We start from the raw sequence: 57,211 nt of genomic DNA on the forward strand, positions 1-57,211 counted from the left end.
CCATGCGGCGTTTGCCACCCAGGATCAGAAGGAAGGCATGGCGGCGTTTGTGGCCAAGCGTGCGCCGGAGTTTCAGGGTAAATAATGCGCTGACCTGACTGACGCCTTCGCGAGCAAGCCCGCTCCCACACTGGATCTGCGTCGTACACAAATCCAGTGTGGGAGCGAGCTTGCTCGCGAAGCTTTTGAGGCAACATCAATAGATCGCAGCCTTCGGCAGCTCCTACACAGTTTTCCTGTAGGAGCTGCCGAAGGCTGCGATCTTTTGCTTTTACAGTTGGTAGTTCTTCAGCTCCCGCGCAATCACCATCCGCTGAATCTCGCTCGACCCCTCGTAGATCTGGGTAATCCGCGCATCGCGGTAGTACTTCTCGACCGGATAGTCCTCCAGATACCCATACCCGCCATGAATCTGAATCGCCGAGGAGCAGACCTTTTCGGCCATTTCCGAGGCGAACAGTTTGGCCTGTGAGGCCTCCGACAGGCACGGTTTGCCCGCCGTGCGCAGGCGCGCCGCGTGCAGGATCATCAAGCGCGCCGCGTTGATTTGCATGTGCATGTCGGCCAGCAGGTTGGCGATGCTCTGGTGTTCGTTGATCGGCTTGCCGAACTGGATGCGATCGCGGGAATACACCAGCGCCGCCTCAAACGCCGCCCGAGCGATGCCCAAGGCTTGCGCAGCAATGCCGATGCGGCCGCCTTCGAGGTTGGACAGGGCAATCGCCAGACCCTTGCCGCGCTCGCCGAGCAGATTGGCCTCGGGAATGCTGCAGTTGTTCAGGGTCACCGCGCAGGTGTCGGAGGCGCGAATCCCCATTTTGTGTTCGGTGCGATCGACGATGAAACCCGGGGTATCGGTCGGTACGAGGAACGCGGAAATGCCTTTCTTGCCCAGATCCGGATCGGTCACCGCAAACACGATTGCCAGTTTCGCCCGTTTGCCATTGCTGACGAATTGCTTGGCGCCGTTGATCACCCACTGGCCGTCCCGCAGTTCGGCGCGGGTGCGAAGGTTGTGCGCTTCGGAGCCGGCCTGCGGTTCGGTGAGGCAGAAGCAGCCAATCGTCTGGCCACTGGCGAGATCCGCCAGCCAGGTCTTTTTCTGTTCTTCGCTGCCGTAATTCATCACCGGCCCGCAGCCCACCGAGTTGTGGATGCTCATGAACGCGCCGGTCGCGCCATCGCCGGCAGAGATTTCTTCCACCGCCAAGGCGTAGGCCACGTAATCGACGTAAGTGCCGCCCCATTCCTCGGGCACCACCATGCCGAGCAAACCGAGTTCGCCCATCTTCGCCACCAGAGCGTCGTCGATCCAGCCGGCCTTTTCCCAGGCTTGCGCATGGGGCGCGATTTCACCACGGGCGAAGTCCCGGGCCATGTCGCGGATCATCACTTGTTCTTCAGTCAGTTCGAGATCGTGCATGGCTCAGCTCCCGCTCTCAGTAAAACCGTGGAAGAAACTCGCGACATGCCCGGCGTCCAGCGCAACGAGGGTCGGCGGGTTCCAGCGTGGGGTCTTGTCTTTGTCGATCAGCAGGGCGCGTACGCCCTCGATCAGGTCGCCGCGTTCGAACCACTGACGATCCAGATGCAGTTCGAGGGCGAAACAGTGTTCCAGGCTCAAGTGCCGACCGCGCCGGAGCATCTCCAGGGTCACGGCCATCGCCAGTGGCGAGCGGGTCTGCAGCAGGTCAGCGGTGCTCGTCGCCCAATCGTGGCTGTCGGCGACGGTGACTGCGCGCAGTTGCTCGACAATGCTCGGCACGTCCGGCAGGGCGAAGAAGTGGTCGATGGCCGGGCGCAGTTTCTCCAGCGGCGCATCGGCCAGGGTTTGCACGCCGTTTTTCGCCAGCAGGCCCTGCAGATCCTTGAGCGGCGTGTCGCGCCATTCCAGAAGATCGAGTTGTTCGTCGAGGCTCGGCAATTTGCTGCTGTCGACAAACCAGTCGGACAGCCCGCAGTACAACGCATCGGCCGCGCGAATCTGCACGCCGCTGACGCCCAGATAGATCCCCAGTTCACCGGGAATCCGCGAGAGGAAATAGCTGCCGCCGACATCGGGGAAATAACCGATCGCCACTTCCGGCATCGCCAGCCGGCTCTTTTCGGTGACCACCCGCAGATCGGCACCTTGGACCAGGCCCATGCCGCCGCCGAGGACGAAACCGTCCATCAAGGCCAGCACCGGTTTGCGGTAGTGATGTAGCGTCAGGTCGAGGGCGTATTCCTCGACAAAGAAATCTTCGTGCAGCGTGTCGCCGCTTTTGAAACTGTCGTACAGCGAACGGATATCGCCACCGGCGCAGAACGCCTTCTCACCGGCACCGCGCAGCACCACGGCGTGCACGCTGGCGTCAGTTGCCCAGGCATCGAGTTGCTGCTGCAACTGACGAACCATGTCGAGGGTGATGGCGTTGAGACCGGCGGGGCGGTTGAGGGTCAGGTGACCGATGTGATTGCGAACCTCGGCCAGCACTTCGTCTGGCGTGGCATCCATGGACGGCGTCCGCGGGGATGAAGCCTGAGCAGTCATCACTAACTCCCTGCTTTTATTGTCTTTATTCGAGAAGCTCGCGCGCGAGCGTTGACGGATCGTAACAGTGCAAATTTGCCGTGTACAACCGGGATATGTGCAGGGGGAGTTTGCGTTTTTGCAGCAGGTTGAGGATTGCCTTTGTGGCGAGGGAGCTTGCTCCCGCCGGGTTGCGAAGCGGCCCGACACCACGGGTTTACGACTGCTGCGCAGCCGAGCGGGAGCAAGCTCCCTCGCCACAATGATGCGGTGGTTATCGGGTGAAGACTTCGCCGATGCTGCGGCGTTTGGCGTGCAGCTCGCTGGCATGAATCAATTGTTCGAGGTCTTCAGGGGTGACGTCGATAAACGCTTCCATGTCGGCCAGTGCCAGTTTCAAATCCTCAGCGGTAATGGCCTGGCTATCCACCGGCACCAGTGCCGGCGCTGGCTCGGCCGGGCGTTTCGGATAGCGGATGCGCGTCAGGTTGTTGTAGGCCAGCGCGCTGAGCAGCATGCACGCGGCGGCGAGCATCACCGGTTCCATGGCTTTCCAGTCCATGGCGATGGTGGCCGGATCGGCCAGTACCAGCGTCAGCGCCAGTGCGCCGGCCGGCGGATGCAGGCAACGCAGCCAGCACATCAGGATCAGCGCCATGCCCGCCGCCAGGCAGGCGCTCCCCAAGGTGCGACCGAGGACGTGGGCCACCAGCAGCGCGACCACGCTGGCGCACAGGTAGCCGCCGATGATCGACCAGGGTTGCGCGAGTGCGCCGGAAGACACGGCAAACAGCAACACGGCCGAGGCGCCCAACGGCCCGATCAGGTGGTACGCGACCTCGATGCCGAACACCTGACTGCACGCCCAGACGCTGAACAAGGTGCCCAGCGCCATGCCGATTGCGGCGCGGCTCCATTCGGTGGGGCGGGTGTTGATGGCGGCGGGCAACCAGCGAACGAGCATGTGAATCGGGTCCTTGCAGTAAATTCGGGGCAAAAAAAAGGACTTGTCCGTTTCGGAAAGTCCTCGAAGCGTTCCAACTATTGGGGGAGGAACGCGCACAGTGTGCCGTGCAAAGTCGATGCTGACAAATTCATATAAATGCTGCTTCAGTGCATTATTTTTGAATTATCGCCACGCGGCGTCCGCTGACAAAACACAAATACCCACCCAGCCCCGCCAGAGCGCTCAGGGCGTAGAACATGCTCGGCGCCGGCGTGTGCATCAGCAGAAACCCGCACATCAGCGGACTCAGCGCACCGCCCAGTGCCGCGAGATTCTGTGCGCCGTAGTAACTGCCGCGCAGCTCTTCGGGAGCGAGGGTGTCGACGAAGAGGAAATCCGCCGGATAGATGATCATCTCGCCGAGGGTGAAGATGAACATCGCCACGCACCAGCCGACCAGACTGTTGGCCATGCTGAAACCGATCAGGCCGACGATGAACAACGCGGTGCCGCCGGCAATCCAGAACCGCAGGTGCTCACGCTTGAGGAAGCGGCCGATCTGGTATTGCAGCAGAATCACCGTGATCGCGTTGCAGGCGAGCAAGGCAGCCATGGTATCGAGGGTCTGCTGCTGCGTGTGGGTCACCAGCAGATACTGCGACAGGTACAGGGTGAAGCGCCCGTGAACCAGGGTGCTGAGCAAGCAACCGAGGGTAAACAGGATCATCGTGCGATCGTTTTTCAGGATGATCAGGGTGTTCAGGAAACTCTGTGGTGGGCTGGCCTGCGACAGCGGACTGGCCTCGCGGGACACGCCCAGCAGCAGAAAAACGCTGCCAGCGGCAATCAGCCCCGCGACGATAAACGGCGCTGAAGGCTGAACCCCAGCAATTACCACGCCGATCATCGGGCCGACGGCGTAGCCAATGTTGGTCAGCGTGTAGTTCAGCGAAAACGCCTTGACCCGCTGGCCGACCGGCAGGTTTTCACTGAGCATCGCTTTGGAACAGATCAGGAACAGCGCCGACGCCGTTTCACTGATGATCAGCACCAGCGTGACCAGGTACAGATTCTGCGCGAAGGTCAGCAGCATCAGGCCGACACCGCTGGAAAGCATGGTCAGGATCAACAGCTGACGCTTGTCGAGGCGATCAATGATGTAGCCGCCGTACAGCGACAACAGCGTGGCACTGAACACGGCGATGCCCAACAGCAGACCGACGTCCTGCGGGTTGAGGCCCAGTTTGTTGCTGAGGAACAGGGTCAGCAGCGGGCTGATCAGGGCACGGCTGATGACGATGCTCAGCGAGGTGATCATCAGTCGGCGGATCAGGCGGGAGTAGGTGGCCACGAGGAGATCAATGTCCTTATTTCAGAATGCGCGGGTGAGCCTTGCCATCCTCACCGGGTCCCGCTCAGCGGTCAACCTGACACACCGCAAATCCCCTTGTGGGAGCGGGCTTGCTCGCGAAGGGGCCGGCACATTCAGCATATTTATTAGCAGACATACTGCCTTCGCGAGCAAGCCCGCTCCCACAGAGGGGATTTGCAGTGTTATCAATAGAGGGGCAGGTGCATGGCGCAGCGTCGCTCGGCGGCAAAGCCATGCTCGATTTCTTTCTGCAGAGCATCGAGCAAATGCGCTTCGTGCTCACCGGGTTCGACTTCCACAAACCCCATCCGCTGATAAAACGGCGCATTCCACGGCACGTCGCGAAACGTGGTCAGGGTCACGGCGCGCATTTGCTCATGGCGGGCATGTTCGATCGCAGTCAACACCAGTTGACGGCCCACGCCTTGTCCCTGAAACGCGAGGCTGACCGACAGTTCTTCAATGTGCAGCAAGTTGTCGAAATCCAGCGCGCGGATAAACCCTGCGAGTTGCGCCGAGGTGGTTTCGGCGACCCAGACGTGGGCATTGTCGATGGCTTGACGATGTTGCGCGGCGCTGGCCACGTCGGTGTCGGCAAGCCAGGTGAGGGTTGGATCTGTGCGAAACAGCTCGGCTGCCGAGCGTTCGATGGCGGGGAGGGCGGCGGCATCATTCTGCCGCGCCCGGCGTACAACAAAACTCATGGTCAAGAAATCCCTGTAGGCGCTGTCGCTGGCTGCGATCCAAAATCAGAAGATCGCAGCCTTCGACAAGGTCTACAAGGGCTTCAGGTACAGCAGCACGTAATCGTTCTTGTCGAAACTGCCCGTGACCACCGGTTGCAAGCCGGCCAGCGGGGTGCCCTGTAGCGATTGCAGGTCCTTGCTGTCCATCATCAGCCAGGCCGGGGCTTTGAGGGCTTCGAGTTGCTGCACCGTTTCGGTGAACTGCGGTTGCAAATCATGCTCGACGTTGACCATGAACTTGATCGCCTTGGCGTCTTTGCCCATGCCGTGCAGCACCAGCGGGGCCGGGTTCTGCTGCACCTGCGCGAAGGCAGCACGACTGAAGGCCTGCGTGTCGTACAGACGTCGCTCCACCGGTTCGAACACCGCGGCATATACGGTCCACAAGGCCAATACCGAGCACAGCGCCAACACTTCGGCCCGCCGGCGCGGCATCAACAGGCGCGACAGTGCGAGCAATTGCAGAACGCCGAGTACGATCAGCACCAGAGTGATGCCGTCGAGCTGCTCGGGAAAGCGACGCCTGGCGACCAGCAGGGCCACCATCAACAGTCCCGGCGTCACCAGCCAGATACCTTGAATCACCCCGCGCAATACGCGGAACACTCGCCCGTGCAGCACCTGAAACGGGTACGCCGCGATGATCGCCGCCATCGGCAACATCGGCAGCAGGTAACGCGCCTTCTTCGCCTGTGGAATCGACAGACCGACCATGACGATCAGCCCGGCGGCCGCACAGTATTGCACCAGACGCAAGGCCGGCCCGCGCTGATGCGGTTTGCTCAGCCAGGTCGCGGCCAACGCCAGGATCGCCAGCGGATACGCCAGTGCGTAGTTGCCCATGGAGCTGGTGAAGTAATACAGCGAACCGCTGACGCCTTCACTGCCGTCCATGCGCCCCATGAACTGCATGCGGATCACGTCCTGCAGGAACGCTTCGCCACCACTGAGTCGGGCCAGCCACAGCAGCAGGCCGACGCACGCTGCGAGCAACACAGAAGCGATCACGCCGAACACGAAGAGGCTTTTCCACTCACGGTCGAGCAGGTAGTAACTGCAAAGCATGCCGGTCGGCACCACCAGGCCGATTGGCCCGCGAATCCCGAAGCCCAGCAACAACAGGACAAAGATCAGCGGCCAGCGCCGGCGCGAGCCGAAGTGGTCGTGCGCGTAGCCCAGGTAAAACACCGACAGCGCCACGGCGGCGAGCATCAGGTCTTGCGACACCGCGCGCACTTCGGTGACAAAGGTGCTGGTGAGCATCAGCAGCGCAATACTGATCAGCGCCCAGCGCTGCGAATGCACCGCCAGCAAGCGATACATCAACGTCACGATCACGCCGCCGGCAATCGCGCTCGGCAGCCATGCTGTTAGGGTGTTGACCGCGCCAAAGGGCAACGACAACAACCAGATGAACAGCGTCGAGAGCGCCGAATAGTCCGCGTAAGGTTGACCGTAAGTGGTCGGGAATACCGTTGGCCCGTGTCGCAACATTTCCTGGGCAAACAGTACGAACCGTGAATCGAAGCCAATGGGAGCCTGTCCGTAAACCCCGGCGATAAACAACAGCAGTGCCAGCAGCCCTGCGATCAGGGACTGCCGGCGGATGACAGGCGACAACGTGATCAAGCGACGTCCGCAGTGTTAGGCCACTGCTGCAGCGGCATCGGCAGTTTGCGCGAGTCACCACGGCCGATCGGGAAGTACTTGAAGCCGTTGCGCGCCAGACGCTCGGCGTCGTACAGGTTGCGGCCGTCGAAGATCACCGGGGCTTTCAGGCGTTGCTCGATCAGGTCGAAGTCCGGCGCCTTGAACTGCTGCCATTCGGTGCAGATGATCAACGCATCGGAACCCGCCAGCACCGATTCCGGAGTGCCCATCAGCATCAGTTTTTCTTCGTTCGGATACAGATGCTGGGTTTCCTGCATCGCTTCCGGGTCGAACGCGCGAACGCTGGCGCCAGCGGCGAACAACGAATCGAGCAGGACACGGCTCGGCGCGTCGCGCATGTCGTCGGTGTTTGGCTTGAACGCCAGGCCCCACAGGGCGAAGGTCTTGCCGCGCAGATCACCTTTGTAGAACGCATTGATGCGGTCGAACAGCTTGTGCTTCTGCCGCTCGTTGATCGCTTCGACCGCTTGCAGCAGGTCGCTGGAGCAATGCGCCTGTTCGGCACTGTGGATCAGCGCGCGCATGTCTTTCGGGAAGCACGAACCGCCGTAACCGCAGCCCGGGTAGATGAAGTGGTAACCGATACGCGTGTCGGCACCGATGCCCTGACGGACCGACTCGATGTCGGCGCCCAGGTGTTCGGCCAGTTCGGCGATCTGGTTGATGAAGCTGATCTTGGTCGCCAGCATGCAGTTGGCGGCGTATTTGGTCAGCTCGGCGCTGCGCAGGTCCATGAACATGATGCGGTCATGGTTGCGGTTGAACGGCGAGTACAGGTCGCGCATCACATCTTGCACTTCGTCACCTTCGCAGCCGATGACGATGCGGTCCGGACGACGGCAGTCGGACACCGCCGAACCTTCCTTGAGGAATTCCGGGTTGGAGACGATATCGAACTGCAGTTCACGACCGGCCTTGTCCAGTGCGGCCTGAATGTGCGCACGCAGGGTGTCGCCGGTGCCGACCGGCACGGTGGATTTCTCCACCAGAATCAGCGGCTGCTCACGGTGGCGCGCCACGGCGTCACCTACCGACAGCACGTATTTCAGATCGGCCGAGCCGTCTTCGCTGGACGGTGTACCGACGGCGATGAACGCGACGCGACCGTGTTGTACGGCGAGTTTTTCATCGGAAGTGAAATGCAGGCGGCCGGAGTCCAGGCCTTCGCGCACCAGGCTCGACAGACCCGGTTCGAAGATGCTGACGTGACCCTGGCGCAGCAGTTCGACTTTCTTCTGATCGATGTCCATGCACACGACGTCGTGACCGACTTCGGCCAACACGGCGGCCTGCACCAGGCCAACATAACCGCTACCAAATACTGTGATTTTCATGGAGCACTCCTGAATTCGGGCGCACGAGACGGACGAGTGTTAATAGTGATGACCCCGAGCATGACCAGTGCCACGCCCAGCGATTTAGTGAAACTGAACGATTCGTTGAACAGCGGCAGACTGGCCGCCAGCAGGTACACCAGCGCGTAGCTGATGCTCAATAGTGAATAAGCCCGGCCCAACGGCAGATCGCGCAATGCCGCGAGCCAGCAGAGCATCGACAGGGCGTAGGCGAAAATCGCCGCCACCACCACGGCCAGTGCCGACAGATCGACACTGCCGGCGCTCAGCGCCGTCAGCCATTGTTCCGGTTGCGGCAGGCGCGTCATGCTCCAGCGCATGCCCAGTTGGGCGCCACTGACCAGCATTACGCTGCCCAGAGCAAATCCGATTCCACGCGCCTGGTTCATGACTGTTGCCCCAGCAAAACCACGCCGCCGATCACCAGCGCCACGCCCAGCCAATGCTGGCGGTCGATGGGCTCGCGAAAGACGAAGCGGGCAATCAGGGTGATCAGCACGAAGTTGAGGCTGAGCATTGGGTAAGCGATGCCCACTTCAAGACGTTGCAACACTAGCAGCCAGACCAGTAGCCCACTGCCGAGAGCAAACAGCGCCAGCCACAACCATGGCGAACGCAGTTTGTCGGCCCAGGACGAATCAACGCCGCGCCAGCTCTCCACGGCGAATTTCTGCGCGACTTGCCCCAGGCAGGTCAGCAGACACGCTGTCAGTAACAGCAACCAGCTCATGACGGATCCTTGGGCAGCACCATGATCACCAGATTGCCCGACTCATAACGGGTACCGTCCTTGGGCAGCAGGTCCAGCTCTTCGAGCTCGTCCTGGCCCTTGACGCGCATCAGCACACCGACCGATCCGCTGCGGCGCGCTTCACGTACCCATTGTTGAACGTTGTCCTTGGTGAGTCGGCGTTCAGCGCCTTCCGGGTAGGAAAGACCGTACTTGAGTTCGCCGACCGTGTTGTACAGCGCGACCTCCGGTTGTTTCATGCGCCAGGCCAGTGCCGCCGCCGCGCCCAGATCGTTGCTCAGCAGATGCGTAGCGCCGGACAGTTCAGTGACGTGATGCCGGATGAACTGATCCGGAGTTTTGTTGGCCACCACCGACTTGGGCAACGCCGCCGGCAGGATTCCCGCCAGCAACAGGCTGCCCAGCGCCGGCGCCGCCCAGCACTGCAGCGGCAGGAACGCTTGCGCCAGGTTGGCGATGATCCAGCCGATCAGGGCGATGAACACCAGCACCAGGCTGTGCAGTTCGTGGTCGTACACCGGTTTGTTCAGTTGCAGGTAAACCAGTGCGATCAGCGTGACCACACCCAGCAGTAGGTTCAGCAGACCGTTGATCCCCAGCGCCCGACCTTGTTCCAGACGCAAGCGATCAGCCAGCGCATTGCCCAGCAGCAGTGCCAATGGCAACAGGCACGGCAGAATGTAGGTCGGCAGCTTGCCGTTGCTCAGGCTGAAAAAGCCCAGCGGCAGCCACAACCACAACAACAGAAAGACCATGTTCGGCTGGGCCCGGGTTTGCCAGGCTTGCTTGAACGCGGTCGGCAACAGGCCAACCCACGGCAGACTGAATGCCACCAGCAGCGGCAGGTAGAACCACCACGGTGCATCGTGCTGCGCATCGTCACCGGCAAAGCGGCGGATGTGTTCGTGCCAGAAGAAGAACCGCCAGTAATCCGGTTCCTGTGCGTGCACCGCCAGCGCCCACGGCAAGCTGACGATGATCGCGATGGCGATCGCCACCGGACCGAACACCAGTAGTTCACGCCAGCGTTTTTGCCAAAGCATCCACGGCAACGCGATCAGTACCGGCAGCAACCAGGCAAGAAAGCCCTTGGTCATGAAACCCATGCCGCAGGCCAGCCCCAGCACCGCCCAGGCACCCAGACGGTGCCCGGTGCTTTTGCTGTCGAGCGCAAACCACAGCGCCACCAGACTCAGGTTGACCCAGAAGGTGAATTGCGGATCGAGGTTGGCGTAACCGGCCTGACCGGCGACGACGGTGAAGCTCATATAGAGCAGGGCGCAGACGAAGCTCTTGCGCGGATCGTTCCACAACCGGCGCGCGACCAGGTAGGCCAGCAGCACACTCAACGCCGTGCTGAGTGCCGACGCGAAGCGCACGCCGAACAGGTTCTGTCCGAACAATTCCTGGCCGATGGCGATCATCCAGTAGCCGGCAATCGGTTTCTCGAAATACCGCAGGCCCATGAAATGTGGCGACACCCAGTTGCCACTGAGCAGCATGTCCTGGCTGATCTGTGCGTAGCGGGTTTCGTCGGGGATCCACAGGCCATGGGTGCTCAACGGCAACAGATAGGCCAGCAGACAGAGGCCGACCAACAGCGGCAGTGCCCAGCGTCTGGTCATGCGCCTTGCACTCCCAGCCAGCCTTCACGGCCTTCGAGCACACCGCGTTGCACGCGGCCCACGGGCAGGGTGTTGAAAAACTCGGGCAACAAGTCGCCCAAGGGTTTGAAGTCAATGTTGCGCTGGCGTGCATCGGCCAGCAATTGACGAAAGTCCTGAGCCATCAGAATCCCTTCTACTTCGGCATGAATGGTGTAGACGTTGAGTGCTTGCGCCTGGAACCGGTCGAGGATGAAGGCGTTGAAGTCCTTCGCCGCCACGTGCGGGCCGACGACTTCGTCGAAGGTCGGCAGGTCCACCGGAATCTGCGGAGTGCCCAGCGAACCGTCCGCCAGCAGCGGACGGAACAGGCTCTGCCCGCGGCAATCGCTGTTATAGCGAAAGCCGAAGGTCTGCTTGGCCTCGATCACGCGCTCGTCCGCACGCCAACCGGCGGCGGCCGAACACTGGATCTTTTCGCCGAGGATGTCGCTCAAGGTGTCGACGCCGCGCCGGATCTGTTCGATCAGTTGCGCGTCGCTCCAGCGCCCGGCGTTGGCCTGCCAGCCATGGTGATCCCAGGCGTGCAGGCCGACTTCGTGACCGGCGTCCCGGGCCTGACGCATCAGGTGCCCGAGATCACGGCCAATCGGTTTGCCGGGCCAGGCAGTGCCGGCCAGCAAAATGTCCCAGCCGTAGAGGCCGGCAGCGTTGGAGCGCAGCATTTTCCAGAGGAACTGCGGGCGGATCAGGCGCCACAGATGCCGACCCATGTTGTCCGGGCCGACACTGAAGAAAAACGTTGCCTTGACCTGCGCCTCGTCGAGCATCTCCAGCAACCGCGGCACACCTTCACGGGTGCCACGGTAGGTGTCGACATCGATACGAAGACCTGCCTGCATTACTTCTTGTCCGCGATTTCGAGCATGGCTTCACGCAGGAAGAAGTCCAGGGTGTTGCCGATGGTCTCGCGCATTTCCACGGTCGGCTCCCAGTTCAGCAGGCGCTTGGCGTTGGCGATGCTTGGCTTGCGGTGTTCCACGTCCTGGTAACCGGCACCGTAGAACGCCTTGCTTTCCACGTCGCGGAAACCGGCGAACGGAGGGAAGTTGTGACGCAGCGGGTGCGCTTCGAACTGACGCAGCAGCTCTTCGCCCAACTGACGGATGCTGGCTTCGTTGTCCGGGTTGCCGATGTTGATGATCTGGCCGTTGCAGACATCGTTGTCGTTGTCGATGATCCGCGCCAGGGCTTCAACGCCGTCAGCGATGTCAGTGAAGCAACGCTTCTGCTCGCCACCGTCGAACAGACGGATCGGCGTACCTTCCACCAGGTTGAGGATCAACTGGGTGATGGCGCGGGAGCTGCCGATACGCGCCGAATCCAGACGGTCCAGACGCGGGCCCATCCAGTTGAACGGACGGAACAGGGTGAAGTTCAGGCCCTTGGCGCCGTAAGCCCAGATCACGCGGTCCAGCAGTTGTTTGGAGACCGAGTAGATCCAGCGCTGCTTGTTGATCGGGCCGACGATCAGGTTCGAGCTGTCTTCGTCGAAGTTCTTGTCCTGGCACATGCCATAGACTTCCGAAGTCGACGGGAAAATCACGCGCTTGTTGTACTTGACGCAGTAGCGAACCAGTTTCAGGTTTTCTTCGAAGTCGAGCTCGAATACGCGCAGTGGGTTGCGGGTGTATTCGATCGGGGTGGCGATGGCCACCAGCGGCAGGACCACGTCGCACTTCTTGATGTGGTACTCGATCCACTCGGAGTGAATGCTGATGTCGCCTTCGACGAAGTGGAAGTTCGGGTGGCTGCGCAGACGCTCGATGGCGTCGGAGCCGATGTCCAGACCGTAGACTTCGTAGCGGTCGTCACGCAGCAGGCGCTCGGACAGGTGGTTACCGATGAAACCGTTGACGCCCAGGATCAGTACGCGAGTACGACGTGGCGCACGACCGGATTCGGCACCGCGCAGCAGCGAGCCATCGACCAGACCCAGTTCGTTGGCCAGTTGCGGCCCGCTGAGGTACAGGCCGTTGTCGTTGCGCTGACCGGCGTTGATCACCAGCGAGTCTTGACCGCAGGCAATGCGCAGCGGATCGACGCTGATCACGCGGCCTGGCGCCTGGCCTTCGTTGCCCTTGACGACTTCAGCGCTCCAGACGATCAGTTTGTGTTCGCCCACAGCGCAGAAGGCGCCCGGGTAAGGACGGGTGACGGCGCGCACCAGGTTGAACAGTTCTTCTGCCGGTTTGGCCCAGACCAGTTTGCCGTCCGCTGGGGTGCGGCGACCGAACACGGTGGCTTTCGATTCGTCTTGCGGGGTTTCAGTGATCTTGCCTTGCAGCATGTTCGGCAGGGTGTCGCGCAGCAGGTCGCTGGCGGCGGTGCGCAGTTTGGCGTGCAGGGTCAGGCCGGTATCACTGCGCTCGATGGCAACGCGCTGCTGGGCAACGATGGCGCCGGCATCAGCGCGCTTGACCATGCGGTGCAGGGTAACGCCGGTTTCGGTTTCGCCGTTGACCAGCACCCAGTTCGCCGGAGCGCGGCCGCGATAGCGTGGCAGCAGCGAACCGTGCAGGTTGAACGCGCTTTTTTTGGCCAGGGCCAGCAGTGGTTCGCTCAGCAGGTTGCGGTAGTAGAAGGAGAAAATGTACTCCGGGTCCAGCTTGGCGATGCGCTCGATCCACAGTGGGTGGTTGGCGTCTTCCGGGGCGTGGACCGGGATGCCTTTGTTGGCGCACAGCTGGGCAACCGACGCATAGAACGCGTTTTCTTTCGGATCATCGGCGTGAGTGAACACTGCTGCAATGTCAAAGCCGCTGTTGAGCAGGGCTTCAATGCCGGCGCAGCCAATATCGTGGTAGGCGAAGACAACAGTTTTTGCACTCATGAGAGAACCTGATCGGAAGTGGAAGAAGTAGCGGTAGAAGAAAGACCATCAACGGTGACGGCAGGGGCCGGATCGGCCGGCTGGCTGCGCAACACCTTTTCGATGAAGAAACGTGGACGGGCGCGCACATCGCTGTACATGCGGCCGAGGTATTCACCCAGCAGCCCCATGCCGATGAACTGACCACCGGTGAACACGAACAGTACGGCGAACAGCACGAAGGTACCGTCACCGGCCCAACCGGCACCGAAGGCCAGACGCAAGACAATCAACGCAATCGCGAACAGCACGCCCAATCCGGCCATGGCGAAGCCGACGATGCTCAACAGACGCAGCGGGGTGGTGGTCATGCAGGTGACCAGATCGAACATCAGGTTGATCAGGCGCATCGGGCTGTATTTCGAGTCGCCGTGTTCACGCTCGGCGTGGGCCACGACGATTTCGGTGGTGTGACGGGCGAAGCTGTTGGCCAGGATCGGGATGAACGTGCTGCGTTCGCGGCAGGCGAGCATGGCGTCGATGATGGTGCGGCGGTAGGCGCGCAGCATGCAGCCGTAGTCGCTCATGGCGACGCCGGTGGAGCGTTGCACGGCCAGGTTGATCAGCTTCGAAGGATAACGTCGCAGCGCCGAGTCCTGACGATTGCCGCGCACGGTGCCGACCACGTCGTAACCTTTTTCGGCTTCGGCCACCAGCCGGGGGATTTCCTCCGGCGGGTTCTGCAGGTCGGCATCGAGGGTGATCACCACGTCGCCCTTGCACTGTTCGAAACCGGCCATGATCGCGGCGTGCTGACCATAGTTGCGGTTGAGAATGACCGCCACGAACGGGCTGTTTTCACGCCCGGCGGCTTCTTCGAGCATGTTCGCCGATTCGTCGCGGCTGCCGTCGTCGACCAGCACGATTTCGAAATCGTGATTCAGTTGGCGGCAGGCCGCCTCGGTACGACGCAGCAGCTCGGGCAGACTTTCCTGTTCGTTGTAGACCGGGATGACGATCGACACGCTACGGATTGGATAAGGTTTCACAGGCGTTTTTCCATGATGTGTGCGATGGCACCGACCACCCGGTCAAGGTCTTGACCGGTCATGTCGGGGAACAGCGGAATCGAGCACAGCCGCGCCGAGTTCCATTCGGTGTTTGGCAGGTACAGGTCGGGGTCACGCTGGCGATACCAGGTGTGCAGGTGGGTGGCGATGAAATGGATACCGGTGCCGATGCCCTGATCCTGCAACGCCTTCATGAAGGCTTCGCGATCCATGCCGCAACGCTCGCTGTCGATGCGCAGGATGAACAGGTGCCAGGCGTGTTGCTGGGCATAGGCGGGCAGGGCCAGCGGTTGCACCGGCAGGCCTTCGAATTTTTGCAGGTAGCTGGTGGCCAGTTCGGTGCGCCGGGCGTTGATTTCGTCCAGACGTTGCAGCTGCACCAGGGCAATCGCGGCGTTGATGTCGGCCAGGTTGTACTTGAAGCCCGGTTCCATCACTTGCGCCTGCGGCTTGCGGCCACCGGTCAGACGGTCATAGGCGTCAACGCCCAGGCCGTGGAATTTGAGCATGCGCACGCGGCTGGCGAGCACTTCGTCGTCGGTGACGAACATCGCACCTTCGGCACAGGTCATGTTCTTGATCGCATGGAACGAGAAGATCGCCGTGCCTTGCGAACCGACGTGGCGCCCCTTGTAGCGGGTGCCGGCGGCGTGGGCGGCGTCTTCGATGACCGGGATGCCGTGCTTGTCGGCCAGGGCGTACAGCGGATCAAGATCGAACGCAGCGCCGGCGTAGTGCACCGGAATGATTGCCTTGGTTCGCGGGGTGATGGCCGCTTCGATGCGCGCAGCGTCGGTCATCAGCGTGTCGCGGTCGACATCGACAAACACCGGTTTGGCGCCCAGCAGGGAGATCATGTTGGCGGTCGAAACCCAGGTCTGCGACGGGGTGATGACTTCGTCGCCCGGGCCGATGCCCAGGGCCAGCAGCGTGATGTGCATGCCGCCGGTGGCCGAAGACAAGGCCACTGCGTGCTTGCAACCCACGTACTGCGCAAACTGCTCTTCGAGTGCCTGGTTTTTCGGCCCCGTGGTGATCCAGCCCGAGCGCAACACCTGCTCGACAGCGGCAATTTCCTCATCGCCAATACTTGGGCGGGAGAAGGGGAGAAACGCCTGACTCATGGGCACCTCATTGCAAAAAATAAAAGGATGGACTCACGCAACTGTTGGATCCAACCACAGCGTAGACGCAGAAAAGCGCTCCTGCATCAATAACTTGGCAAAAAAAGCATGACGTCGGGGATTGATTGACTTTTCACGATTTGCCCGGCAGGTTGGGGCATAGCCACTACCGAACCTATGGGAATTAAGGTTATGCCGGTTTTTGTGAAAGGAACATGAAAAACCGGTTGGCGAATCGTTTATCTGTCACTTATACAGCCGCTGTTCAGGCTTCTGCCGTCCATCGCAGTTTTTTGTCGGACAGTGCCGCTCAAGTACCTTCTTTACTTCAAGTACATTGCATTTGTTAGTTGTTGTAGTGCTGTACGTTTTTTACTCAAGGTTTAACGTTTGATTGATTTAGTTGCTGCAACCCCCGACGCTCCAAAAACCAACCCGATGAGCCTGTACCTCGCGCGTTTGGCGCCCTCCAGCCAACTGACCATGCGCTATGTGCTGCAAGATGCGGCCGATCGCCTGGGCTTTGAAGACATGAATGTCGAAGAGATTCCCTGGCATGCCTTGCAACCGGAAGATGTTGTAGCGCTGGTCGCTGCATTACGGGCGGACAACTACGCACCGAACACTTCTTCGTTGTATGTGAATGCGGTGCGCGGGGTGATGAATGAGGCCTGGCGCATGAGTCTGATCAGCCAGGAACATCTGTTGAAGATGCGCTCGGTCAAGGGCATCGCCGGCACGCGGCTGTCTCAGGGGCGCAATCTCAAGCGCACGCTGATTCACGAATTGATGGAAGTCTGCGCCGCCGACCCACGCCCGCAGGGCCTGCGTGATGCGGCAATCATCGCGTTGCTGTACGGCACCGGCATGCGCAAGTCGGAATCGGTGGACCTGGACCTGAATCAGGTCGACTTCAGCGAGCGCAGCCTGTGCGTCACCGCCAAGGGCAACAAGCAGTTGATCAAGTACGCGCCGGCATGGGCTTTCAGCAAGCTCGATGCATGGCTCGAACTGCGCCGCTCGCAGCTCAAGGAAGGCGAGAGCGACGATGCCTTCCTGTTCAACCGTATTCGCCGCGGCAGCCATATCACCCGCGAGCGCATCACCAAGCACGCGATCTATTACATCGCCCGTCAGCGCGGCACGCAGGTCGGGGTGAAGATCATGCCCCACGATTTCCGTCGCTCGTTCATCACTCGGGTGATCGAAGAGCACGACCTGTCGATCGCGCAGAAACTGGCGCATCACAGCAACATCCAGACCACCGCCAACTACGATGTGCGCGATGACAACGAGCGGCGGCGGGCGGTGGATCGCTTCGATCTCTGATCAGCTCAGGCCAAACACATGCGCCGCACCGAGTACCGACAGCTGCACCGCGCTGCCGGCGGGCGGCGCGTGCATGCCGGAGCTGCGCACCAGAATCGAACGGGGCGGATCCTGAGTCGCGGATGAGCTCAGTTCAACGGTCAGGGTGCAGGTGTTGCCGGCAAAATCGCGGTCGGTGACCAGCGCAGGGCAGCTTTGACCGTCAGACGCCCCTTCGGCGATCTGCAATTGCTCGGGGCGCAGCATGATCTGTGCGGTGCCGCTGAAACCGTTGCTGTTCACCGCCACCTGACCCAGATCGCAATGCGCCCAACCCGCCTCGATTCGCGCGGGCAGGACCACCGCTTCGCCGAGAAAGTGCGCGGTCTGTTCATCCTGCGGATAGCGGTAGAGATCCATCGGATGCCCGGACTGCACCAGCCGGCCGCTGCGCATCACCGCCAATTGATCGGCAAACGACAACGCTTCGCTCTGATCGTGAGTCACCAGAATGGTGGTGACGCCAGCGTCTTCGAGCAGGCGCGCGACCATTTTGCGCATGGCACTGCGCAAACCGGTGTCGAGGGCGGAGAACGGCTCGTCGAGCAGCATCAGCCGTGGCTGTTGCGCCAGTGCACGGGCCAGCGAGACCCGCTGTTGCTGGCCACCGGACAATTCGTGGGGCCAACGGTTGGCCATGTTGGCGTCGAGGGCGACGCTGTCCATCAACTCAAGGATGCGCTGGGTGCGGGCCGCACCGGTCAGGGCCAGGCCGAAACCGATGTTCGCCGCCACCGTCATGTGCGGGAACAACGCGCCGTCCTGCGGGACGTAGCCGATCTGCCGTTGATAGGCCGGCACTGCGTGGCTGCGGTCGACCAGCGTCTGGCCGTTGAGCGTAATGCTGCCGCTGTCGGGAAACTCGAAGCCGGCGATCATTCGCAACAGCGTGGTCTTGCCGGAACCGGAGGGGCCGACGATCACTGTGCGGCTGCCGGTCGGCACGTTGAGGCTGACGTCGTCGAGCGCCTTTTGCGCGCCGAAGGTTTTACTGAGGTTGTGCAGTTCGAGAGCGTTCATCGGCCAGCGGTACGCCTGGATTGGTGATAGAGGATGGCCGTCAGCGGCAGGGAAAGCAGGATCATCAGCAGCGCATACGGCGCTGCGGCGGCGTAATCGATTTCGCTGGTCATCGCCCAGAAACCGGTGGCGAGGGTGCGTGTGCCGTTGGGCGCCAGCAGCAGGGTTGCGGTCAGCTCATTGGTGATTGCCAGAAACACCAGCGCCGCACCTGCCGCCGCGCCGGGAGCTGCCAGGCGTACGGTGATCAGCCACAATGCGCGTATCGGCGAGCGGCCAAGGCTTTGCGCGATGTTTTCCAGCTCGACCGGGGCCTGTGCGAAACCGGCGCGCAGGCTGACCAGTGCTCGCGGCAAGAACATCAGCAGATAAGCCAGCAGCACGGTGATGGTGGTCTGGTAGATCGGCCGGGCGAAATGGATGGTCACAGTGACCAACGCCAGCGCGACGACAATGCCGGGCAGGGAGCTGGTGATGTAGTTGCAGCCTTCCAGCAAGCGCTGCAGTTTGCCCGGCGAGCGGATCGACAGCCATGCGATGGGAATCGCCGCAACACTGGTCAGCAATGCGCCGGCCACGCCGTACGACAAGGTCTGCAGCAAGGCCGGCAAAAGTTCGTCGCCTTCCCAGACCTGCACACCACCGGCCACCAGCCAGCGGCCCAGCGTGAGCAACGGCACACCGAGTGCCAGCAGGCAGGTCAAGGTTTGCAGCAATAAAGCCAGGGTTGTCACGCCTCGGCCCAGTTGCACGCTGCGCTGATCCCGGGCGCTGCCGGAACCGACTCGCGCGTAGCGGGCGTTGCCACGGGCGGCAGATTCGGCGGTGAGCATCGCCAGACAGCACAGCGCCAGAACGCCAGCGAGCATGTTGGCCGCCGGGCCGTTAAACGTCGATTTGAACTGATCGAAGATCGCCGTGGTGAAGGTGTCGAAACGGATCATCGCGTACAAGCCGTACTCGGCCAGCAAATGCAGACCGACCAACAACGCGCCACCGCAGATTGCCAAGCGCAATTGCGGCAACACCACCCGAAAGAACACCGCCCACGGCTTGAGTCCCAAGGATTGCGCGACGTCTTCAATCGCCGGATCGAGACGGCGCAAGGTCGCGGCAATCGGCAAATACAGAAACGGGAAATAGGCGATCACCGACACCAGCACACCGGCCGGCAGACCGTGGATCGACGGAATCAGGCTGACCCACGCATAACTGTGGACGAACGCCGGCACGGCCAGCGGTGCGACCGCCAGCACTGACCACAAGCGTCGGCCGGGCAGATTGCTGCGTTCGGTCAGCCAGGCCAGGGTGGTTCCGAGCAGGATGCACAGCGGCAGGGTGATCAGCACCAGCAGCACGGTGTTGATCAGCAATTCGCCGACCCGCGGGCGAAAGATCAGGGCTTCGATGGTTGCCCAACCGGTGTACCACGCCACGCCGATCACGAACGCAATCGGCAGCAGTGACAGCAATGACACCAGCACCGCCGAGCTCACCACCCACGAACTGCCACGCCCGCCCAGCGTGCGGGGCGGGTGAAGGAGGCTGGCGGCGGCCGTCGCAACGGCCGGTGCAGGCAAGGTTTCGGGCATCACTTAGAGCAATCCGGCCTGGGTCATCAGCTCGACGGCTTTTTTGCTGTCGAGGGTCGACGCATCGACTTTCGGCGCGTCGAGGGTTTTCAGCGGGGTCAGCTTCGGATTGGACGGCGCGTCTTTACCCACGGCGTATTCGAAGGAGGTGCCGGTTTCGAGAACTTCCTGACCTTCCTTGCTGGTGATGTATTTGACGAACTTCTGCGCTTCATCCTGATGCTTGCTCGAGGCCAGCACGCCGGCGCCGGAAGTGCTGACGAACGCGCCCGGATCCTGATGTTTGAAGTAGTACAGCTTGGTGTTTTTGCTGTTTTCGCCGGTCTTGGACTGATCAACGAAGCTGTAATAGTGATAGATCACGCCGCTGTCGATCTGTCCGGCGTTCACCGCTTTGAGCACCGCACTGTTGCCGCGATAGATCGTGGCGTTGGTCTTCATGCCCTTGAGCCATTCCAGCGTGGCAGCTTCACCTTTCTGTTGCAGGACGGCGGCGACGATCGCCTGGAAGTCCGCGCCAGCCGGGGAGGCGGCCCAACGGCCTTTCCAGGCCGGGGTGGCGAGGTCGAGCAGGGATTTGGGCAAGTCCTTTTCAGTCAGTTTGCTTGGGTTGTAGACGAACACGGTGGAGCGGGCGGCGATGCCGACCCAATTGCCGTGGGCCGGACGGTAGGCGGAATCGACTTGCTCAAGGGTTGTCGGCGCCAACGGGGCGAACAGTTTGGCGTTGTCCACCAGCACCATCGCCGGGGAGTTCTCGGTGAGGAATACGTCTGCCGGCGAGGCGGCGCCTTCCTGCACGAGCTGGTTGCCCATCTCGGTGTCATCGCCGTTGCGAATGGTCACCGGAATGCCGGTTTCCTCGGTGAAGCCGGCGACCCAGGCCTTGGTCAGCGTTTCATGCTGCGCGTTATAGACCACCAGACCCACCGAATCGGCGGCAAAAGCCTGCCCGGTGCCGAGCAACGCAGTGGCCAGCAATGCGCGCTTGAAGAAGGATGGAAAGCGTGGATTCATTCGGGCAGCTCCTGTTTTCAGACGTTATGAGCAAACCCTCGCAGGAAACAATGCGAACGATTTGCAAGTGTCGAGTCGCGGCAATGTAGGGTGGCAAATGAGAAAAAAACGTCAAAGAAGCCGTTAATACTTGTCATTGCCATTCAAATTTACCGCGACTCTCTCCTTTTGTCTTAACGTCATTGCTCAGGAGTGGGGGATGTAAGCCACGCTCTGGTCTGCGCGCCCGTGGAATACCTGTTCGCCACGGGTCGGGGTGGTGGTGATGACCTGATGATCAGCCTTCAGCGCATCCAGTGGCACGGCGTCACCGGAACGGTATTGCGCCACGAAGATCGTGCGTTGCGGATCCCAATGTTCCCCGCTGGTCCTTTCCAGCCAGGCGATCAGCGTCGCGGTGTCGCCATTGTGCGGGAAGTCCTCGATCGTTTCCGGCACGTAGTAGAACGGTGCACCACCGGTTTGCAGATACATCGGTACTTTGTTGTCGACCTCGATCATGACCATGCGCCATTGATTCAACGGTGCCTGCTGACTGGCCTGTTCGCGAACCTGCTCGCCGAAGCGGATGACACCGCCGCCGCTGTTGGTCCATGGGTAAAGCACACCCAGTACCGCAGCGAGCAACACAGTAGTGACAGCGAAGCCGATCTTCAGCCCACGGCCTTCGCTGTTGCGGGCGGCCATGCGCCGGGTCACCCACCAGGCACCCAGCAATTGCGCGAAGGGCACCAGCGGCAAGACGTAGTAGCTGCGGCGACTGCCACTGGCGGTGAAGAACAGCATCAGCAGCGCGAGCCCTTGAATCAGCCAGCGGGTGTCCGGTTCGATGTGCTTCCAGTTGCGCGCGGCCACCCACACGGCGATCAACCAGCACGGCGCCCATGGCAGGGTGTAGACCGGCAGGTAGATCAAGTAGGTGTAAATCGGTCCGAATTGATCGAACGGCTGGAAAAACCGCACGACGTTTTCACGCAGCACCAGACCGAGGCCGCTTTGTTCGTAGTTGGGCGCACCGTAGAGGTGAGACAACAGGAACGGCGTCATGTAGAACGCCCCGGCGATCAGCAGAGCACCCAGCAGTCGCAGGTTCAGGTGGCGTTTCCAGCGGTGTTCACTGAGCAGGTGCGGCAGCAGCACCAGCCCCGGCAGGATGAAACCGATCAGGCCTTTGAACAGTGAGGTCAGCGACAGCAGGCCGAAAAACACCACATAGCGCCAGAACCGGGTGTCATCCGGGCCGCGCCAGTACCACCAGATGGCCGCCAGCACGCCGCAGACGGTGAGAATGTCGGCGGTGGCGACTCGCGCCCAGAACACGAAATAGAAGGTGGTCGCCAGCATCCAGCCGGCGATCAGCCCGGTGCCTTTGCGAAACAGTTGCTCGCCGAGCAGATACACCAGCCACACGCTGAACCACGCGGAAATCACCGATGACAGGCGCAACGACCAATGCCCCAGTCCGCCGGTGAACCACGAGGTGGCGGTGATCAGCCAGTACGACAGCAGCGGTTTGTCGTAATAAGGACTGCCCTTGAGATAGGGGTCGAAATAATCGCCGCTTTGCAGCATCTGCAAGGCGATGTTGGCCCAGCGGGTTTCCGGCCCCCACAGCTCGCGACTGCCCAGGCCGAGCAATAGCAGCAGGGCAGTCGCCGCCAGCAGAAGCAGCAATTGCCTCCGTTCAGTCCTGGTCTGGGTCATGGCTGGCTCTGGCTGAAGATGAGGATTTCGATCTGGCCACGGCGGTAGTGCTTGCCGTCTATCGGCAACAGCTCCAGTTGTTGCTCGTCAGAGGTGCTGTTGACGCGCATCACCACGCCCACCGAGCCTTTTTTGCGTGCTTCGGTCATCCATTCGCCTACGCCGTCGAGGCTGACCTTGCGTGACGCCATGGCCGGGTCATCGAGGCCGTACTTGAGCTCGCCAACGGTGTTGAACAGGTCGACTTGCGGGCGGCGCAAACGCCATGACAATGCCGAAGCGGCTCCCAGGTCGTTACTCAGCAACGAGCTGGTTTCGCTCAGTTCCTGCTCATGTTCGGCAATGAACTGATCCGGCATCTTGCTGTTGACGATGGTCGCCGGCATCGCCGCTGGCAGCAATGCGACGAGCAGGCCGATGCCCAACGCCGGCATCGCCCACAGCGCCAGAGGGCGCAAGGCTTGCAGCGATCCGGCAATCAGCCAGCCGAGCAGCACGATATAGCCCAGCGACAGGCTGAACATTTCGGTGTGTTCGTAAATTTCACGGGTCGCTTGCAGATAAATCAGCGCGATCAGTGCGGCGATGGCCAGCACTACGTTGACCACACCGTTGATGCGCAAGACGCGACCGTTCTGGTCAGCTATCCAGTTCATCACGGTGTAGCCCATCAACAGAGCCAATGGCAGCAGGCACGGCATGATGTAAGTCGGCAGTTTGCCGCTGCTCGCGCTGAAAAAAGCCAGCGGCAGCAGGAACCACAAGGCGAGGAAGGCGATTTTCGGATCACGCTTTTCGCGCCAGGTACGCAGCAGCGTCGAAGGCAACAGCAGTGCCCACGGCAAGGTGGACGCAAACAGCAGCGGCAGGTAGAACCACCATGGTCGTGCGTGCTGTGCGTCTTCACCGGCGGCGAAGCGGCGGATGTGTTCGTGCCAGAAGAAGAACCGCCAGAAATCCGGTTCACGCGCATGCACGGCCAGTGCCCATGGCACGCTGACCAGCGCGGCCACCGCCACGGCAACCAGTCCATAACGCACCAGTTCACCGAAGCGCCGTTGCCAGATCATGTAGGGCAGGGCGATCAGCACCGGCAGCATCAGGGCGAGGAAACCTTTGGTCATCAGGCCCATGCCGCAGGCAAATCCCAACAAAGCCCAGCCGCCCAGGCGCGCGCGCGGGGTGTTGCTGTCGATGGCAAACCAGATCGCCACCAGACTCAGGTTGACCCACAAGGTGAACTGCGGATCGAGGTTGGCATAGCCGGCTTGTCCTGCGATCAGGCCGAAGCTCATATAAAGGAGGGCGCACGCGGCGCTGATTCGCGGGTTGTTCCACAGGCGCCGGGCCAGCAGGTAGGCCAGCCACACGCTAACCCCGGAGCTGAGTGCCGAGGCGATGCGCACGCCGAACAGGTTTTCACCGAAAATCGCCTGGCCGATGGCGATCATCCAGTAGCCGGCGATCGGTTTTTCGAAGTAGCGAATGCCCATGAAGTGCGGCGCCACCCAGTTGCCGCTCTGCAGCATTTCCTGGCTGATCTGCCCATAACGGGTTTCATCGGGAATCCACAGACCGTGAGTCATCAGCGGCAGCAGATAAAACACCACGAATGCCAGCACGAGACCGGGTATCGCAAAGCGTTCGATCAGGGAGCTCTGGTGGAGGCGCGGCAAATTCAGCGCTGCATGGTGCAGCGGTTTGTTCTCAGACGTCATGACTGGACCTTGGTGCAGTACAAAGTGTGCGTTTCAGTGACGGCCCGGCGATTTCCGTAGCAGGCGCGGCACTGGGTTGAATGAATGCAGAGGCGAGCACGGCCGATGGGCGTGTCCTGCACTCAGAGAACGGGTCTGCTTCCAGCTTTAAGTTCTCCTCGGGAAGACAAGCTTTAAAATGAAATATTTCCAGTTCTGGAAAGTAAAAAACATTTCTTATTACAAATTTCATACACGCCAATACCCTGTGCCAGAGCATTGGCCGAGCCGTTTGTTCTCGACTAAGTTTGATGATTACTTGGCCAATCGCTGCCAGCCTTCGGGATTCATGATGCCAATTACATCAAGTTTTCCTTGCGCATCTATCCGGGCCAAAACAGTGCTGCCATATTCGGCGGCGACCGCGCGCGGGTAACCGGTCTGCCGTTCAAAATCGGCGATGCAGCCGCTGTGGGTTACCAGAATCATGTTCTGTCCCGGGGTCTTGTGCGCCACCAATTCATTGCGCATCGTCGGGCCACAGGTTTCCAGCCATTCCGCCGCCACGGCATCGTGGCCGAGCATGTAATGCGCAGTCTGCATGGTGCGCGTCAACGGGCTGCTGAAGAACTGGGTCTTTTCCAGGCCCAGTTGCGTAAAACCACGGCCGACGTCGGCTGCAGCAATGCTGCCAGCCTGGGTGATACCGTCCGCCGGCCCCAGGCAAGTATTGGTCGAGCGGTCGCAACGTTCGGTGTGGCGAACCAGTGCGACGACTTCGCCGGCCTGCCAGGCCTTCACCCATTCCTGGGTAGCCGACGCACTCGCATAGCGCAGGTTGGGGGGCGAGCGTTGCATCCAGACGAAGCCGCAAATCAGTGCGATCAGCAGCAAACCGACGGCAATGATTGCCCAGGTGCGCGGACGAGACAGGTCCCATCGCTTGGACGCTGATTGTACTTGTACTAATTCAACCACGACGTTGCCCCTTGTCATTCCCGAGTTCCATTCAGTCCACACGCAAAGTGCAACGTAAGCTCCAGGAGATTAGTTACTTTACGGCGGTTTGCTTGAATGGCTGCTGAACACTACGTTCAGAGTCGTGGCGGGGCAGTGAAGAACATGTGAAAAATTTGCGAGAGAAGCGCAGGTATTAGCGGAAAAGTCTATTTGATAACTAAACTCAAATAGTGGTTTTGTTTGTTTTGGCCACTTAACAATGGCGCCAGTGGAGGCGAAGCTGCGACTTTGGATAACGTCGTGGCGCAGCTGCTTTCAGCCCCCGACATCAGCACTGGAGTCATTGAACCGGATGGACCTCAAGCAAAGCCTCGCCAATCGGATCGTGATTGTGTTCGCCTTGATGAGCGCGGTGGTGGCCGGTGTCTTCGCGATGGGCATTGTGGCTACCGTGCATGTCGTGGAGCACAAGTTGACCATGACCGCCCTCAGCGGTGGGCTGCGCCGGTTGTTGGCGATGGACGACATCAACCAGTGGCGCCACGAGCCGGAAAAGAGCGAACTGTTTTTTTTCGAGAACGGCCCGGGGCCCATGGCGCTGACGCCGCAACTGGCGGAACTGCCCGTGGGGTTTCAAGAGATCACGTTCAACGGCGACGACTTCTATGCGATGGTCGAGGCGGTCGGTGGCCGCAAATATGTGCTGTTGCGCAATCAGGAAAGCTTCGAACAGCGTGAACACCTGCTGTTCGTGGTGGTGATTGTCGGGTTCATCCTCAGCGTCATGCTGGCGGTCGCGCTCGGCAGGTTGTTGGCGCGGCAGGTCATGGCGCCGGTGATTCGCCTGGCGGGGCAGGTACGTCATCGCGATCAGTTGATCGCGTTGGCGCCGGCCCTGCATCCGGATTACGCCGATGATGAAGTAGGGGAGCTGGCCCTGTCTTTCGACCAGACACTCGGCCGGTTACGCGAAACCCTGAACCGCGAAAAACTCTTCACCAGTGATGTCAGTCATGAACTGCGCACACCGTTGATGATTCTGGCCAGCTCCTGCGAGCTGTTGCTGGCCAACCCCTCGCTGGATCAGCGTTCCACTCAGCAGGTCAAACGCATTGCCCGGGCCAGCGCTGAAATGCGCCAACTGGTCGAAACTTTCTTGATGCTGGCGCGCAAGCCGGAAGAGCTTGGCACCGAATCCACTTGCACACTCAAATCGATCGCCGACGCCCAGGTGGAAATCTGGGGGCGACTCATTCGTGAAAAGGGCCTGGAATTCATCTACGAGCCGCAACTGGCGGGCACCACGCGTTATGACCTGACGTTCTTGCAGTCGGTCATGGGCAATCTGTTGCGCAACGCCTGGCACTACACCGATCAGGGTTTTGTCCGCTTGACGCTGCTCAAGGACAGTTTCGTGGTCGAGGACAGCGGCATCGGTATTCCGGAAGAGAAACGTCACGCGATGTTCCAGCCATTCGTGCGCGGTGACGAGCAGCGCGGTGAAGGCCTTGGGCTGGGATTGTCGCTGGTGCAGCGGATCTGCAGCCATCAGCGCTGGCAGGTTCAGTTGGTGACTCGCGAACCCAACGGCTGCCGTTTCACCGTCACGCTGTCGGCGGCTCAGGAGGCCGAAGGGCAGACGCGAGAATTGCCCGCCGCCTGATTGATCAGGACAGCCAGGCGTTTGACGTTGTTCTGTTGCGCGGCCACCAGTTCGTCGATGCTCGGGCCGGACGGAGTTTGCAAGGTTGAATGGCAGGTCAGCAGAGCATTGTCCGCCGCACCGCTGGGACGCAGGCGCCATTTGACGTCGATCAGTCCGTACTGGCCGGGGATCGAGTCGAAACGCTGCACATCGATGCGCACCGAGACGTTGCCGCGACTGCCGGTATTGCTCAGTTGATCGTTCAAGGCACTGCGCAGCTCATCCGCCAGACTCGCCCCCCACCACTGGGTTTCCAGAATCGCCAGGCCGTTGTTGCCCTGACGGATGACGATTTGCGGGCGGTCGACTTGTGGCGGCACGCTGATCCCCTCGATCGGAATCTGCGCGCCCGAGCGGGACGCCGGCAGTTGCACCGGGGTCAGGGTGTGAAAGTTGATCGGCTCGCTGCGGCAGGCGCCCAGCAGCATGAATGCAGCGAGCACGGTGATCTTCAGCGGTAAAGCCATGGGGGAGCTCCTGTGCTCAATTGCGCGGCGGTCCTTTCAGATCCAGCGGCGCCGCGTTGTCGGGACGACCGCGAATCAGTGATTCCGGATGGCGACCGAGATAATCCGACAGCTCACGCAGCGAACGCGACATGCGCCCGAGTTCGTCGAGGGTCTCGGTGAGTTTCTCGCGCTGCGGCGAATCTTCGGCCAGGGTCGAGCTGGCGGACTGCAAGGTCTTGCTGACGTCGGCCAGGGTGGTCTGCACGCTCGGCAGGGTTTTCGCATTGAACTGGGTCAGGCCTTTGCGCAGCTCGACGAGGTTGCTGTCGAGGTTGCCGGCAATCCGTTCGACCGGCAGTTTGTTGAGCTTGTCGACCACGGCTTCGAGTTTTTCCTGCAACTGTTCGAGGCTGCCGGGCACCGTCGGCAAGACCACCGGCCGGGCCGTCGCGTCGAACGCAACTTTCTCGGCTTTCGGGAAGAAATCCAGCGCAATGTACAGTTGCCCGGTCAGCAGGTTGCCGCTGCGGGCCTGGGCGCGCAGACCGTTGTCGACGAAGGTGCCGAGCAAACGAATGCCGGCGGCTTCGTCGTCGGGATCGTGCTTGAATTCGGTGAGCATTTTTTTGTAGGCCTGACCGAGGCGCTGCGGGTAAATGACGATGCCGACGTTCAGCGGGAAGCTGCGTTTTTTAGCGTCGAAGTCCAGGTTGATCCCGACCACCCGGCCAATTTCCATGCCGAGAAATTCCACCGGCGCATCGACCTTGAGCCCGCGCAAGGACTGTTCGAAGCGCAGCACCATGTATTGCGCCTTGCCGTTGGGCGGGGCGAGGGCGGTCTGCTGATCGGCGAACAGCTCGAAGTCTTTGTCGTCCGTGGCAGCAACGTCGTTGGGGCTGTAATCCGGCGCACGGAAGGCAATGCCGCCGACCAGCATGGTCGACAGCGATTCGGTCTTCACCGCAAAACCGTTGGCGCCGACATTGATGTCGATCCCGCTGGCGTTCCAGAACCGGGTGTTTTCGGTAACGAACGCGTCGTTCGGCGAATGGATGAACACCTCGATGTCCACGCCTTTGCCCTCGGGATTGAGGGTGTAAGTAACCACCTGACCGACCGGAATCTTGCGGTAGTAAACCGGCGATCCGATATCCAGTGAGCCGAGATCCGGCGCATGCAGCATGAAACGCTTGCCCGGTTCGCCATAGGTGATCGGCGGTGGATTTTCCAGGCCCTTGAAGTGTTTGGCGCGGCTGTCGGACTGGCCGATATCGGCACCGATGTAGTCGCCGGAGAGCAGAGTGTCGATGCCCGACACACCACCAGCGCCGATGCGCGGGCGCACGACCCAGAAGTGCGAGTCTTCGCGGGTAAAGGTTTCGGCCTGCTTGGCCAGTTTGATCGTGGCGTCGACGCTCTTCTGATCGCCGCTCAACTCGACGTCAGTCACCTGACCGATCACCACATTGCGGTATTTGACCTCGGTCTTGTTGGCGGTCAGGCCACTGCCGGTCTTGAAGTTGACGACGATGGTCGGGCCTTCCTGCATCAGGTTGTGCACCACCAGCGAAATACCGACCAGCACCGCGACGATCGGCACGATCCACACCAGTGAAATACTGAAGCGACGCGTCTTGATCGGCGCTTGGCCCGGTGCTCGTGGCTCATCGGCGGCTGACGACTTCATCCATGTCCTCCTCGGTTTTGTGGATGCTGAGCGTCAGGAACGCAAAAGCACTTCATCAATATAGAAGTGCTTGGCGATAGAGCAAATAAGCGAGGAGATGGTTACGTGGTAGATGCGCTCAGCCGAGGATTTCACGCAGGCGATACCAGAACATGCCCAGTGCCAGCAGCGGCGAACGCAGGGCCGGCCCGCCGGGGAAGGTCATGTGCGGCACCGCGCTGAACACATCCATGCCCTGACTGTGGCCGGCGTGAATCGCTTCGCCCAGCAGCTTGGCGCACCAGTGCGTGACGTTGAGGCCGTGCCCGGAGTAACCCTGAGCGTAGAACACGTTCGGCTGCTGCTGGAGCCGGCCGACCTGCGGGAAACGGTTGGCGGTGATGCCGATCTTGCCACCCCATTGATAGTCGATGCGCACGTCCGCCAGTTGCGGGAAGACCTTGAGCATCTTCGGGCGCATGTAGGCGGCGATATCCGCCGGATCGCGCCCGGAATAATGACAGGCGCCGCCGAACAGCAGGCGTCGATCCGCTGAAAGCCGGTAGTAATCGAGGCCGACTTTCTGGTCGCACAACGCGAGGTTGTGCGGGATCAATTGCGCGGCACGTTCCTCGGACAGCGGCTCGGTGGCGATGATGTAACTGCCGGCCGGCAGTACCTTGCCGCTGAGTTGCTGTTCGAGTTCATCCAGATGCGCGTTGCAACCGAGCACCAGACTGCCGGCGCGAACGCTGCCGGTGGCGCAGCGCACTTCAACGGTTTCGCCATGAATGATCTGCAGCACCGGGCTTTGCTCGAAGATTCGCACACCGAGGGACGCCGCCAGACGCGCTTCGCCTTGCACCAGATCCAGCGGGTGCAGATGACCGGACCCCATGTCGATCAGACCACCCGCGTAGATGTCGGCGTTGACCACTTGCTGACGGATCAGCTCCGGGCCGACCAAACGGGTCTGGTGTTGATAACCGAGTTCGTCGAGGCTGACCTGTTCGTCCTTGAACGCTGCGAATTGCGCCGGAGTGTTGGCCAGCTCGCAGAAGCCCCAACGCAGGTCGCACTCGATGGCGTTCTCGGTGATGCGCTGGCGCACCAGTTCCACCGAGTCGATGCCGGCGCGTTGCAGATAACGTACGCCTTCGTTGCCGACGTAACGGGCAAAGCCTTCGACCTCGTGACCGATGCCGCGAATCAACTGACCGCCGTTGCGCCCGCTGGCGCCCCAGCCGATGCGCCGGGCTTCGAGCAACACCACCGACAGCCCGCGCTGGGCCAGTTCGATGGCGGTGTTGACCCCGGTGAAGCCGCCGCCGATCACGCAGACATCGGCGCTGAGATCACCGTCGAGTGTCGGCCAAGGCGTGCTGGCCCGGGCCGAAGCCGCGTAATAGGAGCGGGCGTGTTCTTGCGTGTACTGATTCATTTGTTCGACTTCACTTTGCTCCAGGACCGGGTCATCAGACGCATGATCGACTGGGGCGGGGTAGAGGAGATGTAGAGCTTGTCCAGCACCGCCTGCGACGGGTAGACCTCGGGATTGTTCACCAGCGCCTGATCCATGTACTGCTTGGCAGCCGGGTTCGGGTTGGCGTAACCGACCGACGCGCTGACCTTGGCAATCACTTGCGGATCGAGCAGGTAATTGATGAAGGCGTGGGCTTCCTTGGTGTTGCTGGCGTCGGCCGGGATCGCCAGCAGGTCGAACCACAGGTTGGCGCCTTCCTTCGGAATCGCATAAGCGATGTTCACCCCGTTCTTGGCTTCCTTGGCGCGGTTGGCCGCCTGGAACACATCGCCGGAGTAACCGAAGGCTACGCAGATATCGCCATTGGCCAGATCGGACACGTATTTCGAGGAGTGGAAATAGGTGATGTACGGGCGAATGCTCAGCAGTTTCGCTTCGGCCTTTTTATAGTCTTCCGGGTTCTCGCTGCGAGGGTCCATGCCCATGTAGTTGAGGATCGCCGGGAACACTTCGTCCGCCGAGTCCATCATCGACACGCCGCACTGGGTGAGTTTCTTCAGATTCTCTGGCTCGAACAGCACGGCCCAGGAGTCGATGTGATCGATGCCGAGCACAGCCTTGACCTTGTCGACGTTGTAGCCGATGCCGTTGGTGCCCCACAGGTATGGGACCGAGTGCTGATTGCCCGGGTCGTTCTTTTCGAGCAGTTCAAGCAGCTTGGGATCGAGATTTTTCCAGTTCGGCAACTGCTCGCGATCGAGTTTGAGGAACGCCCCGGCCTTCACCTGACGCGCGAGGAAGTGGTTGGATGGCACCACCACGTCATAGCCGGTACGGCCAGCGAGCAGCTTGCCTTCCAGGGTTTCATTGGAGTCGAAAACGTCGTAGATCACCTTGATCCCGGTCTTGGCCTGGAAGTCGGCGAGGGTGGTTTCACCGATGTAGTCGGTCCAGTTGTAGACGCTGACCTGTGGCTGGGCCAGGGCTGCGGTGCTGCACAGCAGCGCCAGTGCGGCGGGAACCATGGATTTCAATAGACGCATATCGACACCTCTTGGAATTATTGGAGTTTTTCGGGTGGTTCTGGATTTTCAGATGGATCATTGTTCCCCTGCTCTTTGTGGGAGGGGGCTTGCTCCCGAAGAGGCCGGTACCTCCAACATTACAGCTGGCTGATACACCGCTTTCGGGAGCAAGCCCCCTCCCACAAAAAGCCATGCCATGGAGGAAGGGGATTTGTGCTGGAGTCAGACGCTCAGCAGCAAAAACTCGCGTTCCCAGGAGCTGATCACGCGCTTGAAGTTTTCATGCTCGGCGCGTTTGACCGCGACGTAGCCGCGTACGAACTTGTTGCCCAGGTATCGGGCAACGGTGTCGCATTCTTCCATTTGCGTCAGCGCGTCTTCGATGGTGATCGGCAGGCGCAGGTTGCGGCGTTCGTAGGCGCGGCCCTCGACGGCGGCACTCGGTTCGATGCCTTCGACCATGCCGATGTAGCCACACAGCAGGCTCGCGGCGATCGCCAGATACGGGTTGGCATCGGCGCCCGGCAGGCGATTTTCCACGCGCATGGCTTCCGGCCCGGAGGTCGGCACACGCAGGCCGACGGTGCGGTTTTCTTCGCCCCACTCGACGTTGACCGGTGCCGAAGTGTCCGGCAGGAAGCGGCGGAACGAGTTGACGTTGGGCGCGAACATCGGCAGGACTTTCGGGATGTACTTCTGCAGGCCGCCGATGTGATGGCGGAACAGCTCGCTCATTGTGCCGTCGGCATTGGCGAAGATCGGCTTGCCGGTGGCGATCTCCACGACGCTCTGGTGCAGGTGCATGGCGCTGCCGGGTTCGTCGCCAATTGGCTTGGCCATGAACGTGGCAGTGACGTTGTGCTTGAGCGCCGCTTCGCGCAGGGTGCGTTTGAACACGGTGATCTGGTCGGCCAGATCCAGTGCGTCGCCGTGCCGGAAGTTGATTTCCATCTGCGCCGGGCCGTCTTCGTGAATCAGCGTGTCCAGGTCCAGACCTTGCAGCTCGCACCAGTCGTAGACGTCTTCGAACAGCGGATCGAATTCGTTGGCGGCATCGATCGAGAACGATTGCCGACCGCTTTCAGCACGGCCCGAACGCCCCAGTGGTGCCTTGAGTGGCAGGTCCGGATCTTCGCAGCGCTGGGTCAGGTAGAACTCCATTTCCGGCGCCACGATCGGCTTCCAGCCCTTGTCGGTGTACAGCTGCAGGACTTTCTTCAGCACGTTGCGCGGCGACAGTTCGATCGGGTTGCCGAACTTGTCGAAGGTGTCGTGGATGACGATGGCGGTCGGCTCGATCGCCCATGGAATCACATACACGGCGTCGCTCACCGGTTTGCAGACCATGTCGATGTCGGCCGGGTCGAGCAGGTCGTAGTAGATGTCGTCGTCGACAAAATCCCCGGTTACCGTTTGCAGCAGCACACTTTCCGGCAGGCGCATGCCTCGCTCATGCAGGAACTTGTTGGTCGGTGCGATCTTGCCGCGGGCGATGCCGGTCAGGTCGCTGACCACACATTCAACTTCGGTAATCTTGTGATCTTTCAGCCACGTGAACAGCTGATCGAAAGGGGCATTCATAGAGACCTCGTTATTGGTTTTATAGACGCCGGGGAGGGCGGGTTTCATCTTCCGCCCCTTCCCCTGTGGCGCGTTGGCGACTATCTTGGGCGTGCCTTGCCGTTCCATCTATCCACTTTAAGCAGCACCAAAGCGCACCAAAAGAGTGCGCAAGGTCTCCCATGACAACGTGTAATCCGCTACAGGTTCAGGCTTTCAATACCGCTGATGTCAGCGAACAGATCCGCGCCACGCCGGGTTGGGTTCAGCATTACCAGCAGATGTCTCCCGGACATTTCGCCGGGCAGATCCGCTATCTGGACCTGGAGGGTGTGCAGGTCTACGAAGAGCAGATGAACACTCGCGTCGAGCAGACGTTCAGCGCGCCATCGGGGGCCTTGGCCTTCTGTTTCGATCGCAGCGACAACGCGCTGTATCTGCTCAACGAAGACAGCCGCAACATCTGGATCACCCCGGAGAACTACCAGGAAATTGCCGTGGTGTTCGGCCCGGAATTCGTCCGTCAGCACGGTCTGGAGGTGGCGAGACTCGAAGGATTGTTCATGGCACCGCTTAACTGCGGGCAGAACGCCTTGTTCAGTCGCTGGTTAAGCTCAACTCTCACGAAGTTGTCGCAAGCTGTTGATCCGTTTGATAAAGACTCACTGACTCAGCAGTTACTCGAAGACTGCCTGTTCATCCTCGACAACGCACACACCCGTCTTGATCGCGGCGGATTACAGCGGCGTAGTGAAGAACGGACGATCATGAAGCGAGTAGGGGAGTGGGCAGCGGATTCGCCGGAAGACACCGTCAATCTGCTCGAACTGTCGAAGGTCGCAGGGGTGCCGTTGCGACAATTGCAGCAGGCATTCAAGGCCTACACCGGGATGACCCCGAGTCACTGGCTACGCCTGCGCCGGCTGAACAGTGCACACCGCGAATTGCTCAAGCGCCGGCCTACCGAAACTACTGTGGCCGAGGTGGCGATGCACTGGTCGTTCTGGCATCTGGGGCGGTTTTCCAGCAGTTATCGTGCGCTGTTCAAAGAGCTGCCGAGCGAGACGCTGAAGCGCTAGAGATTGCAGTAACGGGCAAAAAGATCTTTGTGTCCCAAGCGAAGTTAAATAGAATCAGTCTCATTTGAATTTAACTTCGCCCAGGGTCTCTTGAGATGATTGAAGCCGCCACGCCGTCTGAGCAGAGCCTGCACGCGCTGTACCGCGATCACCGAGGCTGGCTGGAAACCTGGCTGCGTCGACGCATGGGCAACGCGTGGGATGCGGCGGATCTGAGCCAGGACACCTTCATGCGCGTGCTGTGCAGCGCGCAACCGATTGCCGACATGCGTGAGCCTCGTGCCTATCTGCTGACCGTGGGCAAGCGTCTACTGAGCAACTTCTACACCCGCCGCAGTCTGGAAAAAGCCTACCTCGAAGCCCTCGCGCAACTGCCGGAAGAGTGCGTGCCATCGCCCGAGCAGCGTTGGCTGCTGCTGGAAACCCTGCAAGCACTGGATGAATTGCTTGATGGTTTGCCGCGAGCAGTGCGCCGGGCGTTTTTGTGGAGTCAGCTTGAGGGCCTCGGTTACCGCGAAATCGCCGAGCGCCTGCAAGTGTCCGAGCGCACCGTCAAACGTTACATGGCACAGGCCTACGAGCATTGTCTGCTGGTGGATCTTTGATGCGCGTTGCCCCCAGTGATGAATCCCGCGAGGTCGCCCGCGCCGCCGCGCAATGGCTGGCGTTGATGGAGTCCGGCGAAGCGGGCGCTGACGATCATGCGCAATTGCAGGCCTGGCGTAACAGCGATAGCCGACATGAAAACGCGTGGCAGAAAATCCAGCGCTTGCGCGAACGGTTTTCCGCACTGCCTTCTGCGCTGGCCATGGCTACGCTGGATCGTCCGGACGCAGCGCGTCGGGCCGTGCTGAAACGCGCGCTCGGCATCGCGGCACTGGTGCCGGCGGCCTGGCTGATCAGTCGGCAACTGCCGCTGGATGTCTGGCGCGCGGATTTGCACACCAGCACTGGTGAACACAAGCGATTGCGGCTCGCGGATGGCAGTTCGTTGCAGCTCAATACCGACAGCGCCGTCAATGTGGATCTTGCTGCCGGTCAGTTGACACTGGTGCGTGGCGAAATGGCGCTTGACGTGCCAGGCGACTCAGCCCTGATCATCAATGTGCCGTACGGGCGGATCATCGTCAGTCACAGTGAGATTTGCGTGCGTCTCAATGAGCGTGACTGCAATGTGTCGGTGATCCGTGGCTCGGTGCAGTTGCAACCGTCAAGCGGGCCGGCGCTGATCCTCGATCAGGGCCAGCAGATCAGGCTGCAGGCTTCTGGTGCGGGTGCTGTCCGAGCGTTTGACGCCTCGATGCCGAGCTGGCGCGACGGTGTATTGATGGCGCAAAACCAGCCGCTGGGGGATTTTCTGCGTGAATTGAGCCGTTACCGCCCAGGCGTGCTGCGCTGGGATCCGGAGCTGGAGGCGCTGCGCATCACCGGCAGTTTTCGTCTTGATAACACCGATCAAGTGCTCTCGCTATTGGCGGCCAGCCTGCCGATCGACGTGCAGCAACGCACGCGCTTTTGGGTCTCTCTCGTTCCGCGAAAATTGTCCCAGTCCAAAAAAACAGTCTGAGACCTGTCCCTTTTTTTCGCCTCGCTGGTCATTCCAGGCAAGTGAACCAAATCGAGAGCTTTTTCCTATGCCTGCAGTATTTCCAGGTCGTTTGCGTCCGTTGTTGCAGTTGAGCCTTTTGTTGAGCCTGAGTGCCAGCCCCCTGTTGATCCCCAGCAGTTGGGCGGAAAGTGCCGACCGCCGCGGTTATCAGGTGCCGGCCGGCAGCCTGGGTGCGGCGCTGACCCGTTTTGCCGGACTGGCCGGGGTCAATCTGTCGGTGGATCCGGCCTTGGTCAGCGGGCGCAACAGCAATGGTTTGTCGGGTGAGTTTGGCGTGGAGGAGGGCTTTACCCGGTTGTTGCTGGGGTCCGGTCTACAGCTGCAACCGGCGGGCGACCGCGCTTACACAGTCATTCCTGCGCCGGACGGCGGCAGTCTGGAACTGGCACCCACTTCGATTCTTGGATCGACGGGTAGCACGGATACCGAGGTTTTTGCCGGTGGCCAGGTGGCGCGCCGTGGTTCGCAAGGACTGCTGGGTTCCAGGGATTTCATGGAGACCCCGTTCAGCATGACCACCTACACCAGCGAAACGGTGAAAAACCAGCAGGCCCGCACTCTGGGCGATCTGATCGCCAGCGATCCCTCGGTGCGTGCGACCAACCCGGCAGGCGGCCGTTATGAGCAATTCACCATCCGCGGTTTCAGCCTGTTCAACAGTGATGTTTCCTACAACGGGCTCTACGGGGTTCTGCCCACTTACACGATCGACATGGAAATGGCCGAGCGCGTCGACATCCTCAAGGGCCCGAGCCAACTGATCAACGGCATTTCGCCGCGGGGCAGTGTAGGAGGGGGGATCAACGTGGTGCCCAAGCGCGCCGGTGATCAGCCAAATACATCGCTGACGGCCAGTTACGCTTCCAACAATCAGCTCGGCGGCGCCGTCGACATCGGCCGTCGCTTTGGTGAGGACAACCAGTTCGGCCTGCGTTTCAACGGCGTCAAACAAGCGGGTGACACTGAATGGGATCACCAGAGCGTCGATCGCGACATGGCAGTGCTGGGCCTGGATTTTCGCGGTGAGCGCCTGCGGCTTTCCACCGATATCGGTCACACCGAGCGCGATACCGATGCACCGCAAGAACGTGTGCAGGTCGGTGCAAACGCGAAAGTTCCGGATGCTGATGATGTGCGCGACAACTACGCGCAACCCTGGAGCCAGGCGCGAACCAAAGATACGTTTGGCACGCTCAATGGCGAGTTCGACGTCAGCGATTCGGTCATGTTGTATGGCGGCGTCGGCGCCCGTAAAAGTAACCACGATTTCCTTCGGCATGCGGTGTCGGTGACCAACGACGCCGGCGACTTCAGTGTTCAACCGCGGGATTTCACCCGTGACGAAAATGTCCGGACCGCCACGGCAGGTGTGCGCAACTGGTTCCATACCGGTTCAGTCAGCCACGAGGTCAATCTGGCGGCCAGCTACTTCTACATGGATTTCGAAAATGGTGGCGCGCGGTATGCGGCAGGGCGCAGCAATCTGTATGACCCGGTGGAAACCGCAAAGCCGCGCACGCCTACACGCTACGACGCCAGGGTCTACACGGAAAACCGCTTCAGCGGCGTCGCACTGTCCGATACGCTGGGGTTCTTCGATGATCGCCTGTTGCTGACCCTTGGCACTCGCTGGCAAAGGGTTCAAGTCGACGACTGGAGCGATGATGTGAAGGGTGACACAGCCTATGACGAAGAAAAACTCTCGCCATCGGGCGGCATTCTGTTCAAGGCGACGGACAAGCTCTCGCTCTACGCCAACTACATGGAAGGCCTCAGCCAAGGGAAAATTGCGCCATCGACGTCGATCAACGAGGATGAAATCTTCCCGCCTTTTATCAGCCGACAAGTCGAAGTCGGGGCCAAATATGACGCGGGTTCGTATGCACTTACAGCGTCTGTGTTCCGGATCAAACAGCCTGCTTATGAAACCAACGCCTCGACACGAGTCTTCGGCCCGAACGGCAAACGACAGAACGATGGTGTGGAATTGAGTGTGTTCGGTGAGCCGTTCAAAGGGTTTCGATTGCTCGGCGGCGTGATGTACATCGACAGCGAACTGACCCAGACCACCAATGGAACCTTTGACGGTAACCGCGCGCCCGCGACACCCAAATACAACGTCAATCTTGGCGCAGAGTGGGATGTACCCAATGTGCAGGGGCTGACGCTGACAGGCCGTGGAATCTATTCGAGTTCGCAGTATCTGGATCAGTCCAACCAGAAGGAAATCGACTCATGGGAGCGATTCGACGTGGGGACGCGTTACGCCTTTAAACTGGACGACAAGACCATCACCGTACGCGCCAATGTCGAGAACGTATTGGATAAACGCTACTGGAGTTCCGCGGGCGCATCAGATGACAGCGAACCAGGTTTGACGCTTTCGACGCCAAGGACTTATCTGCTATCGGCAACGGTGGATTTCTGAATTGCTTTCTTGAGTAAAAGGGTCGCTTAAAAGGAGGGTAAAATCTTCTAAATTCAGCGATCTACTGTTAACTACACTAAATAGCCGTTTAGTAGAGCTATCGTAAAATAAGCCGCCATCCACCGGAGCAGATCATGTCTCAACGCACAGTAAACGCACAGGCCTTGATTCAGGCGCTGGATCTGCAATCTCACGTGGAAGGCGGTTATTTTCGCAGAACCTATCAGGCCGATCATAGAGAGATGCTCGATACCGTCGGTGGCCCACGGTACCTGATGACATCGATTTACTACCTGTTGACCGAGCAATCACCAGTGGGCCAGTTTCATTTCAATCATTCCGACATTGTGCATTTTTTCCATCTGGGCGATCCCATCGAGTACAGCATGATCCATGCTGACGGCTCGCTGGAAACGCTGGTAATGGGCAACGACATTCTGGCGGGACAGCATCTGCAAATGCACGTGCCTGGCGGAATCTGGAAAGCTTCGCGACTGCTCGAGGGAGAACATGGATTTGGCTTGATCAGCGAGGCCGTGTCGCCGGGATTTGATTTTGCGGATATGGAGATGGGTGATCGACGCAAACTGATTGCGCGATTTCCACAGCACCGGATGCTTATTGAAAAGCTGACGCGGGATACTGATTGAAGGTCGCCAATTGCAGGCAAGGCCGAGGTTTTGAAAAGAGGACTCAGGGTAAAACTCTGGATTGAAATCTGGCGTGCAACCGGGCTAACCCTGAAACATCTTGTTACGTGTAATGTATATTATGTTAAACCACGTATTACGCTACGCGCCTTCCTGCACAAACGTCTGTCTCACTCAAACAATCACTCCAGCACCCTATAGATCTCAGAAACCACCTGCATCGTAGCGTCTTCGATTGTTCTCTCATTACGGCACAAAACCCAACCGTGCTCCTTGACCGCTTGCTCGAACATCTCCGTACACGACAAATGCTCTGCGTACTTCTGGATCACAGTGCCGCCCAATCCTCGCGATCTTGTCGCAGCCCTTGCCCATGAAATATCCGGATCGGTGACGACGCCGACATGCAGATCCGGCACGCGCACGTCTCGATCCAGGTTCAACTGGAGAATCTCGGCAAACGGGATAGATCGGCGAAACGCTGCATCAGACGGATACCAGCGATCAATCAGGATGATGCTGTCCAGCGGCTGCTCCGTCAGCACGTTTCGGGAAATCCAGCGCCGACTATCAGCCAGGCGCTGGCACACAGCCCATTCCAGATCCCGGGAAGGATTTCTGACAAGCGAGTTGATCAGGGCCATGGTTTCACCCCTGAAAGGATCGCTTTTTCTCTCGCAAAGCCGGATGACTTTCTTGTTGCCGGCCCTCAGTACCTTCGTAACGGCCTCCAACAGCGTGGTTTTGCCGGTGCCTTTGGGGCCATCCAGAGAAACAAACAGCGGACGATTCATTGTTCACATAACGATGGATTTATGGAGGGTCACTCTAACCGCATTCCCGGCATTCCAATGGCTGATTTGTCATTTCCAATGGCATGGCCCTGCCCTCACCCTACTTCACCGCCCTCCTCAGCTTGTTGCTGGAGAAATGACTGGAGACTGTTTTCACCATTGGTGAATCCGTACATCACAGCGTCTTTATGAAACGCCTGCGCAACGCTCTGTGCACTGCCCACACGCAGCCCTTCAACATACTGATTGGCAATGGCGATGACAGCGTTGTACTCAGCGGTGGGTACTGCCTTGATGTTTTTCGACATGGGTCTGTCCTTCCAGTAAGGACGAGGCGCGACGCACCTCGCCAATTGCATTCAACGGCTTAGGCGCTTGGGTGGGTGTGGTAGATCTTGCTGACAATCGTCCACTGACCTTCAACCTTCAGCAGGTTGAAAAAATCGGTGAAACGAAATCCTGAAACATTGTCGGTGTCGACCCGGGCGCTGGCTGCCGAGCCTACGATGTCGATGCGAACGATCGCTGCTTGCGCTTCCGGAGATGGGCGGAACGCGTTATCGATGACGTCGTACAGGTTCTGGATCGCACCGCCGACGAGCTTGCCTTCGTCGACCCCGAACATGGTGGCCTGCTGGTTGAATGCGGGCTTCATCAAGGCGCTGTCAGCTTTGGCACCACCTTCGTTGTACTGGCTGAGCACGTCGACGATTGCGTTGTATTCCTGAACATAAGTTGAAGTGGACATGAGGTATTCCTGAGTTAGTAAATGGCTGAAGAAAGCAAGGAAGGTTTACGGACGAGGCTCGGTAAACAGTCACCAATCCTGGCGCGTCGGCGAGATGATCAAATCGTTGACGGTGACGTTTTCCGGTTGGTTGAGCGCGTAAATCACGGCTCCCGCGATGTCGTCGGGGGCGATGGCAACTCGGTTGAGCGCTTGGGCAGCCTTGCGCCCTTCAGGATCACTGACCTTGTCGGCCCAGCCGGTATTGATGACACCCGGGCTGACCGTGTTGACGCGGATGCCGTGCTGCACACCGAGCTCCTTGCGCATGGACTCGGTCATGGCCTGAACGAAAAATTTTGTTGCGCTGTAAACACCGGCCGCCGGTCCGACCTGATGACCGGCAACAGAGTCCATATTGAGAATCTGCCCGGACTTGCGCTCCAGCATGAAAGGCAGCACCGCCGCCGCAGTGTTGAGGTAGCCTTTGATATTCACGTCGATCATCTTTTCCCAGTCCTGTACCGCCAGGTCGACCCAGTTGGAAAAAAGCATCAGCCCGGCGTTGTTAACCAGAATGTCTACGGCGCCGTAGGTCTCATGCGCAAATTGCGCGAGCGCTTGGGTTTGATGCGCCTGAGTCACGTCGGTGGTAAAAGCGACCACTTCGTTACCGCCCGCCCGCAACTCGGCGACAAAGCTTTCCAGACCCTGTTCATCCAGTGCGGCGGCCACTACGCGCACGCCTTGGGCGACAAGCGCGCGGGTGGTGGCGGCGCCGATGCCGGAAGACGCGCCGGTGACGATGGCTACCTTGTTTTGCAGATAATTCATGCTCATTACCTCTTATCGATAAATGCCGTCGTTCAGGCGTTCGCGGTTTGCCAGTCGATGTAACCCTTGGCACCGCCGCCGTAGTAACTCTCGCGTGGCGCGATGGTGAGCTCGATCCCGCGACGCAAGCGCTCCACGAGGTCGGGGTTGGCAATGAACAAACGACCAAACGCCACCGCATCGATCCGCCCCTGCGCACGACGCTCTAGCGCCATCGGCAGGTCGTAGTTGTTATTGCCAATGAATGGCCCTTCGAACTGCGCACTCAGCGCGTCCAGATCCACGCCTTCCGGGACCGTGCGGGAGGTCGCCGTGGCGCCTTCGACAAAATGCAGATAAGCCAGATTGAATTGATTGAGCTGCTGAATCAGGTAACCGTAAGTCGCCATGACATTGCTGTCGGGAGGTGTATTTCCGGCATCGGGAGTGACTGGCGAGAGGCGAATACCGACCCGATCGCTACCCCAGATCGAAATCACGGCTGCGGTGACTTCCAGCGTCAGTCGAGCCCGGTTCTCGATGGAGCCGCCATATGGGTCAGTGCGTTGATTGGTGGAATCGCGCAGGAACTGGTCAAGCAGATAGCTGTTGGCGGAATGCACTTCCACACCATCGAAACCGGCTCGCCGGGCATTCTCTGCGGCCAGTTTGTACTGCTCGATGATTCCTGGAATCTCCGAGGTTTCCAATGCGCGAGGCATCGAAACCTCGACAAAGCCTTTCTCGGTGTAGGTGCTGCCTTCGGCCTTGATCGCCGAAGGCGCTACTGGCGCTTCGCCATTGGGTTGTAGCTCGACACTCGAAAAGCGCCCTACGTGCCACAACTGACTGACGATTTTGCCGCCCGCCGCGTGCACCGCGTCAGTGACTGTTTTCCAGCCAGCTACCTGTGCCTCCGACCAGATACCCGGGGTCATGGCGTAACCCCGCCCCTGGGGAGAAATATTGGTCGCTTCGGCGATGATCAAGCCTGCACTGGCGCGCTGGGCGTAGTAAGTCGCGTGCATTTCATTCGGTACGCCGTCTTCGGCCATTCGGCTGCGTGTCACAGGTGCCATGACAATTCGGTTAGCCAATTGGAGTGCGCCCATTTGCATGGGCGAAAAAAGATCGGTATCAAACGTGTTAGCCGTCATAAAATCCTCGACTGAATAGACCGGTCGTCTAGTGGAAGGTTAAAAAAATACGCCCCTCTGTCAGCAGGCGTTTGCTGGTGATAATGCTGTTTCAAAAGCTGCCATCGTGTTCACGACTGTTACCGGCAGCGTTGCACCTGGTCACACAGGTGGTCGTCTGTATGACCCGTTCGTGAGGGCTCCAACGCGACTTTCTCCCACTTGCTGATAACCAGCGGCGCAATCGCATTGCCCAGTACATTGAGCGTGGTGGTGCCGCTGTCGATAATCCTGAAAATGCCGGCGATCAATGCCACACCTTCCAACGGAAGACCGGCAGAGGCCAAGGTGGCTGACAAGATCACGATTGCAAACCCAGGCACACCTGCGGCGCCCTTCGAGGTCAGTACCATCGTCACGACCAACAGAATCTGCTGTGACAGAGACAGGTCGATCCCATAGAGTTGCGCCACAAAAATGGTCGCCACACCGAGAAAAATCGATGCGCCATCGAGATTGAACGCATACCCCACCGGCACCACAAAACTGACGATCCGACGCGGTACACCGTAGCTTTCCAGTTTGGTCATCAGTTGCGGCATGACGGCGGCTGAGGCGGCACTGGAAAACGCCAGAATCAATTCATTACGGAAGTAGCGGATCAACTTGAAGATGTTTTCGCCAATCAAATAACAAATGCCACCCAGTACTACTAAAGCGAACACCATCAGCGCCAGATACACCACCCCAATCAACTTGAGCAGCGGCAGCAGCGAGGCAAAACCAAACGTCGCGACGGTCGCGCCGATCATGCCAAACACCCCTATCGGCGCGTAGGCCATCACAATGGAGACCACCTTGAACATCGCATCGGAAAGGCTCTGAACAACCGCAATAAATGGCGCGCTTTTGTCTTTGGGCAAAGCATTCAACGCCAGCCCCAACAGCACAGCGAAGAACAGTACCGACAGCAACTTCGCTTCTGACATTGCCACTATCACGTTGTCTGGAACGATGTTCTGCAAAATCACCAACGCCCCTTTGGACGGCTCAAGCGTGATCGATGCAGCGCCATGCGAAAGGCCTGAAATATCGGTTCCTCGTCCTGGTTCGAAGAGGTTGGCAAAACACAGGCCTATGACGATGGCCAGCGCGGTAATCGCAAAGAAGTAGCCGAGCGACTTCGCACCCATACGCCCGAACGATTTGCTGTCACCGCCGCCCGCGATCCCCAAAATCATGCAACAGAACACGATCGGAACAACCACCATCTTCATCATCTTGATAAAGATGTCACCGAGCGGTTTGAGGATCTCCGCACTCACCCATGTCTGATAGTGCGGATGCGTATTGAAGTACCAACCTGCAAGCACGCCAAGCAATAGCCCGGCAACGATTTGCCACACCAAGGGAATACGTTTCATGTCTAGCCTTCTTGTTGGAATGAAAGGTCTGCGTCTATTAGCAGTTGCTAGAGTCATGAGCTTCCAGCTCACTTGAGATCGAATGGCACAAACGGGTTGTGCCATGCGTGTTCCTATTTAGCGAAGAGCTGGCTCATATCCTTGAATGCCTTGAATTCAAGAGCGTTGCCGCACGGGTCAAAGAGAAACATGGTGGCTTGCTCGCCTACCTGGCCTTTAAACCGAATGTACGGTTCGATCACAAACTCGGTACCAAACGACTTCAGACGTTCGGCCAGCGCTTCCCATTGTTCCCAACCCAAAATGATGCCGAAGTGCGGAACCGGGACATCGTGTCCGTCGACCGGGTTGCTGTGAACGCTCTCTTGTGAGGCTGTTTTCGGATGTTCGTGGATCACCAGTTGGTGACCATAAAAATCGAAATCGACCCATTGCGTGCTGGAGCGCCCTTCTTCAAGACCAAAGACCTCACCGTAGAAGGTGCGCGCCGCAGCCAGGTCATAAACAGGGATCGCGAGGTGAAATGGCGAGAGGCTCATCAGAACTCCAAATATTTTTTGTTGGTTGGCGAACATTTCCACCGTCATCAGCTCTCTGGGTTCAGCCGGTGCCGGGATGGAAAACATCCTAGGACGGAAAACCAAACATAAAAATCAATATATATTTCTCAGAAACACAATTAATATTTGTGAATGATCAAAGAACTGAAAACACTCATTGCGGTGGCGCGGGAAGGCACATTCGCCGCTGCCGGGAACAAGATCGGCCTGACCCAGGCCGCCGTCAGCGCGCAGATTCAGCGCCTGGAAACCGAACTCGGTTTTGAGATTTTCGACAGGAAAGGACGTTCGGCCCATCTCAACAAAATGGGTCACCAGATACTTCTGCAGGCGCAGGAGTTACTCAGGCTATACGACAATCTGGGTTCCACTGCGCTGGGCCAACCTACCAACATACTCATCAACATCGGTGCGATCGCATCCGTGCAACGTTCCTATTTGCCCGATGCGCTGGCGAAGTTTCACCAGCAGTGTCCGCAATGCCGCACACGTGTCATTCCAGGGCTGTCGATGGAAATGGTGAACCTCGTAGACGCCGGCGAAATCGACATGGCTGTCATCATTCGACCGCCCTTCTCTCTTCAAAGTGACCTGCGCTGGACGACGCTGGCGCGAGAGCCCTACCGACTGATCGTGCCACGCGAGCTGGAGGGAAATGACTGGTCGGAACTGCTGTCCAGCCAGCCATTCATTCGCTATGACCGATCATCTTTCGGCGGCCGGCAGGTTGATCGTTTCCTGCGACAGATGCATTTCACCTTGCAGGAAGTTTGCGAACTGGATGAACTGGAGGCCATCATCAAACTGGTAGAAAAAGGTGTAGGCATAGCGCTGGTGCCCCAGACAGAGCCCCATCAGGAATGGCCCGAAGGTGTACGAGCGATCGATTTGGGACAACACACCTTTCACCGGGATATCGGGCTGGTACATCGATCTCGACAGAGTTTCACCGAGCCTGTGCGAATTTTGGCTCAGCTTATAAGTGATCAGGTCACCGCCGTTGCAGAATAATAGTCGCCAAGCGCGGATCGAAATGCTGCGCAGCGACGACGCCAGCAATGCCAGAGCTTCGTCGCCGACATCACTTGGCTCGAAGTGCATCTTGCACGACTACTGCCAACACCTGCGACGTCTGCAATAATGCCGACCACAGCGGCGCGAAGGCATATCGAGTGCTCGTGCCCACATCTGCTTTTCGGGTTTGGAGGACTTCATGCAGGACATTATTGACGGCTTTCTGCGCTTTCAGCGCGAGGTTTATCCGCAACGCGTCGAGCTGTTCAAGCAGCTCGCGACAGAACAGAATCCAAAGGCGTTGTTCGTCACCTGCTCGGACAGCCGTGTGGTGCCGGAACTCCTTACGCAGCGCGAGCCGGGCGAACTGTTCGTGATTCGTAACGCCGGCAACATTGTGCCGTCTTACGGCCCTGAACCGGGTGGTGTGTCGGCGACCGTCGAGTATGCGGTCGCCGTGCTCGGGGTACAGGATATTGTGATCTGCGGCCACTCGGACTGCGGAGCGATGGGCGCGATTTCACGCTGCACGTGCCTGGACCATCTTCCGGCGGTCGCTAACTGGCTACGTCACTCGGACGCCGCGAAAGCGATTAACGCAGCACATGAGTTCGACACCCCCCGCGCCAAGCTTGATGGTCTGGTGCGGGAAAACGTGATCGCGCAACTGGCGAATCTGCGGACGCATCCATCGGTGGCCCTGGCGCTTGAGCAGGGACGCATGAATCTGCACGGCTGGGTCTACGACATCGAAGCGGGATGCATCGATGCTCTGGATGGCGCGACCCGCAAATTCGTGTCACTGGCTGATTCGCCGACCACCGTTGCGATCGCTGCGCGTAACGGCAAACAGATGTGATGGCTACAGATAAGTAAGGCAGAAGCCGCCTGGGGCGGCTTCTTGTCGACTCGCTTTCTTCATCAGTGACCGGCGCTTTGGCCGCCATCGACATGCAGGATTTCGCCGGTGACGAAGTTGGCGCTGTCCAGGTACAGCACCGCTGCAACGATGTCTTGCACCTCGCCCATGTGTCCGACCGGATGCAGGCTGCCCAGAGCGGCGTGATTTTCCTCGCCATGCATCGGGGTCTTGATGATGCCAGGCGATACGGCGTTAACGCGGATGCCACGCTTGGCGTACTCGATCGCCAGGGATTTGGTCGCGGCGTTCATGCCACCTTTGGTCAGCGACGCCAGCACCGACGACACCCCATCGATGGCATGATCGACCAGCGATGTGGTGATGCTGACCACGTGTCCACCCTCACCTTGTTTCTCCATCTGGGCAATCGCCTGCTGCGACATGTGGAAGAAGCTGCCCATGTTGGTGGCCACAGTATTTACATACTCTTCGCGGGTATAGGCTGTGAACGGTTTGGCGAGGAAGATCCCGGCGTTGTTCACCAACGTGTCAATGCGGCCGAAACGCGCTACGCCTTCGCGGATGATTTTCTCGGCAGTCACCGGATCGGCAATGTCACCGGCGACGGTCAGGATGTCCGGATCCGCTGACGGCTTGATGGAACGCGAAGTCGCCACCACTTGATAGCCGAGTTTGCGAAAACCTTCAACGATGCCTGCGCCCAGCCCTTGGGATGCGCCAGTGACCACAACGACTTTTTTTGAATGGCTCATGATAATTCCTCAATAGTTTACGAAAGGGGTTTCACACACAGACGAGCCTGATGGCGTGATTACTTGGGCTCCACCAGCGACTGGCGGTACTCGGTAGTGGTTATTCCTGCGTAGCCCCAGTTATCGGTATCGATTTCCTCGATCACGATGTGCGTCAGGTGCGGATCCTTGTTGAGCACCGTCTGCATGGTTTTGGTGATCTCGGCGATGACCTGGGCTTTCTGTTCTTTGGTAACGCCGTCGCGGGTGATACGAACGCTGATGAAAGGCACGGGAGAGTCTCCAGTTCGCGCCTCATCGGCATGAGGAGGCGGCAAGTGGAGTGAACTCTAGGAGGTTGCCTTCAATGAATAAATGCGGCTGCGGTTACTTCATTTGTGACGCGGTGTAATGAATCGATCCGCGGTCCTCGCCACTGCATCATCGACATCGGTATGCTTTCGGGCACTTCGCGAATACCCGGTGTGATTAATATGAAGCGCCATTTTGATGACCTGCAGTTAGGCAGCATCGAGCTGTTTTGCCTCGCCTCGGAAACCGGCAGTTTTACCGCAGCCGCGCAGGTCGCCGGTGTGACGCCTGCGGCAGTAAGCCGATCGATTTTGCGTATGGATCTTGCCGCTTCTGCCGAAGTTTCGAGCGCTTTATCCAGACGTCACCGTAGATATCCACTTGGGTAACCGAAATATCGACTTCGTGGCGGAGGGCTATGACCTGGCGATTCGGGTTCGCGCTCAACCGGACTCGACCCTGATTGCGCGCTTGCTCGAAGACGCACAACTGGTCGTGGTCGCAACACCTGAATACCTGAGCAAGGCCGGCACGCCAACGACAGTGGATGACCTCGTCGCTCACGAGTGCATTCAATTTGAACTGCCGAGCAGCGGTCGACGCATCTCATGGCTGTTCGACGTCGAGGGCAAACATCGGGAGATCTTCACTGAGGGCAGTTATTGCTGCTCGGATGATGTGCTGGGCGGCGTTACCCTGGCCAAACACAGTGCGGGTCTGTTCCAGACTTACAAATTCATTGTCGAGCGCGAACTGGCCGATGGCAGCCTCGTCGAGGTGCTCCAGCCCTACAATGGACGCTCCAGGCCTTACACCCTGCTCTACCCCCATGGCCGCTATGTTCCTCAGCGGGTTCGGGCATTCGTCGACTTCCTGTTGCAGTATCGAGCCGATTGGGCGGCGAACTGAGCGACGGGATGGATTGGGCGGCGCGCTCATCTTCCAGAACATCATCCACTATCACTGAGAAGAACACTGCATTTCCCGCGCATTGAGCGGGATGTCGTTGAATCCATAACGTCCATGAAAGGCCGGTTAAAAAAAAGAGCCCCTAAGGGCCCTTTCCTTTAATTCAATTTTCCTGTCTTTCAACGTCTGGGGAAAAACCCGGTCACTCACTCAGCGACGAAAAATTCGGTTTATCAGGATCAATGCCGCAGCACCTATCGCGATTGCAGCTATCGGTTTTTCTTTGACGAAGGTCGATACGTTATCCAGTGCATCGCCGTAGGATTTAGTCAGCTGTCCAGCTGCCTGATGTCCGGCACCTTCAGCTTCCATCTTCGAATCACCCATCAGTTTCCCGACCGCGCTCTGCGCCTTGCCAGCCAACTTTTCCGCTACGCCTTCTACCTGTTCACTCTTCATGGTTCATAAACCTTCGTGTAAGTGGGAAGCTCTGAGTCTCGACAGAAAAGTTGACTGGTGGCTGGGAGTTGGAGTTCCACTTTTTATGGCTGCCGCTCGTCAGTGGTGCTGAAAAAATGGAAAGGTCTTTTCCTCGAATGCCCGTTGACGCTTCCTTGGCGGGTCGGGAGAAAGGGTTGTGGGTGTCCTCAGCTTTGCAAAAGCTGTTTGGTCATTACCATCGACGTCTGCAACGACTGCCCCGTGCGCTGCAGTTTGTTCAATAAACTCGCCCCCAACCACAGTTGATAGAGCGTTTCTGCCAGTTGCCGAGCGTCAGTCTGCGGCAAACTTTTATCCAACTGCCCTTCTTCCAGGCACGTTGTAATCCGCGCAACGATGCGCTCGGCGCCGTCGCGCAAGGTCAGGCGCATCGACTCGGACAGGTCGGCGACTTCCGCGCTCAACTTCACCACCAGGCATTCATCACCATGGCCTTCCAGGGTGCAGCGGTTCTGCCAGCCTTGCCAGTAATCCATCAGCCGCTCATAGGCACTGAGGCCGGGCAGGGTCAGGCGTCGCTCCATGTCCGCGAGGTAGCCGACAAAGTAATCCTCCAGCAGCGCCTGGCCGTAGAGTTCCTTGGATTTGAAGTAGTGATAGAACGAGCCCTTGGGCACACCGGCGGTCTGCAGGATCTCGCTCAGGCCAACGCTGGTGAAGCCCTTTTCGGCCATCATGCGGTGGCCGGTGTCGAGCAGGTGTTGGCGGGTATCGTCGTAGGTCGGTTTCATGGGGCGCAAAATACCAAACATTAGACCAGTCGTATATTTCTGATGGGCAGGAGTTTGCCACAGTGATGGCTCGGAAACACGGGCGTAAAAATTTACTAGACGACCGGTCTAATATGAATCTATTCTGTGGCCGTCACTCCTTCCGAGGTGTCGCAGACGAACCCGTCGAGGACACCAGACCAATACAGGGCGCTCTATGAAAATCTTGATGGTTCTGACTTCCCACGATCAGCTTGGCAACACCGGCAAGAAAACCGGCTTCTGGCTCGAAGAGTTCGCAGCTCCCTACTACGCCTTCAAGGATGCCGGCGCGCAGATCACTCTGGTATCGCCGGCCGGCGGCCAGCCACCGCTCGATCCGAAAAGCGATGAGCCCGATGCGCAAACCGCTGAAACCGACCGCTTCCGCAAGGACCCTGCTGCTCAGCAGGCGCTGGCTAATACCGGGCGCCTGGCGGATGTCAGCGCTGAGGATTTCGATGCCGTGTTTTATCCCGGTGGCCATGGCCCGCTGTGGGATCTGGCCGATGACAAACACTCGATTGCGCTGATCGAAGCGTTCGACCGCAGCAACAAACCTCACGGTTTCGTCTGCCATGCGCCGGGCGTTCTGCGTCACGTGGTGGCTGCCGATGGCAAACCGTTGATTCAAGGCCGGGACGTCACCGGTTTCACCAACGCTGAAGAAGCCGCTGTAGGCCTGACCGATGTCGTGCCGTTCCTGATCGAAGACGAATTCCAGCGTCTCGGCGGCCGCTACTCCAAGGTCGCTGACTGGCAGGTTCACGTGGTGACCGATGGCCAACTGGTGACGGGTCAAAACCCTGCCAGCTCGGCAGCCGTCGCCGAAAAACTGCTGAAGCTGTTGGCCTGAGCCCTCCAGCGTCCAGACACCGTGCGTATCCCGCACGGTGTTTTTTTTGCCGCATTACTAGTCGACTGGTCTAATAAGGCCAAAACAGGAATCACATGAAAAACAGCCCTTACTTCACCCCCGTCAAACTGGGCCTGCACACCCTGAAGAACCGCATCGTCCTGCCGCCCCTCACTCGCCAGCGCAGCACACAACCGGGCAATGTCGCCAACGCATTGATGGCCGAGTATTACCAGCAACGCGCCGGCGCCGGTCTGCTGGTCACCGAAGGCACGCAGATCGAGCCTCGCGGTCAGGGCTACGCCTGGACTCCCGGCATTCACACCCTTGAGCAAATTGCCGGATGGCGCACAGTCACCGAAGCGGTTCATGCACGGGGCGGCGTCATTTTCGCCCAGCTTTGGCACGTCGGCCGTGTGTCCCACACCGCGCTGCAACCCGATGGCGCGGCACCCGTTTCAGCTTCTGCCATCGCCACCGAGCGAGTCAGCGTGTTCATCGAAACTGCGCCGGGCGCCGGCGAACTGGTTACGCCATCCGCGCCGCGAGCACTGAGCACCGATGAAGTCCAGGAACTGGTTCAGCTCTATATACAGGCGGCGCGCAATGCGATGGACGCCGGCTTCGACGGGATCGAACTGCACTGCGCCAATGGCTACCTGGTGAACCAGTTCATTTCTGCACACAGCAATGTGCGCACCGATCAGTACGGTGGCTCGCTGCACAATCGCCTGCGCTTTCTGCGCGAAGTGGTGTCGGGTGTGGCCGAGTGCATCGGTAAAGAGAAAGTCGGTGTGCGTTTCGCGCCGCTGTTCACCACCACCGATGAAGCGCGCACCTATCTGGGCATGGTCGAAGAGGACCCGCATACCACTTACATCGAAGCGATCAAAGTGCTTGAGGATGTGGGCATTGCCTACCTGTCCATCGCTGAAGCGGACTGGGACGACGCGCCCGCGATGCCGCAAACCTTCCGACGTGCAGTGCGCGATACCTTCAGTGGCGCGATCATCTACGCCGGGCGTTACAACGCAGAATCCGGTGCGCAGTTGCTTGAATCGGGACTGGCGGATCTGGTGGCTTTCGGCCGTCCGTTCATGGCCAACCCGGACCTGCCGGCGCGCATCGCCAATGACTGGCCGCTCAATCCGCTGAATCCCGCCACGGTTTACGGCGGCAATGCCGAAGGCTATGTGGATTACCCGACCTACAGCGAATAATTCCGCGAATTCGCACAGCGCTCCCACTCACCGGGAGCGCTTCCTCTTCTCCCCCGCTACACCCGCAACCTCGCGCGCTGCGCTGCGAGGTTTTCGCATCTGCACAAAAAAGATTGCCGATTGATTGTCAGGTTTATTTTTTCAGCCTATCTTGAATAAAACCTATACAAGACACTTCTTTACGTACAACTCTTGCGCTACGGATTGGCCCCCACGCACAGCACTGCCGCGAGCACCCTGAATGAACCCACTACTAGCCAGCCATTACCGCGAAATCCTCGTCGGTGTCGGTGAAAATCCCGAACGCGAAGGTCTGCTCGACACGCCCCAACGTGCGGCCAAAGCAATGCAGTATCTGTGCAACGGCTACTCGATGAGCCTGGAAGAGGTCACCAACGGTGCTCTGTTCGAATCGCAAAGCGATGAGATGGTCATCGTCAGTGACATCGAGCTCTATTCCTTGTGCGAGCACCATATGCTGCCTTTCATCGGCAAGGCACACGTGGCGTACATCCCCACCGGCAGGGTGCTGGGACTGTCGAAAGTAGCGCGCGTGGTGGACATGTTCGCCCGTCGTCTGCAGATCCAGGAAAACCTCACCCGGCAAATCGCCGAGGCGATCCAGCAGATCACCGATGCCGCCGGCGTGGCCGTGGTCATTGAAGCCAGGCACATGTGCATGATGATGCGCGGCGTCGAAAAGCAGAATTCGATCATGACGTCCTCGGTGATGCTCGGTGCCTTTCGCGACAGCTCCACGACGCGTCAGGAGTTCCTGCAATTGATCGGGCGGCGAAGTTGATTTCCGACCTTCGACAGGTGCGATAAACCTGTACACGATAAATCCACTGTACAAGCACGATATTCCCAACTCCACCCCCATACCTGTGCACTCAGGGAGAACGGCAATGGCCCGACTTGTGCTCTTACTGGCTCTGGCACTCGGCGTTGCAAGCTGCGGCAGCGTGGATGTCAGCCACTATGCCGATCAGCAACCGGCGCTGGATCTGCAGCGCTTTTTCAGCAAACCCGTGAAAGCCTGGGGGATGTTTCAGAAGCGCTCCGGGGAAGTGGTCAAGCGCTTTGAGGTCAACATCGTCAGCCATCGTGAAGGCGACAACCTGATTCTCGATGAGCGCTTCCTGTACAGCGACGGCACGCGCCAACGCCGCGTCTGGACCCTGACGCCCGAGGGCCAGGGACGCTGGAGTGGGCGTGCGGGTGATGTGGTGGGCGTCGCCACAGGTCAGGTCGCCGGTAATGCGCTGCACTGGCGTTATCGCCTGAATCTGCCAGTTGATGGCTCGACCTATGAAATGAGCATGGACGACTGGATGTACCAGATGGACGAGGACACGCTGATCAACCGCACCAGCATGTCCAAACTCGGGGTTGAAGTCGGCCAGGTGACCTTGTTCTTCCGTCGCCAGGGCTCGGGAGAAAATCAATGAACAGCCCGTTCAGCATGGCCTCCCTGGGCGATGGTTATCGCGCACTGGTGATTGGCGCCAGTGGCGCTATCGGTAGCGCATTTTGCCAGCAGCTCAGTCAGGATCCGCGCTGTGCCGGCGTTCGTGAGCTGGGGCGCAACACCGTTCCGGCGCTGGATCTGGAGCAACCGGAAACCATCGCCAGCGCAGCCACCGAATTGGCCGCAGAAGCGCCCTATCAGTTGATCGTGCACGCTGCGGGTCTGCTGCATCGTGAGCGGATCAAGCCAGAAAAGAGCTACAGCGCGATCGAGGCGGATGCGCTGCAAGCCGTGTTTCAAGTCAACACGCTGGGACCGGCAATGGTGTTGCGGCATTTTCTGCCGCTGCTCGCTCCCCAAGGGGCGATGGCGATGCTCTCGGCCAAGGTCGGAAGCATCGGCGACAACCGTTTGGGCGGCTGGTACGCCTATCGCGCCTCCAAAGCAGCACTGAACATGCTGATCAAGACGGCGGCGATCGAACTGGCGCGCACCCGCCCACAAAGCCGCTTGCTGAGTTTGCATCCAGGCACAGTCGTGTCGGGCTTGTCGCAACCTTTTCGCGGCGCTTCCAGCGCGCGTCCGGCAGATGTCGCCGCTGACCAGTTACTCAACCTGATTGACCAATTGACCGCGGCCGACAGCGGCCAGTTCTTTGCCTACGATGGACAACGCCTGCCCTGGTAGGCAAGGAGTGAAGCATGAATCTGCAAACCCTGACCGAACGTGCGGCCAACAGCGAAATACGTGAGCTGGAGCTGCTGTCACTCGAAGGTGGTTTTTATCTGGCCCGCATCCGCCTGGATCACGGCCAGTTCACCCTGCTCGACGATGCGGCTAAACCGATGCACTTGCGCTCGATCACCCATCTGCGTGACCTGCTTCAGACTGTGCCGGCATTCCCCTGCGTGCTGGTGCAGCAATGCGTGCACGACGAAATGTGCGGGCGTGATAGCGGCCCCGTCGAAGAGCTGCGGATTCCGTTTTCGCTGACCACGTTATGAAACGGATACTGTGAATGAACCAGAACCGTCGGTTGTGCCTGGTGCTGGGCGATCAGTTGTCCTTCGATCTGGCTTCATTGCAGACGCTCGATAGCGAGCGCGACAGCGTGCTGCTGGTCGAGGTCATGGAAGAAGCCAGCCATGTGCCGCACCATCCACAAAAGATTGCCCTGATCTTCAGTGCCATGCGCCATTTCGCCCAGGCCCTGCGAGACCAGGGCGTTCATGTCGAATACGTGACCCTGGATGATCCGCACAACAGCGGCTCGGTGCCGGGGGAATTACGCCGCTGGCAACAGCGGTTGCAGGTCGAAGAAGTGCACGTCACCGAATGCGGCGACTGGCGCCTGGAGCAATCGATCAGGGACTGTGGCTTGCCCATCCATTGGCACGCCGATACGCGTTTTCTGTGCAGTCGCGCCGAGTTCGCCGCCTGGGCCGCCGGCAAAAAGCAGTTGCGCATGGAGTTCTTCTATCGCGAGATGCGCCGCAAGAGTCGCTTGCTGCTCAATGGCGACGGCACGCCGGTGGGCGGCGCGTGGAATTTCGATGCGGAGAATCGCAAGTCCCTGCCCAAAGGCGTGAAAGCCCCCTACCCGATCCGTTTCAATAATGACGCGATCACCCGCGATGTGCTCGCGCTGGTGAAGGCCCGTTTCAGTCAGCACTATGGCGCACTCGACGACTTCAACTACCCGGTCACCCACGCCGACGCGCAGGCGCTGTGGGGGTATTTTCTGGATTTTGGCCTGGCAGGATTCGGCGACTATCAGGACGCCATGGCCAGTGACGAACCGTTCCTGTTTCACGCGCGCATCAGCGCTGCGCTCAATATTGGCCTGCTGGATTTGCGGCAGTTGTGCAGTGATGTCGAGTCGGCCTATTGGGCCGGCAGGATTGCCCTGAATGCTGCCGAAGGCTTCATTCGGCAACTGATCGGCTGGCGGGAATATGTGCGCGGCGTGTACTGGCTGAAAATGCCGGACTACGCACTGGGCAATGTATTCGGCAACGACCGGCCACTGCCCGAGTTCTACTGGACCGGTGCGACGCAGATGAACTGCATGCGCCAGGCCATCGGCCAGAGTCTGCAGCACGCCTACGCGCATCACATCCAGCGGCTGATGGTCACCGGTAATTTTGCCCTGCTCGCCGGCATTGCGCCGAGCCAGATCTGTGACTGGTACCTGGCGATCTATATGGACGCCTTCGACTGGGTCGAGCTGCCCAACACCTTGGGCATGGTCATGCATGCCGATGGCGGTTACCTCGGTTCCAAACCCTATTGCGCCAGTGGCCAATACATCAATCGCATGTCCGACTACTGCCGAAGCTGCGCCTACAAGGTCAGCGAAAGTACCGCGGACAATGCCTGCCCGTTCAATGCGTTGTACTGGCATTTTCTGATGCGCCACGGTGAACAACTGCGCGGCAATCAACGCATGGCGATGATGTACAAGAACCTCGACCGCATGCCGCCAGCCAGACAGGAAGCACTGTGGCAACGCGGGCAGAACCTGTTGGCGCGCCTGGATAACGGCGAATCGATCTGAAATGAGCGCTCGCTTGCGCGGGTGGTGAAACTTAAGCACAGCGCGCCCGGTCAACGGATGATTGGCGGTCGAATCCCTTGCGAGCGCAACTTTCACTGCTCGTGTGTGCCTACGCGCTCTATGAAGCCAGACCCTGAAAATTCAATAAGCAGGTCACATGGATACCCTTGAACACCTTAGCCGCGAAGCGCTTGAGTCAGAGGTAAGGCGATTGCGCGCGGCGCTTCAGTGCCCTCAGGTCGACACCCAGGACGTTGACCTCGATCGCGATATGGCGGCGCAACTGCAAGCCAGTCGGGATGCGCTCGCACGCAGCGAGGCTCGCTTCATTACCATTCTGGAAACCATCGAGTCGGCGTTCGCCATCGTCAAGGTCAAATTCGACGCCGAAGATAAGCCCGTCGACTATTACTTCGTCGAAGCCAACCCGGCGTTCGAACACCAGTGCGGGGTCAACCTGCGCGGCAAATGGGTGACCGAGTTCGCGCCCAATCTTGAAAAATTCTGGTTCGAAACCTATGGCCACGTGGCCAAGACCGGAGAGCCGGCGAACTTCGAGAGCTACGCCAACACCTTCGAACGCTGGTTCGACGTACGCGCGGTGCGTGTCGGCGATCCGGCCGACCGGCAGATCGCGATCCTGTTCAACGACGTCACCCAGCGGCGCGACGCCGAGGAGCGTTTGCGTGCCAGTGAAGCGCTGGCGCGGGAGAACGTCGAGCGTGTGCAACTGGCGCTCGCCGCCGGTGCGATCATCGGCACCTGGCACTGGGACCTGCTCACCGACCGTTTTGCCGTGGACGAAGCGTTCGCCCGGGTGTTTGATCTCGACCCGGCGCTGGGCCGCGAAGGGCTCAGCCTCGAACAAGTCATGGTGACCGTGCATCCCGAAGACCAGGATGGACTGACCACCGCGATCAACGAAGCCATCGGCCGTGGTGGCGCCTACTCCCACCAGTACCGTGTGCGCCGCACAGACGGCAAATATCAGTGGATCGAGGCCAACGGCCGTGTTGAGTGTGCCGATGATGGAACGCCGCTGCGCTTTCCCGGCGTGCTGATCGATGTCGAGGAACGGCGCAATGTCGAAGCGGAGCGCGACCGCGCCATCGCCGCGTTGCGCGCGCTCAACGATACGTTGGAGCAGCGCGTGTCATCGCGCACTGCAGAGCTGATGCAAGCCGAAGAGAAACTGCGTCAGTCGCAGAAAATGGAAGCCGTCGGCCAACTGACCGGGGGCCTGGCGCATGACTTCAACAATTTGCTGGCCGGCATTTCCGGCGCGCTGGAGTTGATGGGCGCGCGCATCAGCCAGGGCCGACTGAATGAGGTCGACAAGTACATGGTGACCGCCCAGGGCGCGGTCAAGCGCGCCGCCGCCCTGACCCACCGTCTGCTGGCGTTCTCCAGACGCCAGACCCTCGATCCGCGGCCGACCGATGTCAACACGCTGATGACCGGCATGACCGAGTTGATCCAGCGTACGGTCGGCCCCAGCATCGTTCTGGAAACCCGC

At 59.6% G+C, this 57,211-nt stretch carries 52 protein-coding genes and 3 pseudogenes (2 of these 55 only partly in view); 19 read left to right on the top strand and 36 right to left on the bottom strand.

Translation table 11 applies throughout. The annotated features are described in order from the left end of the window. On the top strand, positions 1-85 hold the 3' portion of the coding sequence (locus tag M0808_RS15580; RefSeq protein ID WP_007968973.1) for an enoyl-CoA hydratase. The gene continues 689 nt to the left of window position 1, outside the view; 85 of the gene's 774 nt are visible here — the last part of the coding sequence; the start codon falls outside the window, past its left edge; the stop codon is at positions 83-85. Between the two features lie 186 nt (positions 86-271). Here M0808_RS15580 and M0808_RS15585 read toward each other — a convergent pair whose 3' ends face one another. From M0808_RS15585 to arnB, 14 genes and pseudogenes are all read right to left on the bottom strand, one after another. Next, entirely contained in the window at positions 272-1,423 is a 1,152-nt protein-coding gene (locus M0808_RS15585; RefSeq protein ID WP_096796063.1) for an acyl-CoA dehydrogenase family protein, read from the bottom strand. A gap of 3 nt (positions 1,424-1,426) precedes the next feature. Continuing rightward, positions 1,427-2,533 carry an enoyl-CoA hydratase/isomerase family protein gene (locus M0808_RS15590; protein ID WP_247841778.1) on the bottom strand — a complete coding sequence of 369 codons (1,107 nt, stop codon included), beginning with the start codon at positions 2,531-2,533 and terminating at the stop codon, positions 1,427-1,429. 253 nt (positions 2,534-2,786) lie between these two features. After that, on the bottom strand, positions 2,787-3,476 hold the full coding sequence (locus M0808_RS15595) for an HPP family protein (protein ID WP_247841779.1): 690 nt from the start codon (positions 3,474-3,476) through the stop codon (positions 2,787-2,789). Positions 3,477-3,630: 154 nt separating this feature from the next. After that, positions 3,631-4,809 carry an MFS transporter gene (locus M0808_RS15600; protein WP_247841780.1) on the bottom strand — a complete coding sequence of 393 codons (1,179 nt, stop codon included), beginning with the start codon at positions 4,807-4,809 and terminating at the stop codon, positions 3,631-3,633. A gap of 206 nt (positions 4,810-5,015) precedes the next feature. Continuing rightward, complete coding sequence (locus M0808_RS15605; RefSeq protein WP_247841781.1) at positions 5,016-5,534, bottom strand: GNAT family N-acetyltransferase; 519 nt, start codon at positions 5,532-5,534, stop codon at positions 5,016-5,018. 72 nt (positions 5,535-5,606) lie between these two features. Beyond that, positions 5,607-7,205: a glycosyltransferase family 39 protein gene (locus M0808_RS15610; protein ID WP_247841782.1), complete on the bottom strand. Its 1,599-nt coding sequence runs from the start codon at positions 7,203-7,205 to the stop codon at positions 5,607-5,609. A 15-nt stretch (positions 7,206-7,220) separates the two neighbouring features. Further along, positions 7,221-8,581, bottom strand: a pseudogene (locus M0808_RS15615) (UDP-glucose/GDP-mannose dehydrogenase family protein). Next, positions 8,578-8,991 (bottom strand): 4-amino-4-deoxy-L-arabinose-phosphoundecaprenol flippase subunit ArnF, encoded by a 414-nt coding sequence (gene arnF, locus M0808_RS15620; protein WP_223007468.1) that lies wholly within the window; start codon positions 8,989-8,991, stop codon positions 8,578-8,580. Before arnF ends, M0808_RS15615 begins: the two are co-directional and overlap by 4 nt. Continuing rightward, entirely contained in the window at positions 8,988-9,332 is a 345-nt protein-coding gene (gene arnE / locus M0808_RS15625; protein WP_027611953.1) for a 4-amino-4-deoxy-L-arabinose-phosphoundecaprenol flippase subunit ArnE, read from the bottom strand. Before arnE ends, arnF begins: the two co-directional genes overlap by 4 nt. Then, a complete protein-coding gene (gene arnT / locus M0808_RS15630; protein ID WP_247841783.1) occupies positions 9,329-10,978 on the bottom strand; it encodes a lipid IV(A) 4-amino-4-deoxy-L-arabinosyltransferase in 1,650 nt (549 codons plus the stop codon). The genes arnE and arnT (M0808_RS15630) overlap by 4 nt, the downstream gene beginning before the upstream one ends. After that, entirely contained in the window at positions 10,975-11,859 is an 885-nt protein-coding gene (arnD, locus tag M0808_RS15635) for a 4-deoxy-4-formamido-L-arabinose-phosphoundecaprenol deformylase (protein WP_098963996.1), read from the bottom strand. Before arnD ends, arnT (M0808_RS15630) begins: the two co-directional genes overlap by 4 nt. After that, complete coding sequence (gene arnA / locus M0808_RS15640; RefSeq protein WP_247841784.1) at positions 11,859-13,850, bottom strand: bifunctional UDP-4-amino-4-deoxy-L-arabinose formyltransferase/UDP-glucuronic acid oxidase ArnA; 1,992 nt, start codon at positions 13,848-13,850, stop codon at positions 11,859-11,861. The genes arnD and arnA overlap by 1 nt, the downstream gene beginning before the upstream one ends. Further along, positions 13,847-14,878 carry an undecaprenyl-phosphate 4-deoxy-4-formamido-L-arabinose transferase gene (gene arnC / locus M0808_RS15645; protein ID WP_134786352.1) on the bottom strand — a complete coding sequence of 344 codons (1,032 nt, stop codon included), beginning with the start codon at positions 14,876-14,878 and terminating at the stop codon, positions 13,847-13,849. The genes arnA and arnC overlap by 4 nt, the downstream gene beginning before the upstream one ends. Continuing rightward, positions 14,875-16,023, bottom strand: coding sequence for a UDP-4-amino-4-deoxy-L-arabinose aminotransferase (arnB, locus tag M0808_RS15650; RefSeq protein WP_247841785.1), 1,149 nt, complete (start codon positions 16,021-16,023; stop codon positions 14,875-14,877). Before arnB ends, arnC begins: the two co-directional genes overlap by 4 nt. A gap of 438 nt (positions 16,024-16,461) precedes the next feature. On the opposite strand from arnB, the gene M0808_RS15655 reads away from it, so the two are divergent. Then, positions 16,462-17,352 carry a tyrosine-type recombinase/integrase gene (locus M0808_RS15655; protein ID WP_027611947.1) on the top strand — a complete coding sequence of 297 codons (891 nt, stop codon included), beginning with the start codon at positions 16,462-16,464 and terminating at the stop codon, positions 17,350-17,352. Here M0808_RS15655 and M0808_RS15660 read toward each other — a convergent pair whose 3' ends face one another. The 6 genes from M0808_RS15660 to M0808_RS15685 form a co-directional block, all read right to left on the bottom strand. Continuing rightward, positions 17,353-18,411: an ABC transporter ATP-binding protein gene (locus tag M0808_RS15660; RefSeq protein ID WP_247841786.1), complete on the bottom strand. Its 1,059-nt coding sequence runs from the start codon at positions 18,409-18,411 to the stop codon at positions 17,353-17,355. Further along, positions 18,408-20,003: an iron ABC transporter permease gene (locus M0808_RS15665; protein ID WP_247841787.1), complete on the bottom strand. Its 1,596-nt coding sequence runs from the start codon at positions 20,001-20,003 to the stop codon at positions 18,408-18,410. The genes M0808_RS15660 and M0808_RS15665 overlap by 4 nt, the downstream gene beginning before the upstream one ends. Before the next feature lie 3 nt (positions 20,004-20,006). Further along, complete coding sequence (locus M0808_RS15670) at positions 20,007-21,020, bottom strand: iron ABC transporter substrate-binding protein (protein WP_098963999.1); 1,014 nt, start codon at positions 21,018-21,020, stop codon at positions 20,007-20,009. A gap of 186 nt (positions 21,021-21,206) precedes the next feature. Then, positions 21,207-22,724, bottom strand: coding sequence for a glycosyltransferase family 39 protein (locus M0808_RS15675; RefSeq protein WP_247841788.1), 1,518 nt, complete (start codon positions 22,722-22,724; stop codon positions 21,207-21,209). Next, a complete protein-coding gene (gene arnT, locus M0808_RS15680; protein ID WP_247841789.1) occupies positions 22,721-24,442 on the bottom strand; it encodes a lipid IV(A) 4-amino-4-deoxy-L-arabinosyltransferase in 1,722 nt (573 codons plus the stop codon). Before arnT (M0808_RS15680) ends, M0808_RS15675 begins: the two co-directional genes overlap by 4 nt. A 294-nt stretch (positions 24,443-24,736) precedes the next feature. Further along, positions 24,737-25,399: a histidine phosphatase family protein gene (locus M0808_RS15685; RefSeq protein ID WP_348773044.1), complete on the bottom strand. Its 663-nt coding sequence runs from the start codon at positions 25,397-25,399 to the stop codon at positions 24,737-24,739. A 334-nt stretch (positions 25,400-25,733) separates the two neighbouring features. Here M0808_RS15685 and M0808_RS15690 point away from each other — a divergent pair, with 334 nt between their 5' ends. Continuing rightward, positions 25,734-27,044: a HAMP domain-containing sensor histidine kinase gene (locus M0808_RS15690; RefSeq protein WP_247841790.1), complete on the top strand. Its 1,311-nt coding sequence runs from the start codon at positions 25,734-25,736 to the stop codon at positions 27,042-27,044. Here M0808_RS15690 and M0808_RS15695 read toward each other — a convergent pair. From M0808_RS15695 to M0808_RS15715, 5 genes are all read right to left on the bottom strand, one after another. Further along, positions 27,002-27,553, bottom strand: coding sequence for a PqiC family protein (locus M0808_RS15695; RefSeq protein ID WP_247841791.1), 552 nt, complete (start codon positions 27,551-27,553; stop codon positions 27,002-27,004). The two genes, M0808_RS15690 and M0808_RS15695, sit on opposite strands and share 43 nt — an antisense overlap. Positions 27,554-27,569: 16 nt before the next feature. After that, complete coding sequence (locus M0808_RS15700; RefSeq protein ID WP_202368135.1) at positions 27,570-29,225, bottom strand: MlaD family protein; 1,656 nt, start codon at positions 29,223-29,225, stop codon at positions 27,570-27,572. Positions 29,226-29,343: 118 nt separating this feature from the next. Then, positions 29,344-30,645, bottom strand: coding sequence for an FAD-binding oxidoreductase (locus tag M0808_RS15705; RefSeq protein ID WP_247841792.1), 1,302 nt, complete (start codon positions 30,643-30,645; stop codon positions 29,344-29,346). Further along, positions 30,642-31,730: a polyamine ABC transporter substrate-binding protein gene (locus M0808_RS15710; RefSeq protein WP_041063835.1), complete on the bottom strand. Its 1,089-nt coding sequence runs from the start codon at positions 31,728-31,730 to the stop codon at positions 30,642-30,644. Before M0808_RS15710 ends, M0808_RS15705 begins: the two co-directional genes overlap by 4 nt. A 204-nt stretch (positions 31,731-31,934) precedes the next feature. Next, positions 31,935-33,293, bottom strand: coding sequence for a glutamine synthetase family protein (locus M0808_RS15715; RefSeq protein ID WP_095135836.1), 1,359 nt, complete (start codon positions 33,291-33,293; stop codon positions 31,935-31,937). Positions 33,294-33,454: 161 nt separating this feature from the next. On the opposite strand from M0808_RS15715, the gene M0808_RS15720 reads away from it, so the two are divergent. The 5 genes from M0808_RS15720 to M0808_RS15740 all read left to right on the top strand — a co-directional run bounded on the left by M0808_RS15720 (position 33,455) and on the right by M0808_RS15740 (position 39,038). Continuing rightward, a complete protein-coding gene (locus M0808_RS15720) occupies positions 33,455-34,351 on the top strand; it encodes a helix-turn-helix domain-containing protein (protein WP_247841793.1) in 897 nt (298 codons plus the stop codon). A gap of 95 nt (positions 34,352-34,446) precedes the next feature. Next, a complete protein-coding gene (locus M0808_RS15725; RefSeq protein WP_247841794.1) occupies positions 34,447-34,956 on the top strand; it encodes a sigma-70 family RNA polymerase sigma factor in 510 nt (169 codons plus the stop codon). After that, a complete protein-coding gene (locus M0808_RS15730) occupies positions 34,956-35,918 on the top strand; it encodes a FecR domain-containing protein (RefSeq protein ID WP_247841795.1) in 963 nt (320 codons plus the stop codon). The genes M0808_RS15725 and M0808_RS15730 overlap by 1 nt, the downstream gene beginning before the upstream one ends. Positions 35,919-35,985: 67 nt before the next feature. Next, a complete protein-coding gene (locus M0808_RS15735; protein WP_247841796.1) occupies positions 35,986-38,388 on the top strand; it encodes a TonB-dependent receptor in 2,403 nt (800 codons plus the stop codon). Positions 38,389-38,522: 134 nt separating this feature from the next. Next, positions 38,523-39,038 carry a cupin domain-containing protein gene (locus tag M0808_RS15740; protein WP_247841797.1) on the top strand — a complete coding sequence of 172 codons (516 nt, stop codon included), beginning with the start codon at positions 38,523-38,525 and terminating at the stop codon, positions 39,036-39,038. Positions 39,039-39,220: 182 nt separating this feature from the next. Here the strand turns inward: M0808_RS15740 and M0808_RS15745 are convergent, their stop codons facing one another. The 7 genes and pseudogenes from M0808_RS15745 to M0808_RS15775 form a co-directional block, all read right to left on the bottom strand. Then, a complete protein-coding gene (locus M0808_RS15745; protein ID WP_247841798.1) occupies positions 39,221-39,832 on the bottom strand; it encodes a dTMP kinase in 612 nt (203 codons plus the stop codon). 128 nt (positions 39,833-39,960) lie between these two features. After that, a pseudogene (locus tag M0808_RS15750) lies at positions 39,961-40,140 on the bottom strand (nuclear transport factor 2 family protein); the annotation flags it as partial. 59 nt (positions 40,141-40,199) lie between these two features. Beyond that, the gene (locus tag M0808_RS15755) at positions 40,200-40,580 is read right to left on the bottom strand and encodes a nuclear transport factor 2 family protein (protein ID WP_139053991.1); all 381 of its coding nucleotides are present in this window, start codon (positions 40,578-40,580) and stop codon (positions 40,200-40,202) included. Positions 40,581-40,649: 69 nt separating this feature from the next. Further along, on the bottom strand, positions 40,650-41,393 hold the full coding sequence (locus M0808_RS15760) for an SDR family oxidoreductase (RefSeq protein WP_247841799.1): 744 nt from the start codon (positions 41,391-41,393) through the stop codon (positions 40,650-40,652). Positions 41,394-41,425: 32 nt separating this feature from the next. Next, a complete protein-coding gene (locus tag M0808_RS15765) occupies positions 41,426-42,529 on the bottom strand; it encodes an alkene reductase (protein ID WP_247841800.1) in 1,104 nt (367 codons plus the stop codon). 119 nt (positions 42,530-42,648) lie between these two features. Then, positions 42,649-43,932: a cation:dicarboxylase symporter family transporter gene (locus M0808_RS15770; protein WP_247841801.1), complete on the bottom strand. Its 1,284-nt coding sequence runs from the start codon at positions 43,930-43,932 to the stop codon at positions 42,649-42,651. A gap of 113 nt (positions 43,933-44,045) precedes the next feature. Beyond that, positions 44,046-44,471, bottom strand: coding sequence for a VOC family protein (locus tag M0808_RS15775; protein ID WP_039762906.1), 426 nt, complete (start codon positions 44,469-44,471; stop codon positions 44,046-44,048). Between the two features lie 153 nt (positions 44,472-44,624). On the opposite strand from M0808_RS15775, the gene M0808_RS15780 reads away from it, so the two are divergent. Both M0808_RS15780 and M0808_RS15785 read left to right on the top strand, forming a co-directional pair. Next, complete coding sequence (locus M0808_RS15780; RefSeq protein ID WP_139053987.1) at positions 44,625-45,503, top strand: LysR substrate-binding domain-containing protein; 879 nt, start codon at positions 44,625-44,627, stop codon at positions 45,501-45,503. Positions 45,504-45,705: 202 nt separating this feature from the next. Further along, on the top strand, positions 45,706-46,365 hold the full coding sequence (locus M0808_RS15785; protein WP_095135815.1) for a carbonic anhydrase: 660 nt from the start codon (positions 45,706-45,708) through the stop codon (positions 46,363-46,365). A 62-nt stretch (positions 46,366-46,427) separates the two neighbouring features. Here the strand turns inward: M0808_RS15785 and M0808_RS15790 are convergent, their stop codons facing one another. Both M0808_RS15790 and M0808_RS15795 read right to left on the bottom strand, forming a co-directional pair. Beyond that, positions 46,428-47,141 (bottom strand): SDR family oxidoreductase, encoded by a 714-nt coding sequence (locus tag M0808_RS15790; protein ID WP_247841802.1) that lies wholly within the window; start codon positions 47,139-47,141, stop codon positions 46,428-46,430. A 59-nt stretch (positions 47,142-47,200) separates the two neighbouring features. Continuing rightward, positions 47,201-47,413: a 4-oxalocrotonate tautomerase family protein gene (locus M0808_RS15795; RefSeq protein ID WP_247841803.1), complete on the bottom strand. Its 213-nt coding sequence runs from the start codon at positions 47,411-47,413 to the stop codon at positions 47,201-47,203. Between the two features lie 201 nt (positions 47,414-47,614). On the opposite strand from M0808_RS15795, the pseudogene M0808_RS15800 reads away from it, so the two are divergent. Next, a pseudogene (locus tag M0808_RS15800) lies at positions 47,615-48,341 on the top strand (LysR family transcriptional regulator). 210 nt (positions 48,342-48,551) lie between these two features. On the opposite strand, the gene M0808_RS15805 reads toward M0808_RS15800, so the two are convergent. Beyond that, entirely contained in the window at positions 48,552-48,800 is a 249-nt protein-coding gene (locus M0808_RS15805; protein WP_098964018.1) for a CsbD family protein, read from the bottom strand. A 188-nt stretch (positions 48,801-48,988) separates the two neighbouring features. Next, entirely contained in the window at positions 48,989-49,573 is a 585-nt protein-coding gene (locus tag M0808_RS15810; RefSeq protein ID WP_007967154.1) for a TetR/AcrR family transcriptional regulator, read from the bottom strand. A 196-nt stretch (positions 49,574-49,769) separates the two neighbouring features. Here M0808_RS15810 and M0808_RS15815 point away from each other — a divergent pair, with 196 nt between their 5' ends. From M0808_RS15815 to M0808_RS15850, 8 genes are all read left to right on the top strand, one after another. Beyond that, positions 49,770-50,447 carry a type 1 glutamine amidotransferase domain-containing protein gene (locus M0808_RS15815; protein ID WP_247841804.1) on the top strand — a complete coding sequence of 226 codons (678 nt, stop codon included), beginning with the start codon at positions 49,770-49,772 and terminating at the stop codon, positions 50,445-50,447. A gap of 95 nt (positions 50,448-50,542) precedes the next feature. Further along, positions 50,543-51,667: an alkene reductase gene (locus M0808_RS15820; protein ID WP_247841805.1), complete on the top strand. Its 1,125-nt coding sequence runs from the start codon at positions 50,543-50,545 to the stop codon at positions 51,665-51,667. A 241-nt stretch (positions 51,668-51,908) separates the two neighbouring features. Further along, the gene (folE, locus tag M0808_RS15825; RefSeq protein WP_247841806.1) at positions 51,909-52,469 is read left to right on the top strand and encodes a GTP cyclohydrolase I FolE; all 561 of its coding nucleotides are present in this window, start codon (positions 51,909-51,911) and stop codon (positions 52,467-52,469) included. A gap of 106 nt (positions 52,470-52,575) precedes the next feature. After that, positions 52,576-53,118, top strand: coding sequence for a DUF3833 domain-containing protein (locus tag M0808_RS15830; protein WP_247841807.1), 543 nt, complete (start codon positions 52,576-52,578; stop codon positions 53,116-53,118). Continuing rightward, positions 53,115-53,825 (top strand): SDR family NAD(P)-dependent oxidoreductase, encoded by a 711-nt coding sequence (locus M0808_RS15835; protein WP_135295807.1) that lies wholly within the window; start codon positions 53,115-53,117, stop codon positions 53,823-53,825. The genes M0808_RS15830 and M0808_RS15835 overlap by 4 nt, the downstream gene beginning before the upstream one ends. Before the next feature lie 14 nt (positions 53,826-53,839). Next, a complete protein-coding gene (locus M0808_RS15840) occupies positions 53,840-54,142 on the top strand; it encodes a DUF6482 family protein (protein WP_247841808.1) in 303 nt (100 codons plus the stop codon). Between the two features lie 14 nt (positions 54,143-54,156). Beyond that, positions 54,157-55,695, top strand: coding sequence for a cryptochrome/photolyase family protein (locus M0808_RS15845; RefSeq protein ID WP_247841809.1), 1,539 nt, complete (start codon positions 54,157-54,159; stop codon positions 55,693-55,695). A gap of 157 nt (positions 55,696-55,852) precedes the next feature. Beyond that, positions 55,853-57,211 carry the 5' portion of an ATP-binding protein gene (locus M0808_RS15850; RefSeq protein ID WP_247841810.1) on the top strand. It continues 831 nt past the right edge of the window, so the window shows 1,359 of its 2,190 coding nt (coding positions 1-1,359); its start codon is at positions 55,853-55,855; its stop codon lies beyond the right edge, outside the window.

The organism is Pseudomonas sp. MWU12-3103b (assembly GCF_023100615.1).
Lineage (GTDB): Bacteria > Pseudomonadota > Gammaproteobacteria > Pseudomonadales > Pseudomonadaceae > Aquipseudomonas > Aquipseudomonas putida_A.

Excerpts from the sequence above, each read along its gene's own strand:
- M0808_RS15585 (WP_096796063.1), bottom strand. The coding sequence starts at position 1,423 with ATGCACGATCTCGAACTGACTGAAGAACAAGTGATGATCCGCGACATG.
- M0808_RS15590 (WP_247841778.1), bottom strand. The coding sequence starts at position 2,533 with ATGACTGCTCAGGCTTCATCCCCGCGGACGCCGTCCATGGATGCCACG.
- M0808_RS15595 (WP_247841779.1), bottom strand. The coding sequence starts at position 3,476 with ATGCTCGTTCGCTGGTTGCCCGCCGCCATCAACACCCGCCCCACCGAA.
- M0808_RS15605 (WP_247841781.1), bottom strand. The coding sequence starts at position 5,534 with ATGAGTTTTGTTGTACGCCGGGCGCGGCAGAATGATGCCGCCGCCCTC.
- arnF (WP_223007468.1), bottom strand. The coding sequence starts at position 8,991 with ATGAACCAGGCGCGTGGAATCGGATTTGCTCTGGGCAGCGTAATGCTG.
- arnE (WP_027611953.1), bottom strand. The coding sequence starts at position 9,332 with ATGAGCTGGTTGCTGTTACTGACAGCGTGTCTGCTGACCTGCCTGGGG.
- arnT (WP_247841783.1), bottom strand. The coding sequence starts at position 10,978 with ATGACCAGACGCTGGGCACTGCCGCTGTTGGTCGGCCTCTGTCTGCTG.
- arnD (WP_098963996.1), bottom strand. The coding sequence starts at position 11,859 with ATGCAGGCAGGTCTTCGTATCGATGTCGACACCTACCGTGGCACCCGT.
- arnA (WP_247841784.1), bottom strand. The coding sequence starts at position 13,850 with ATGAGTGCAAAAACTGTTGTCTTCGCCTACCACGATATTGGCTGCGCC.
- arnB (WP_247841785.1), bottom strand. The coding sequence starts at position 16,023 with ATGAGTCAGGCGTTTCTCCCCTTCTCCCGCCCAAGTATTGGCGATGAG.
- M0808_RS15655 (WP_027611947.1), top strand. The coding sequence starts at position 16,462 with ATGAGCCTGTACCTCGCGCGTTTGGCGCCCTCCAGCCAACTGACCATG.
- M0808_RS15660 (WP_247841786.1), bottom strand. The coding sequence starts at position 18,411 with ATGAACGCTCTCGAACTGCACAACCTCAGTAAAACCTTCGGCGCGCAA.
- M0808_RS15665 (WP_247841787.1), bottom strand. The coding sequence starts at position 20,003 with ATGCCCGAAACCTTGCCTGCACCGGCCGTTGCGACGGCCGCCGCCAGC.
- M0808_RS15670 (WP_098963999.1), bottom strand. The coding sequence starts at position 21,020 with ATGAATCCACGCTTTCCATCCTTCTTCAAGCGCGCATTGCTGGCCACT.
- M0808_RS15675 (WP_247841788.1), bottom strand. The coding sequence starts at position 22,724 with ATGACCCAGACCAGGACTGAACGGAGGCAATTGCTGCTTCTGCTGGCG.
- arnT (WP_247841789.1), bottom strand. The coding sequence starts at position 24,442 with ATGACGTCTGAGAACAAACCGCTGCACCATGCAGCGCTGAATTTGCCG.
- M0808_RS15690 (WP_247841790.1), top strand. The coding sequence starts at position 25,734 with ATGGACCTCAAGCAAAGCCTCGCCAATCGGATCGTGATTGTGTTCGCC.
- M0808_RS15695 (WP_247841791.1), bottom strand. The coding sequence starts at position 27,553 with ATGGCTTTACCGCTGAAGATCACCGTGCTCGCTGCATTCATGCTGCTG.
- M0808_RS15700 (WP_202368135.1), bottom strand. The coding sequence starts at position 29,225 with ATGAAGTCGTCAGCCGCCGATGAGCCACGAGCACCGGGCCAAGCGCCG.
- M0808_RS15705 (WP_247841792.1), bottom strand. The coding sequence starts at position 30,645 with ATGAATCAGTACACGCAAGAACACGCCCGCTCCTATTACGCGGCTTCG.
- M0808_RS15710 (WP_041063835.1), bottom strand. The coding sequence starts at position 31,730 with ATGCGTCTATTGAAATCCATGGTTCCCGCCGCACTGGCGCTGCTGTGC.
- M0808_RS15715 (WP_095135836.1), bottom strand. The coding sequence starts at position 33,293 with ATGAATGCCCCTTTCGATCAGCTGTTCACGTGGCTGAAAGATCACAAG.
- M0808_RS15720 (WP_247841793.1), top strand. The coding sequence starts at position 33,455 with ATGACAACGTGTAATCCGCTACAGGTTCAGGCTTTCAATACCGCTGAT.
- M0808_RS15725 (WP_247841794.1), top strand. The coding sequence starts at position 34,447 with ATGATTGAAGCCGCCACGCCGTCTGAGCAGAGCCTGCACGCGCTGTAC.
- M0808_RS15730 (WP_247841795.1), top strand. The coding sequence starts at position 34,956 with ATGCGCGTTGCCCCCAGTGATGAATCCCGCGAGGTCGCCCGCGCCGCC.
- M0808_RS15735 (WP_247841796.1), top strand. The coding sequence starts at position 35,986 with ATGCCTGCAGTATTTCCAGGTCGTTTGCGTCCGTTGTTGCAGTTGAGC.
- M0808_RS15740 (WP_247841797.1), top strand. The coding sequence starts at position 38,523 with ATGTCTCAACGCACAGTAAACGCACAGGCCTTGATTCAGGCGCTGGAT.
- M0808_RS15745 (WP_247841798.1), bottom strand. The coding sequence starts at position 39,832 with ATGAATCGTCCGCTGTTTGTTTCTCTGGATGGCCCCAAAGGCACCGGC.
- M0808_RS15755 (WP_139053991.1), bottom strand. The coding sequence starts at position 40,580 with ATGTCCACTTCAACTTATGTTCAGGAATACAACGCAATCGTCGACGTG.
- M0808_RS15760 (WP_247841799.1), bottom strand. The coding sequence starts at position 41,393 with ATGAATTATCTGCAAAACAAGGTAGCCATCGTCACCGGCGCGTCTTCC.
- M0808_RS15765 (WP_247841800.1), bottom strand. The coding sequence starts at position 42,529 with ATGACGGCTAACACGTTTGATACCGATCTTTTTTCGCCCATGCAAATG.
- M0808_RS15770 (WP_247841801.1), bottom strand. The coding sequence starts at position 43,932 with ATGAAACGTATTCCCTTGGTGTGGCAAATCGTTGCCGGGCTATTGCTT.
- M0808_RS15775 (WP_039762906.1), bottom strand. The coding sequence starts at position 44,471 with ATGAGCCTCTCGCCATTTCACCTCGCGATCCCTGTTTATGACCTGGCT.
- M0808_RS15780 (WP_139053987.1), top strand. The coding sequence starts at position 44,625 with ATGATCAAAGAACTGAAAACACTCATTGCGGTGGCGCGGGAAGGCACA.
- M0808_RS15785 (WP_095135815.1), top strand. The coding sequence starts at position 45,706 with ATGCAGGACATTATTGACGGCTTTCTGCGCTTTCAGCGCGAGGTTTAT.
- M0808_RS15790 (WP_247841802.1), bottom strand. The coding sequence starts at position 47,141 with ATGAGCCATTCAAAAAAAGTCGTTGTGGTCACTGGCGCATCCCAAGGG.
- M0808_RS15805 (WP_098964018.1), bottom strand. The coding sequence starts at position 48,800 with ATGAAGAGTGAACAGGTAGAAGGCGTAGCGGAAAAGTTGGCTGGCAAG.
- M0808_RS15810 (WP_007967154.1), bottom strand. The coding sequence starts at position 49,573 with ATGAAACCGACCTACGACGATACCCGCCAACACCTGCTCGACACCGGC.
- M0808_RS15815 (WP_247841804.1), top strand. The coding sequence starts at position 49,770 with ATGAAAATCTTGATGGTTCTGACTTCCCACGATCAGCTTGGCAACACC.
- M0808_RS15820 (WP_247841805.1), top strand. The coding sequence starts at position 50,543 with ATGAAAAACAGCCCTTACTTCACCCCCGTCAAACTGGGCCTGCACACC.
- folE (WP_247841806.1), top strand. The coding sequence starts at position 51,909 with ATGAACCCACTACTAGCCAGCCATTACCGCGAAATCCTCGTCGGTGTC.
- M0808_RS15830 (WP_247841807.1), top strand. The coding sequence starts at position 52,576 with ATGGCCCGACTTGTGCTCTTACTGGCTCTGGCACTCGGCGTTGCAAGC.
- M0808_RS15835 (WP_135295807.1), top strand. The coding sequence starts at position 53,115 with ATGAACAGCCCGTTCAGCATGGCCTCCCTGGGCGATGGTTATCGCGCA.
- M0808_RS15840 (WP_247841808.1), top strand. The coding sequence starts at position 53,840 with ATGAATCTGCAAACCCTGACCGAACGTGCGGCCAACAGCGAAATACGT.
- M0808_RS15845 (WP_247841809.1), top strand. The coding sequence starts at position 54,157 with ATGAACCAGAACCGTCGGTTGTGCCTGGTGCTGGGCGATCAGTTGTCC.